Source organism: Mesorhizobium sp. NZP2234, assembly GCF_013170765.1.
GTDB classification, from domain to species: Bacteria; Pseudomonadota; Alphaproteobacteria; order Rhizobiales; family Rhizobiaceae; genus Mesorhizobium; species Mesorhizobium loti_D.
Genome location: NZ_CP033364.1, coordinates 6,637,932 through 6,695,602 on the forward strand (window position 1 = coordinate 6,637,932; position 57,671 = coordinate 6,695,602).

Below are 57,671 nucleotides of genomic sequence, written 5' to 3' on the forward strand. Positions count from 1 at the left end.
CCGACCACCGTTGGCGTCGTTGCCGCCGCACAGGTCGTCACCGACGAGAACCTGATCGGCAAGGTCAACGTCACCGGCCTCGCGCTGCCGTCCGAGTTCAAGAAGTTCATCGACAACGGCGCCAGCCAGGCGGTCGCGCTGTGGAACCCGATCGACCTCGGCTACTCCGCCGTCTACCTCGCCCATGACCTGGCGGTGAAGAAGGAAGAAGCAAAGCCCGGCGCCACGCTGTCGATCGGCCGCGTCGGCAAGGTGACGCTCGACGACACCAACTCGGCTGCGATGGCTCCGCCCTTCCAGTTCGACAAGACCAACATCGAGAAGTTTTCCAAGATCTATTGATCTCGGCCCCTCTCAAGCTGTCGCGGCGGGGCTCACGTCCCGCCGCGATTTTAAACGGACCTTGTTTCAGGGCTTGATACACAACCATGGACACGACAGCCCAACACGGCGCGGCAATGGAGAGGCCCTTGGCCTCCACCCCACGCCTGACGCTGTCCGCCATCTCGAAGAGCTTTCCCGGCGTGCGCGCGCTGCACAATGTCAGCCTGTCGCTCTACCCCGGCCAGGTGACCGCATTGATCGGCGAGAACGGCGCCGGCAAGTCGACGCTGGTCAAGATCATGACAGGCATCTACCAACCGGATGCCGGCACGATCAGCATCGACGGCCAGGCCGTCACCCTGCCCAGCGCGCATGCCGCCTTCGGCCATGGGGTCACCGCCATCCATCAGGAAACGGTGCTGTTCGATGATTTGACGGTCGCTGAAAATATCTTTCTTGGCCATGCGCCACGCTCGCGCTTCGGCACCATCGACTGGCGCACGATGCGCAAGAATGCGCGCGAAGTGCTGGACACCATGCATGCCGGCCATATCGATGCCGACGCACGGCTGAAGGACCTCGGCATTGCCAACAAGCACCTCGTCGCGGTGGCGCGCGCCATGTCGATCGACGCGCGGATCGTCATCATGGACGAGCCGACCGCCGCCCTTTCGATGAAGGAGATCGAGGAGCTTTTCCTGTTGATCGAATTCCTCAAGAGCGAGGGCAAAGCGATCCTGTTCATCAGTCACAAGTTCGACGAGATCTATCGTATCGCCGATCGCTACACGGTGTTCCGCGACGGCGAAATGGTCGGCGAAGGGCTGATCAAGGATGCCGGCCAGAGCCAGATCGTGCGCATGATGGTCGGCCGCTCGGTCGATCATATCTTTCCGCAGCGCAAGGCCGAGATCGGCGCGCCGGTGCTCTCGGTCGCCGGCCTGTCGCACCCGACCGAATTCAGGGATATCGGCTTCGAACTGCACAAGGGTGAGATCCTGGGCTTCTACGGCCTTGTCGGCGCCGGGCGCAGCGAGGTGATGCAGGCAATATCGGGTATCACCCGCGCCTCAGGCGGCACGATCACGTTGGACGGCAAGGTAATCGCGCCGAAATCAGCAGCGGATTCGATCGAAGCCGGCATCGTCTATGTGCCGGAGGAACGCGGCAAGCAAGGCGTGGTGATCGGCCTGCCGATCTTCCAGAACGTGTCGCTGCCCTCACTCAAGCGCACTTCCAAGTCAGGCCTGCTGCGGCTGTCGGAAGAGTTCGCGCTCGCCCGCTCCTACACCGAGCGGCTTGACCTCAGGGCCTCCTCGCTCAGCCAGGATGTCGGCACGCTGTCGGGCGGCAACCAGCAGAAGATCGTCATCGCCAAATGGCTGGCGACCGCGCCCAAGGTGATCATCCTGGACGAACCGACCAAGGGCATCGACATCGGCTCCAAGGCCGCCGTGCACGGCTTCATGGCCGAACTCGTGGCGCAGGGCCTGTCGGTGATCATGGTGTCGTCGGAATTGCCGGAGATTCTCGGCATGTCCGACCGCGTCGTCGTGATGCGCGAGGGGCTTGTCGCGGCCGTCTACGACAACAAGGGACTCGACGCCGAAACGCTGGTTCGGACAGCAGCGGGAATCGCGGCATGAAGGCTCTCCTGAAATACCGCGAGATCTGGCTGGCCGCTGCCATCGTCGTGCTGATCGCGCTGATCTCGACCCGCTTCCCCGCCTTTGCCGATCCAGGCAATCTGCGCCAGGTATTCAACGACACCTCGATCCTGATGATCCTGGCGCTTGGGCAGATGGTGGTCATCCTGACGCGATCGATCGACCTGTCGATGGCCTCCAACCTTTGCTTCACCGGCATGGTGGTGGCGATGCTGAATGCCGCGCACCCGGCGATCCCTATCCCGGTGCTGATCGTCACCGCGCTCGCCGTCGGGTTGGTGCTCGGGGCCATAAACGGCCTTCTGGTGTGGCGGCTGAACATCCCTTCGATCGTGGTGACATTGGGCACGCTGACCATCTATCGCGGCGCCACCTTCGTGCTGTCTGGCGGCGCCTGGGTCAATGCCGACAAGATGAGCCCTGAATTCATCGACTTCCAGCGCGCCGCCTTCCTCGGCATCCCGGTGCTGTCCTGGATCGCCATACTGGTCATCGCGCTGTTCTTCATCCTGATGACACGCACGGCGCTCGGCCGCTCGATCTACGCCATCGGCGTCAACCCGACGGCATCGGTCTATACCGGCATCGACGTCGGCCGGACGAAATTCATCGTCTTCTGCATCTCCGGCATGATCGGCGGCCTTGCCGGCTACCTCTGGATCTCACGCTACGTGATCGCCTCGGTCGAAGTCGCCAACGGCTATGAACTCAACATCATCGCCGCCTGTGTCATCGGCGGCATCTCGATCGCCGGCGGCATCGGCTCGGTCGGCGGCGCGGTGCTGGGGGCGCTGTTCCTCGGCATCATTTCCAATGCGCTGCCGGTCATCAACATCTCGCCCTTCTGGCAGATGGCGATTTCGGGCAGCGCCATCATCCTGGCCGTCGTGCTCAACGCTCGCGGCGAACGCCAGCAGGGCCGCATCATCCTGAGAAAGGTGGAGGCGGCATGACCGACATCCCCGCCCCGCGCCATATTCCCGACCGGCTCGACAAGCCGCTGTCTTCAGCGATCTTTTCCTGGGAGGCGCTGCTGGTGGTGGTGGCCGTCGCCATCTTCGCCATCAACAGCTTCGCCTCGCCCTATTTCCTCGACCCCTATTCGCTGTCGGACCTGACCTTCAACTTCACAGAGAAGGGCCTGATCGCCTTCGCCATGGCGCTGCTGATCATTTCGGGCGAGATCGACCTGTCGGTGGCCGCTATCATCGCGCTCGCCTCGACCATGATGGGCATGGCGGTGCAGGCAGGTGCCGGAACCCCGGCGCTGGTGGCGATCGGCATCGTCGTCGGCCTCGGCTGCGGTGCCTTCAACGGACTGCTGGTGACACGGCTCGGCCTGCCCTCCATCGTCGTCACCATCGGCACGATGAGCCTGTTTCGCGGCATCGCCTTCATCATCCTCGGCGACCAGGCCTACAAGGGCTACCCCGAAAGCTTCGCCTTCTTCGGCCAGGGCTATGTCTGGTGGGTCGTGTCGTTCGAACTGGTGCTCTTCCTGATCGCGGCCGTCGTCTACTGGTTCCTTCTGCACCGCACCAGCTTCGGCCGCCGTGTCTTCGCCATCGGCAACAATCCGGTCGCGGCGCAGTTTTCCGGCGTGCGCGTCGGCCGCATCAAGTTCATCCTGTTCTGCCTGACCGGACTGATGTCGGGCATCGCCTCGGTGCTGATCACTTCGCGGCTTGGTTCGACAAGGCCGTCGATCGCGCAAGGCTATGAGCTGGAAGTCATCACCATGGTGGTGCTCGGCGGCGTCAGCATTCTGGGCGGCGCCGGCAGCATTGTCGGCGTGGTGCTCGCGGCCTTCATCATGGGGCTTGTGACCTTCGGCCTCGGCCTGCTCAACGTTCCCGGTATCGTCATGTCGATCTTCATCGGCCTGCTGCTGATCATCGTCATCGCGCTGCCGATCGTCTGGCGGCGGCTGCGCGGGGGACGCTGATGCCGCAGAAATACGCGTTCAAGATGCAGCTCAAGCCCGGCATGAAGGCCGAGTACAGGAAGCGTCACGACGAGATCTGGCCGGCGCTGATCGCGCTCTTGAAGCAGGCCGGCGTCTCCGATTACTCGATCCATCTCGACGAGGAGACCAACACCCTGTTCGGCGTGCTGTGGCGGCGCGACGACCACGGCATGGACGAATTGCCCAAGCATCCGGTGATGCAGCGCTGGTGGGCTGACATGGCCGACATCATGGAAACCAGGCCTGACAACGAGCCGGTGGTGGTGCCGCTGGAAACCGTGTTCCACATGGAATGAGTGCGATGCGCCACATCGCCGTGATCGACATCGGCAAGACCAACGCCAAGGTGGCGCTGGTGGACCTCACAACGTTGAGCGAAGTCGCGCTGCGCCGGATGGCCAATGCGCCGGTGCGGCAGGCGCCCTACCCGCACCATGATGTCGAAGCGCTGTGGATATTCATGCTCGACAGCCTGGCCAGCCTCAACCGCGAACAGCGCATCGACGCCATTTCGATCACCACCCACGGTGCGACCGGCGCGTTGGTCGATGCCTTGGGTGAATTGGTGCTGCCGGTACTCGACTATGAATTCGATGGTCCCGACGCGCTGGCGGCGGACTATGACGCGATCCGCCCGCCCTTCGCCGAGACCGGCACGCCGCGCCTGCCGCTCGGCCTCAATCTCGGTGCGCAGTTCTTCTGGCAGCAGAAACGCTTTCCGGCCGATTTTGCGCGGGCCGCGGCGATGCTGATGTATCCGCAATACTGGGCCTTGCGCCTCACCGGCGTTACCGCAAACGAGGTTACCTCGCTGGGCTGCCACACGGATCTCTGGGACCCATGGAAGGTGGATTTCTCGTCATTGGTCGACCGCATGGACTGGCGCGGCCTGATGGCGCCGGTGCGACCGGCGAGAGACCGTCTCGGCCCGATCCTGCCCGCGCTCGCGGCGCAAACCGGGCTTGATCCGCAAACCCCGGTGTTCTGCGGCCTGCACGATTCCAACGCCTCGCTGCTGCCGCATCTCTTGTCGGATGCGCCACCCTTCTCGGTTGTCTCGACCGGGACCTGGGTGGTGTCGATGGCGGTCGGCGGGAGGCCGGTCAAGCTCGACCCGGCGCGCGATACGCTGGTCAATGTCAATGCACTCGGCAATCCCGTGCCGTCGGCTCGTTTCATGGGCGGGCGCGAATTCTCGCTGCTGACGGACGGCAAGTCGCAGGATTACAGCGGCGGCGACGTGCTGGCGGTCCTGACCAACAAGATGCTGCTTTTGCCGTCGACGCAGCAAGGTTCGGGACCGTTTCCGCACCTTGCGGCGGCATGGCTCAATGCCGACGGCATGAACAATGCCGAGCGTTTTGCCACCATCTCGTTCTATCTTGCGCTGATGACGGCGACCTGTCTCGAGCTGATCGGCGCCGACGGTCCGACCACCGTGGAAGGACCCTTTGCCCGCAACCGGCTGTTTGTCCACATGCTGGCGGCGGCCACCGCCCGCAGCGTCGTCGCCTCGGAAGCCGCGACCGGCACCAGCATTGGCGCCGCATTGCTGGCATCGGATCAGGCCGCCACGCACGGCAACGGCGAAAGGCTGGAACCACCGACCGACCCGGCCTGGGCGGACTATGTCAGCGCATGGCGCGCGGCGGTCGCGGCACAGGGCTGATTACAGGATCCGCTTGCCGAAGGCCGACATGATGAAATTGACGGTATCGGTGCCGATCCTGGGCTCCAGATCCTTGGTCAGGCTAGAGACATCCATCGACAGCAGGCCGCCGGACAGCGCGATCGCCTCCATCGCCTGATGCGTTTCGCGCACTGTCAGCCCGCCGGAGCCAGCAGCCCAGCCGGCGAATTCGGTCGCTGTCGGCGAATAGCTGACATGAAAGCCTTGCGTGCCCGACGTGGCGATGCGGATCGCTTCATGCATCAGGTCGCGCATGCCCATGGCGTCGATGTCGGTCATGGTGAAGGCCGACACCCGCGAATCCTTCAGCACCCGCGCCTCGGCCGGATCGGCATGGCGCAAGCCGACGATAACGACATTTTCCGGCGACAGCTGCGGCTGCAGCGCGCCGGCCTTGTGGTCGAGCCCGAGCGCACGCGCCAGCACCGAGGCCTCCGGCAGATCGATGCCCTCTTCGTCCTCGGGCATCAGGGCGGCGATGGAATCGATCCAGATCAGGCCGAAGGAGTGCGTCGCGCGCGCCGTCACGGTCAGCGCCTTGTGGACGACGCGACGGTCGGCGCCCGCGGTGAGACGGATCAGCCCCGAGGGGGGTCGCTCGACATCGGCCAGTTCGACGACGTCGAAATTCATCGCCTCCAGCCGCCCGCCCGTCCCCTCGCGGACGAGGATGCCGGCGGCTTCCGTTTCAGCCGAGATCGACACCATCTTGCGGCCGGAAAAGTCCGCGACGTCGTGCATCGGCGCCTTCTCGACATATTCCGAAGTCATCGCCAGCAGCATGGCGCCATAACTCATGCGGAAGGCGACGCGGTCGCCGACGGCGGGTGGCGGATCGGCATCCTGGACGTCGAGCAGCAGATGGTCGCTGGAGGCGCCGAGCACCCTTATCCCCTTGGCGATCGGCGTCAGCCCTTCGACCAGCACGTCCTCGCGGCCGATATTGGCGATGGCGCGCAGCCTGTCGCCTTCGTCGGGAAAGACCGGCTGGTTGCCGAAGGCGTCGTAGCCGGACTCGCCGATCGGCCGCGACGGCTTGAGCTTGACCTCGATGATGTCGCTGGTCAGCCGGCAGGCATCGGGTTCGAGTTCGGCCCATGGCATCTCGCGAAAAGTCTCGACGCCGCCTTGCAGGATAGCCTCGCCGACCCTGAGATTGTTGATGCCGGCGGGCAGCCTGCCCTCGAGCAGCAGCGTCAGCGACGACGAGGCACCGCCTGAGATCCAGTCGAGACTTTTGCCGGACAGGCGCTCGGTCTTGTAGGCGTGAGCGACGAGCTGGCCAAGATTCTCCGGCGTCGGCATGATGGCGCCGAAGCAGCCAAGATTGGTGCCGATGCCGGCTATGCGAACCCCTTTGAATTCGAGGATCTTCTCGACGGTGGGTATCAGGTCGCTCGGCCAGATGCCTTCACGGAGATCGCCGAGATCGATCATGAGCATGATGTCGTGGACGCGGCCCATGCGCTCGGCGATGCGCGAAATCTCGCGAATGGTGGCGAGTTCCGATTGCAGACTGATGTCGACGGTGCGCACCACCTCCTCGACGCGCGCCATGGGTGGGCTGCGCAGCAGCATGATCGGCGCGTTGATGCCGCTGTCGCGCAGCCGGCGGATGTTCTCGAAACGCGATTCGGCAATGCCGGCGACGCCGCCGCGCAGCATGGCGCGCGCCACTTGCGGCATGCCGCACATGCCCTTGGTGACGCCGAACACCTTGATGCCCGACAGCGCGCAGCGCTCGACGATGGTGCGGGCGTTGCGCTCGATCCGGCCAAGGTCGATGGCGACTTGCGGTCCCGACATGCCTAGCCTCCGTAGACCAGCCCCTGCGGGTCGATCTCCGGCTTGCGGCCGGCGACAAGGTCGGCCAGGAATTTCCCGGAGCCGCAGGCCATCGTCCAGCCGACATGGCCGTGGCCGGTGTCGAGATAGAGATTCTCATAGCGCGCCTGGCCAATGACCGGCACGGAGTTCGGCATCATTGGCCGCAGGCCGGCCCACAGCTCCGCTTTCTTCTCGTCGAAGGCGCCGGGAAAGAGATCCCTGGCGGTCCTGAACATGGTGGCAAAGTCGCTTGGCTTGTGGGTGCGGTCGAAGCCTGTGAATTCGGCGGTCGAGGCCAACCGCAAGCGATTGCCAAGGCGCGAATAGGCCATCAGCTGGTCTTCATCGGCGCCACCCATGGTCGGGCCCTTGCTCTCGTCTTCCAACGGAATGGTCGCGGTGTAACCCTTCACCGGATAGACCGGCAGGTCGATGCCGTAGCGGCGGCCGAGCAGGCCGCTTTCCGGACCCATCGAGATAACCACCGCATCGCCTGAGACGGTGCCGGCGGAGGTCATCACCGCGCGCACCCGGCCGCCCTCGATGTCGAGGCCTTCGACCGTCGTGCCGTAGAGAAATCTCACGCCGAGCTTTTCGGCGGCATGGGCAGCGAGCTTCTCCACGAACTGCCGGGAATCGCCGGTCTGGTCGATCGGCGAGTAGACGCCGCCGGCGATCTTTTCCTTCACGCCGGCAAGGCCCGGTTCAAGCTCGACCAGCCGGTCGCGGCCGACGATCTCGATCGGCAGGCCATGCTCGGCCAGGTATCGGTAATTGTCGGTGCCGGTATCGAGGCTGTGCTGCGAGCGGAAGAAATAGAGGATGCCCTTCTTGCGCTCGTCATAGTGGATGCCGGTGTCGGCCGAGATGGCGTTGATGCACTCACGCGAATAGAGTGCCAGGCGCAGCTTGACCTGGCTGTTGGCGCGCAGGCGGGCCACGGTGCACTGGCGCAGGAAACGCAGGCTCCAGGCAAGGAAATAAGGATCGAAGCGCAGCCGCACCTTGATGCCGAGATCATGGTTGTAGAGCCCGCGCAGGAAGGTCTTCAGCGCCGCCGGCGAGGCCCAGGCGGTGGCGTCGCCCGGCGAAACCAGCCCTGCATTCGACTGGCTGGTGCCACGCGCCGGCGCCGGATGGCGCTCTACCACGGTGACCTCATGACCGTCGGCGGCCAGATAATAGGCCGCCGCCGTGCCGACGACGCCAGCTCCAAGCACCGTTATCTTCATGCCATCCCCCAAAAGCTCGCAGCGGCACGGCGCTTCCACGCCGTGTCGCGACTGCTTCCATAGCGTGTCACCGCGCGCGTTGCGAGCCCTCGGGGAACCTGGCTCAGCCGCGTGTGGAGTTCTTGCTGGTCAGGATGCGTTCCCAGGCGAGCGCGTCGGCGACGATCTGGTCGAGGTCATCGCGTTGCGGGGCCCAGCCGAGTTCCGCTCGCGCGAGGTCCGAATTGGCGACCACGGCCGCCGCATCGCCGGGACGCCGATCGCCCATCCTCACCTCGAAATCATGGCCGAAGGCGCGCCGCACGCTGTCGATCACCTCGAGCACGGAATAGCCATGGCTGTAGCCGCAATTGGCGACGAGGCTCGTGCCTCCCTCGCGCAACCGCTGCAAGGCAAGGCGATGCGCGGCGGCCAGGTCGCTGACATGGATGTAATCGCGCATGCAGGTGCCGTCCGGCGTCGGGTAGTCGGTGCCGAACACCTGCATGAAGGGACGCTTGCCAAGCGCGGTCTCGCAGGCAACCTTGATAAGGTGCGTGGCGCCTGGCGTCGACTGGCCCGTGCGGCCCTTCGGGTCGGCGCCGGCGACGTTGAAGTAGCGAAGCGCCGTGTAGCGGATGTCGTGCGCAAGGCCCGCGTCGCGCAGCATCCATTCGCTCATCAATTTGGAGAGGCCGTAGGGCGATTCGGGCGCCAGGCGGGCGTCCTCGCGCACCGGCTCAAGCCCGGCGCCTCCATAAACGGCGGCGGTCGAGGAAAAGATGAAATTGGGTACACCCTCGCGCACCGCGGTTTCGATCAGCGTGCGCGTCTTTGAGGTGTTGTTATCATAATAGGCAAGCGGGTCGGCAACCGATTCCGGAACCACGATGGAGCCGGCGAAATGGATAATGGCGTCGACCTGATTGTCCCGGATGATCGATCCGACCAATTCCTTGTCGGCGACATCGCCGACGACGAGCTTTGCCTCCGGCGCAACCGCCCATTCGAAGCCGGTCGAAAGCCGGTCGAGAACGACCACGCTGTCGCCGGCATCCAGCAATTCCCAGACCATGTGGCTGCCGATATAGCCGGCGCCACCTGTCACCAAAACCGTCATCCGCATCCTCGCATCTCAAGATTTATCGGAAACTGTCTCAAACACCGCCTTACTGGAAAGCCCTCCGCATGGCCATTAGAACCCTTGGTAACCGGCGTTCACTTGATGTGGCATCGTGTGGAAACAAAAGTGATCCACAGAGCGTGTCCTGGACTGGGAATAGGCCACGATCCGCCAGCGTTAGGAACAGGTGCGGGGCGTGGCATTTTGACCAAAACGGCCTGGTGGACGACCCATAGGGCAATGATTATGATCCCGCGCAAAATTGGGAAGCCGACATGAACTACCAGCGGTTCTTCGAAGAAGCGATCGACCAGCTCCATGCGGAGCGTCGCTATCGCGTCTTCGCCGATCTCGAGCGTATCGCGGGCAAGTTTCCGCGCGCCATCTGGCGCTCCAACGGCCGCGCCGAGGAAATCACCGTCTGGTGCTCCAACGACTATCTCGGCATGGGCCAGCACGCGGATGTCATCGCCGCCTTCCAGAACGCGGCCGGCAAGATGGGTTCGGGCGCCGGAGGCACCCGCAACATCTCCGGTACCTCCAACCCGCTGGTCGAGCTCGAGCAGGAACTCGCCGACCTGCACGGCAAGGAGGCCGCGCTGGTCTTTACCTCCGGCTTCGTCTCCAACGAAGCTTCGATCTCGACCATTGCCCGGCTTTTGCCCAACTGCCTGATCATCTCGGACGAGTTGAACCACGCCTCGATGATCGAGGGCGTGCGGCGCTCGGGCGCGGAAAAGAAGATCTTCCGCCACAATGACGTCGCGCATCTGGAAAGCCTGCTGCAGGCCGCGGGGCGCGAGCGCGCCAAGCTGATCGTCTTCGAAAGCGTCTATTCGATGGACGGCGACATCGCGCCGATCCGGGAGATCGTCGACCTCGCCGAGCGCTACAACGCCATGACCTATATCGACGAGGTCCATGCCGTGGGCATGTACGGACCGCGCGGCGGCGGCATCACCGAGCGCGAAGGCCTTGCCGACCGCATCGACATCATCCAGGGCACGCTGGCCAAGGCGTTCGGCACGCTGGGCGGCTACATCACCGGCACCAGCGCGGTGATCGACGCGGTTCGCTCCTATGCGCCGGGTTTCATCTTCACCACGGCGCTGCCGCCGGCGATCGCCGCCGCCACCACCGCCTCCATCCGCCATCTCAAGCGTTCGCAGGCCGAGCGCGACGCGCAGCAGCAGCAGGCGAGCCGAACCAAACACATCCTGGCGGCCGCCGGCCTGCCGGTGATGGAATCGGCGACCCATATCGTGCCGGTGCTGGTTGGCGATCCGGAGCTTTGCAAGATGGCGAGCGACCGGCTGCTTGGCGTCCACGGCATCTACATCCAGCCGATCAACTACCCGACCGTGCCGCGCGGCACCGAGCGGCTGCGCATCACGCCGACACCGTTCCATTCCGATGCGCTGATCGCCGAACTGCAGGATGCGCTGGTCGAGACCTGGGATGCGCTCGGCATTCCCTATGCCAGTTCCGGCCAACCTTCGGTCGCCAAGACCGACCGCATCATTCCGCTCCTGGTCCCCAAGTCGGGCGGCTGAAAATCGGGCGGCTGATCCCGGGCGGCTAAAGCCGCCTTCGGCTCAAACGCTCTTCATCCACTTCGCCAGCCGGTGCGCCGCTTCCTCGATCTGATCGAGGCGGCGGTGGAAGCACAGTCTGAGGAAGGCCTCGCCGCCGGGACCAAAGGCCGTGCCCGGCGCCAGGCCGACATTGGCCTTGTCGACGATCTCGAAAGCGGCCGCGCGCGAATCGGTGATGCCGTCGACGGCGAAGAACAGATAGAAAGCGCCCTGCGGCACGGTGAACCGGGCCCGGCCGGTGGCTCCGAGAATGCCGCAGACCAGGTCGCGTGCCTTCCTCGCCCGCTCCACCTGCTCGGCGACGAAGCCATCGCCCTCGTCGAGCGCGGCGATCGCACCGCGCTGCATGAATTGGGCAACACCCGAGTTCGAATACTGGATCAGGTTCTCGAACACCTGCTGCAGGCTCGGATGCGTCTTGATCCAACCGACACGCCAGCCGGTCATGGCCCAGTTCTTGGAAAAGGAGTTGACGAACAGGATGCGGTCCTCCGCCGTCGCGATGTCGAGGAAGGACGGCGCACGGCCATGGCCATAGTGGAACAGCGAATAGATCTCGTCGGCGATGATCCAGAGGTTCTTCGCCCGCGCAAGATCGAGAATCGCCTGCAAGGTCTCGCGATCGGCGGTCCAGCCGGTTGGGTTCGAGGGCGTGTTGATGAACAGCGCCCTGGTGCGCGGCGTGATCGCCGCCGCTATCTTCTCGACGTCGCAGGACCAGCCATTGCCGGAGTTGTCGAGCGTGACCGGCACCGGAACGGCTCCCGATATCGCCGCTGCAGCATCGAAATTCGGCCAGGCCGGCGACAGATAGATAACCTCGTCGCCGGCTCCGGCCAGCGCGTCGAGCGCCAGCTGGATGGCATGCATGCCGGAGCCGGTGACGATGAACTGCTCCTCGGGGAACGTCCTGGCGAAATGCCTGGCATAATAGCGGGCAAGCGCCTGCCTGAGGTCAGGAATACCTTTCTGCCAAGTGTAGAAGGTCTCACCATTGGACAATCCCCGAGCAGCGGCGTCGGAAATGAAGGCCGGCGTCGGCAGGTCGCCCTCACCCGCCCAAAGCGGGATCAACCCCTCGCGCAGGCGGCCGTAGTTGACGACGGCGACAATGCCGCTTTCAGGTGCCGCGCGGGCTTCGGCGCGCAAGCTGTCGATCAATGTCATGGCGGGTCTGTTCCGGTCTCAAGCGTTGGTCAGCGCTCCTTACCAGATGCGAAAACAGAAAACCCCGGCCGCGAGCGACCGGGGTTTTGGTCCAGCAATGGCAGGCCGAGTTATTTCCTGGCGAGCAGATCGCGGATCTCGGTCAGCAGGGCGACATCGGCGGGGGGCGGCGCGGCGGCTGGCGCGGGCTTCTCGGCCTCAAGCCGACGGCGCAGATTGTTCACCGCCTTGACCATCAGGAAGATGATGAAGGCGAGGATGATGAAGTTCAGCACCACGGTGATGAAACTGCCATATGCAAAAACAGCACCTTGCTTTTTGGCGTCCGCAAGCGAGGTGGCGTTGACGGCCGAGGAAAGGCCGAAGAAATAGTTGTTGAAGTCCAGACCACCGAAAATCGCGCCGACGATCGGCATGATGATGTCGTTGACCAGCGAAGTGACGATCGTGCTGAAAGCGCCGCCGATGATGACACCGACGGCCAAGTCCATCACGTTACCCTTGGAAATGAATTCCTGGAATTCTTTCAGCATTTCGACCCTCCTTGTCATGACCGGTCGCGCTGCCGTTCCGTCCTTCGGCATCGACCGTGGGCACAATAACAAAAACCTGAAGTTGCAACATGGGTAAAAGGGAGAAAGCAACCGCTTTCTCCTTCCCTCACGTCAACCTCCGGAAGTCGCGCCCTTCATGCGCCCAAAGCCGCGATGGACTTGGGGCCCAAGCTGTGATTGCGTTCGGACAAGCCGGATAAAAAAGGCGGCGAAGGAGGAAATTCCAGGCGTGCAGGGCTTGTTCATCGTCATCATCGCGATCGCCTATGTGACGCTGCTGTTCGCCATCGCCAGCCTGGGCGATCGTCGCTCGGCCATTTCAGGGCCGGGCCGGGCAAGGCCGCTCATCTACGCGCTCAGCCTGGCGATCTACTGCACCTCGTGGACCTTTTTCGGCTCCGTCGGCCTCTCGTCCGAACGCGGCCTCGAATTCCTCGGCATCTACACCGGTCCGGTGCTGGTGTTCGTGTTCGGCTTTCCCCTGCTCAACCGCATCGTACGGCTGGCCAAGACCGAGAAGATCACTTCGATCGCGGACTTCCTCGGCGCGCGCTACGGCAAGAGCTTCACCGTCGCGGCGATCGCCACGCTGATCGCCACCATCGGCGCGGTACCCTATATCGCGCTTCAATTGAAGGCGATTTCCGGCTCGGTCAGCTTGATGGTCGAGCACTATACGGGATCGCCACCCTCCTTCGATCCGTTCGTCAGCGACATCTCGCTGGTCGTGGCGATGCTTCTGGCGTTGTTTGCCGTGCTGTTCGGCACCCGCCATGCCGACGCCACCGAACATCAGGACGGGCTGGTGCTGGCGGTGGCGGTCGAAACCGTGGTCAAGCTCGCCGCCTTCCTGGCGATCGGCCTGATGGTCACCTTCCTGATCTTCGGCGGCCCGGGCGACATGTTCGCCAAGCTGGCGCAAAACGGGCAGGTGCGGCAGGCGATGGGCTACAACACCTCGCTTGCCACCTGGCTGGTGCTGACGGGCCTCAGCGGCTGTGCCATAATCATGCTGCCGCGGCAATTCTACGTCACCATCGTCGAGAACCGCGGCGAGGCCGAGCTGCGCACAGCGACCTGGGTGTTTCCGCTCTATCTCGTGGCGATCAACCTATTCGTGCTGCCGATCGCGTTTGCCGGCCTGTCGCTGGTCGGCACCGGCACCAGCAGCGATCTCTACGTGCTGTCGCTGCCGCTGTTCAGCGGCCACGACCTGCTGGCCATGGCGGCCTTCATCGGTGGGTTGTCCGCGGCAACGGCCATGGTGATCGTCGAAAGCGTGGCGCTGTCGATCATGATCTCCAATGACCTCGTCATTCCACTGTTCGTGCGCCGCCTGCTCAAGACCTCGACCTTGGAGACCGAAGACTGGTCGACGCTCATCCTCAACGTGCGGCGCGGAGCGATCTTCATCCTTCTGTTCATCGCCTTCCTCTACTATCGCGAGAGCACCAACAGCGCGCGGCTGTCGTCGATCGGCCTGATGTCGTTCGCGGCCATCGCGCAATTCGCGCCGGCGCTGATCGGCGGGCTGATCTGGCGCGGCGCCAACGGCAGGGGTGCCGCGCTCGGCATGGTCGCCGGCATCCTTGTCTGGAGCTATACGCTGCTCTTGCCCTCGCTTGTCGCTCCCGACACCGACATCGTCGTGCATGGGCTGTTCGGCTTCGAGGCACTGCGCCCGCAAGCCCTGTTCGGTACGGTGGCCGAGCCGCTGAACCACGGCGTGCTGTGGAGCCTGTCGATCAACGCGGTGTTCTTCGTGCTCGGCTCGCTGTCGCGCGCGTCGGTGCCGCTGGAGCGCATCCAGGCATCGATCTTCGTGCCGCGCGACGCCGGCCCGATGCCGAGCCTGCGCCGCTTCCGCACCGCCATCACCGTCAATGACCTCAAGGACACGATCGGCCGCTATCTCGGCGTCGAGCGCACCGAGCGCTCTTTCCAGTCGTTCGAGAGGACCAACGGCACCTCGCTGCACGGCAAGGAGCAGGCGAGCATGGACGTCATCCGCTTCTCCGAGCAGCTTTTGGCCAGCGCCGTCGGCTCCTCCTCGGCGCGGCTGATCCTGTCGCTGCTGTTCAGGCGGCATGACCGCGAGTCCCGGGATGCTTTCCGCCTGCTCGACGACGCCACCGAGGCGCTGCAGCACAACCGCGACCTGCTGCAGATCGCGCTCGACCAGATGGAGCAAGGCATCACTGTCTTCGACAAGGACTTTCGCCTGATCTGCTGGAACCGCCAGTACCGGGCGCTGTTCGATCTGCCTGACGAAATGGGCCAGGTCGGCGTCTCGCTCGACCAGATCTTGCGCCACCTCGCCGAGCGAGGCGACATCCCCGCCGACCAGCGCGTGATGACGCTCAACCGTCTGACCAGTTTCGTCAGCCCCTGGCAGATGGAGCTGAAGACCAGCGGCCGCATTCTCGAACTGCGCTCCAACCCGATGCCGGACGGCGGTATCGTCGCCACCTATGCCGACATTTCCGGCCGCGTCGAGCAGGATCTGGCGCTGAAGCGCGCCAATGAATCGCTGGAGCAGCGCGTCAAGACCCGCACCATCGAGCTGACCCGGGTCAACGAGGAACTGGCGCAGGCGCAAATGCTGGCCGAGGAGGCCAATCTGGGCAAGACGCGCTTCCTCGCCGCCGCCGGCCATGACATCCTGCAGCCGTTGAACGCTGCCCGGCTCTATTGCTCCTCGTTGATCGAGAAAGCCGGCAAGGGTCCGGCCGGCAAGGCCGCGGTCAACATCGAATCCTCGCTGGAATCGGTCGAGACGATTCTCGGCGCCGTGCTCGACATCTCCCGCCTCGATGCCGGCGCGATGAAGCCGGACGATACCGCCTTCAACCTCGACGGATTGCTGCGACAGATCGGCAATGATTTTCGACCGATGGCCGCGGAAAAGAAGCTCGGCCTGACGATCATGCCGTCTTCGCTGACGGTGGTGACCGACCGCAATCTGTTGCGCCGCCTGATCCAGAACCTTGTCTCCAATGCCATCAAATATACGCGCCAGGGCCGCATCCTGGTCGGCGTGCGGCGACGCGGCGAACTGGCGGAAATCCAGGTGATCGACACCGGTATCGGCATTGCCGGCGACAAGCTGAACACGGTCTTCCATGAGTTCACCCGGCTGGACGAAGGCGCGCGCGAGGCCGAAGGCCTCGGTCTCGGCCTCTCCATCGTCGACCGCATCGCCCGGGTGCTGCGCCTGGAAATCCGTATTTTCTCCAATCCGGGCAAGGGCACGCGTTTCTCGGTCATACTGCCGGTGGCGGCTGTGGCGGCGCCGCAGCGCGAGATCGAGAAAGCACCAGCCCATGCCGCTTCCTCGCTTGCTGGGCTGACAGTACTTTGCATCGACAATGACGCGCGCATCCTCGACGGCATGCGTCTTCTGCTCGAAGGCTGGGGGTGCACCGTCGACACCGCTTCCGGATCAGGAGAGCTCCCGCGGCCTGGCGCGCGCAGGCCCGACATCGTGCTTGCCGACTATCATCTCGACGGCGTCACCGGGCTCGACGTGATCAGGACCCTGCGTGCGACCTGCGGCCAGGATCTTGCGTGTATACTGGTGACCGCCGACCGTTCCAACGAGGTGCGCGCGGCGGCCAGCGAACTCGACGTTCCGATGATCAACAAGCCGCTGAAACCGGCGGTGCTGCGCTCGATGATGGCCAGGGTCAGGCCGATGGCGTCGGCCGAGTAAGATCAGGTCTTACTCATACGCACCGCCTGGTAAGCACTATGCCAGGGCCTTCGAGATATCGTTCGCGGTCTGGATTGCCAGCGGAGCAAGACCTTTCGCCGCGGCAGGCGGGGCCGACGCCACCGCCTCGATGTCGCCGCGTCTTGGCAGGGCGAGCTATCTCGGCGAGCGGGCAGTCGGCGCGCCGGACGGCAGCGCCGCGGCCGTTGCGATCTGGATGCGCGCGATCGCACAGGCGATAGCCAAGCAAGGGTGACAGACAAGGCTGAACAATAACCTGGAGCGCATCGCCTGAATCCGTTGCCACGCCGTCACTCAGTGCGCCGGCTGCAACGGATCGCTGCCGATCTTGGACAGCAAGATAACCGCCTGGGTGCGGCTGTCGACGCCGAGCTTCTGCAGGATGGCAGAGACATGCGCCTTGACCGTCGCCTCGGAGACGCCGAGTTCGTAGGCGATCTGCTTGTTGAGCAGGCCCTCGGCCAGCATGCCGAGCACGCGGGTCTGCTGCGGGGTCAGCGCCTGCAATCTTTTGATCAGGTCCGATATTTCGGGGTCGCGCTCGACGCCGAGATCGACGCCAACCGGAGCCGCTATGTCGCCGGCCAGCACCGACTGCACGGCGTTGCGGATCTCTTCCATGCTCGCCGATTTGGAGATGAACCCGGAGGCGCCAAGATCGAGCGCACGCCTTATCGTCGCCGGATCGTCATGCGCAGAGACAACGATCAGCGGCACCGCCGGATGGATACCGCGCAGCGAGATCAGGCCGGAAAGGCCGCTGGCGCCCGGCATCGACAGGTCGAGCAGCACAAGGTCGACATCCTCATTGGCCACGACCAGCGCCTTGGCACTTTCGAAATCGCCGGCCTCGTGGATGGCGGCGACATTGCCGATGCCGGCAAGTGCCTCACGCAGCGCGCCGCGAAACAGCGGGTGATCGTCGGCGATGACGAAAGAATAGCCTGACGGCAAATGTTCCTCCCCGAATCCCGTCGATGATTTTTAGCTTTTCGGGACCAGTCGGACGATTATGAGGGGCCGCGCGCTGTTTTCAAGCGGCAAAGCCGGCACGTCCCATTTTCCTGGTTTGGATGCTCAGGTTTTCTGCGAGTTGAGCTGGGCGCCGTCGCCGCTGTCCTTGTCCATATCCTTGACGATGCCCATGAAGCCTTTCAGGAAGCGCTCCATGTAGCTCATCGTCTTGTTGAAATCCTCCTCGCTCGGGAGCTTCGATTCGAGACGGGCGGAGAGCGAATTCTCCAGCTTGGTGACGCGCTCATCCATTGCCTTCATCGAGGTCTGCAGGCGGTCGACCTCATCCTGGAAGGCGGCGCGTTCATCGGCCGCCATCTTGCAGACGAGCTGGCCCGAGCGCTCCTCGCAGAGCGACATCGCGCCGGTCTGGGTGTCCATGCGGACATAGCCGTTGTCGGATTTTTCCAGCCGGTAGCGATCGGTTTCTTCCGAATAGGCTGATACCGCGATCAGTGAACCGAGTGCGGCGGGGATCAAAATGTGATGCAGACGCATGTTGTCCTCCATGGCCAAGGCCTGAAATATCGCATGTTTGCGCCGGAAATGGGGAAGACCCTTGGCGTGGCCTTCCCCGCACGACTGGTTCGGATTATAGCGCAACCATGTCTCAGTTTATCTACAAGATAACCCCGCAAGCGCTTTGGCGCGAGGCCGAAGCCAATGGCCGCTTTACCGGGGCGCCGATCGATCTCACCGACGGCTTCATCCATTTCTCGACGGCGGCGCAGGTTCGGGAAACGGCGGCAAAGCATTTTTCCGGCCAGTCGGACCTTCTGCTCGTCGCCATCGACGGCGCCGGCCTGGGGCCTGCCCTGAAATATGAGGTGTCGCGCGGCGGTGCGCTGTTTCCGCATCTTTACGGCGTGCTGGAGCTGAAAGCCGTCAAGTGGGTGCGACCGCTGCCGCTTGGTCCCGACGGTACCCACCTCTTCCCGGCGCTGGAGGCCGAATGAGCGTGCTCGACCGGCTCGGCCAGAAGCTGCTGTTCACCTTCGATCCGGAAACCGCGCACGGCCTGTCGATCGCGGCGCTGCGCTGCGGGCTGCCGGTCGGCGCGCGGACGGTGCACGATACCAGGTTGAAGGCCAGCCTTTGCGGCCTCGATTTCCCCAACCCGCTCGGCATGGCGGCCGGCTATGACAAGAACGCCGAGGTGCCTGACGCGCTGCTTGGCCTCGGCTTCGGCTTTGCCGAGGTCGGCACGGTCACGCCGCTGCCGCAGGCCGGCAACCCGAAGCCGCGCATCTTCCGGCTGACGGCGGATGAAGCGGTGATCAACCGGCTGGGCTTCAACAATGAGGGCCATGCGGCGGCCGAAAGACGCCTTGCCGCCCGCAAGGGGCATTCCGGCATTGTCGGCGTCAACATCGGCGCCAACAAGGACAGCACCGACCGCATCAGTGACTATGAGCGCGGCGTCGTCCGCTTCGCCCCCTATGCCAGCTATCTGACGGTCAACATCTCCTCGCCCAACACCCCGGGCCTGCGCAACATGCAGGCGCGCGAACAGCTCGGCGAGCTTCTGTCGCGGGTCATGGCCGCACGCGCCATGGCGTCCGCGCAGCCGCCGGTCTTCCTGAAGATCGCGCCGGATCTGGTCGAGGCCGAGTTGGAAGACATCGCCGCCGAGGTCACCGAGAAGAAAATCGACGGCGTCATCGTCTCCAACACCACGATTTCGCGGCCGCCGCTGCGCAGCACCGGCACGACAAGCGAAACAGGCGGACTTTCCGGCAAGCCGCTGTTCGAACGCTCGACCATCGTAATGGCCAGGATGCGCAAACTGCTCGGGTCGGATATCGCCATCATCGGCGTCGGCGGCGTCGATAGCACGGATGCGGCGCTGGAAAAGATCCGCGCGGGCGCCGATCTCGTCCAGCTCTACACCAGCATGATCTATGCAGGGCCGGCACTGCCGGGCCGTATCGTCGCCGGCATGGCGCGCTTTTGCGAGACGGAGAGCCTGAACTCCATCCGCGCGTTGCGCGACAGCCATCTCGATCGGTGGGCGTCAAAGCCGCTCAGCTGAACGCCGTCCGCAGCCGCAGCCGTAGAATCGCCAGCAGGCTGAAGCCACGCGTCAGCAGGAAGACGTGAAGTGCCGCCCACAGGCCATGATTGCCGAAGGCAGGCGCGAGCGTCAGCAGCGCGACGGTAAAGACGAGAAATGACAGCAGCATCATGTTGCGCATGTCGCGCGACCATGTCGCGCCGATGAAGACGCCATCCATCTGGAACGCCAGAACGCCGCTCAGCGCGGTGAATGCCGCCCAGGGCAAATAGATGTCGGCTACCGAGCGGACCTCCTGCGATGTCGTGACGACGGCGACCAGATTGGCACCAGCCGAGAGCAGCACCAGCGTCGCGGCGCCGGCAAGCCCGAAACCCCAGAACAAGGTCAGACGCACCGCCCGCCGGAAGGGCTGCTCTGCACGTGCGCCGACGGCACGGCCCGCGAGCTGTTCGGCGGCGGTGGCAAAACCGTCGAGGAAATAACCGGCGACGAGGAAGAAGTTCATCAAGACCGCGTTGGCGGCCAGCGTCACCGTGCCGAACTGCGCACCTTGACGCGTGAACAGCGCGAAGGCGGCGAGCAGCGAGAACGACCGGATCATGATGTCGCGGTTGAGCGACAGCATGATCCGGAAGGCGCTCATGTCGAGCAGACGATGGCGCGGCAGGGACGGGGTCGAGCGGAAGCGGAGCACCACGATGGCGAGACCCAGCAGCATGGCCAGGAATTCGCCGGTGACGGTCGCCCAGGCGACGCCGGCAACGCCCCAGCCGAGCTTCAGGCCAAGCAGGAAGCAAAGCGCGATGTTGATGCCATTGAGCACCAGCTGCAGCACAAGGCCGAGCCCCCCCTCGCCGCGCCCCAGCACATAACCAAGGATCGCATAGTTGATCAGCGAGAAGGGTGCGGCAAGCAACCTGATCCTGATGTAGACGCCCATCGCCTCGCTGACGCGCGGCTCGGCGCCCATGAACCACTGCCCACCGACCGCGATCAGCGGTGAAAGCGCTGCCAGCACGATGCCGGCGACGACCGCGATCAGCACGGCGCGCCAAAACACCGCCTGTTCCTCCAGCGCGTCGCCGCGCCCGAAAGCCTGGGCGACGAGACCGGTGGTGCCGGAGCGCAGGAAATTGAAGGTGGTGAAGACGACACTGAACACCAGAGATCCCGCGGCCAGGCCGCCGAGAAGGGCCGCGTCGCCGAACTGCCCGACAACCGCCGTGTCGACCAGGCCGAGCATTGGCGTGGTCAGATAGGCCAGCGTCATCGGCACCGCTATGGCGAGCACGGAACGGTTGGTGACGACAAAAGGTCTGGCGTCGGCTGGGATTGCACCCTTGTCCAAGGGATTGCTGCCTTGCTGATTGATGCTTGATCGAGGAGCCGATGTGCCCCATTTTCCGACCACCGCGCAATCATTCTTCCCGCGATGGCCAACCGAAATCCCGGTCTGGCGCGAGCCCGCCGGATTCCGTTCATGCCCCTGCAGATCGTCCACCATCCTGACTACGACGCCGGCTTCGCTGCCAACCATCGCTTCCCGATGAGCAAGTATCCGCTCCTGATGGAGGCCTTGCGGGCACGCGGCCTGGCCGGACCCGACGCGCTCAACACAGCGGCCCCCGCACCAGCGTCATGGCTGAAGCTTGCCCATGCGGCCGACTATGTCGATCAGGTCATCGGCTGTTCGGTGCCGGAAAAAATCGAGCGTGAGATCGGTTTTCCGGTCGGCCCCCGCGTTTCGCTCCGCGCACGGCTTGCCACCGGCGGCACGGTGTTGGCTGCGCGACTTGCCTTGCGCCACGGCATTGCCTGCAACACCGCCGGCGGCAGCCATCATGCGCGGCGCGCGCAAGGTGCCGGCTTCTGCACCTTCAACGACGTCGCCGTCGCCTCGCTGGTGCTGCTCACAGAGGGTGCGGCACAAAACATCCTGGTCGTCGACCTCGATGTGCATCAGGGCGACGGCACCGCGGATATTCTGGGCAACGAGCCACGCGTGTTCACCTTTTCCATGCATGGCGAGCGCAACTACCCCGTGCGCAAGATCGCTTCCGATCTCGACATTGCACTGCCCGACGGCACGGGCGACGCCGCCTATCTCGAAAGGCTGGGCACGATCCTGCCGGAGCTCTCGGCCCAACTGCGCTGGGACATCGTTTTCTACAATGCCGGTGTCGACGTCCATGCCGAGGACCGGCTCGGCAGGCTGGCGCTTTCCAACGACGGCCTGCGCGCTCGCGACGAGATGGTCATCGGCCATTTTCGCGCACAAGGCATTCCGGTCTGCGGCGTCATCGGCGGCGGCTATTCCACGGACGTGCCGGCACTTGCCGCACGGCATGCCCTGCTGTTCGAGGTCGCCTCGGGTTACGCCTAGCCGTCTGTCTTAATGCAATTCCGAACGGAAAACCGTTTCACACTGTTCCTGGAATTGCTCCAGAGTCACTTCCGATAGTTGGCGATCCTTAGCAAGATGAAGGCCGGCACGACGATCGCGGCACCGAGCAGGATGTAGCCGAGGAAGCGGTCGATGGCATGGAAGCCCAGGTTCCAGAGGTCAATGAAGAATTTCTGGATGCCGTAGAACACATCCATCGGCGACCAGCCGAAGGCATTCATGACAAGGCCGACGAGGAACGACACCACCAGCAGCTTCAGGATCACCCTGAGCGGCGAGTCGCCGAGAAAACGCGTCAGTGCGGACAAGGCCGTCTCCCGATTGAGATGCCCAGACTCACGGGCACCGCCCAGAGATACGTGCTTGCCGGTAATCCATCAAGCCGGCGGGCTCTGTCCGCGGAATCCGATTGACCGCTGCTGGATGCTGCTGGATATTGGCCGCCGAGTTAACCTGCATATCCACCTTACTTATCTGTTTTCTAACCAATTGCCGCTATTGCCATTACAAGAGCGGGAGCCAGGCTTTGGTGGGAACGGGAAAAATCGGCGCGCGCCGCGCGGTCATGCTGTCGGTTGTCGTGCCATGCTATAACGAACGCGATGGCGTGGCCGAGCTTCACCGACGCGTCAGCGCCGCATGCCTTGAGCAAAACGCTTCCTACGAGATCGTGCTCGTCATCGACGGCGCGACCGACGGCACCCGCGAAGCCATTTTCGAACTGGCCGAAAAGGACGACCATGTCGTCGCCATCGACCTTGCCCGCAATTACGGCCATCAGATCGCGCTCAGCGCCGGGCTGGAATTCTGTCGCGGCGAGCGCATTCTCATTCTCGACGCCGACCTTCAGGATCCGCCCGAACTGCTCAGCGCGATGATGGCCAAGATGGATGAAGGCTTCGACGTCGTCTACGGCCAAAGGGTGAAGCGCGACGGCGAAAGCTGGTTCAAGCGGGCTTCGGCCTCGATGTTCTACCGATTGCTCGGCCGGATCGTCGATGTCGAGATCGCTTCGGACTCCGGAGACTTCCGGCTGATGAGCCGCCGTGCGCTCGATCATCTGAACGCGATGCCCGAACGCTACAGGTTCATTCGCGGCATGGTGAGTTGGATCGGCCTGAACCAGGTCGCCTTTCCATACGAGCGGCACCGGCGTTTTGCCGGCACCACCCACTACCCGCTGAAGAAGATGGTACTTCTTGCGGTCGACGCGATGACCAGCTTTTCGATCCTGCCTTTGCGGTTTGCCTCGCTGCTGGGAATGATGTTCGGCCTGCTCGGCATGGTCGTGCTTGGCTATACGCTGTTCGAATGGTCCAGGGGTAACGTGGTTCCCGGCTGGACGAGCCTTGCCGCGATCACGCTGATCATGGGCAGCGTCCAGCTTCTGGTGCTTGGCATCTTCGGCGAATATCTCGGCCGCATGTACATGGAGACAAAGCGGCGGCCGCTGTACTTCGTCAATGAGGTCGTTTCGCGCGACCAGCCGACCAAGGATAGCGACCTGCCCATCCATCGCCTGCAGGAGATGGCGAAAGGGTCGCGCCTGGCTGAGGCGAAGGTCGACAGGATGCAACCGAAACGGCGTGGGCGGCATGCGGTCGGCTCTTCCATCTGATGTCTCGCGGGTGCTGCGCTTTGGAGCTGTCGGGCTTCTCAACACGGCGCTTGGATATACGCTGATCCTGGCCGGGCTGGCGCTGGGCCTTGGCGATATCGTTTCCAATGCGGCAGGTTATACCGCTGGCCTCACCCTTGGTTTCTTTCTCAATCGCCGCTGGACGTTCGGACGTGCAGGCGGCCCCGGCGCGGTTGCCCGATACGCGATGACCTTCGTCGTTGCCTATGGCGCCAATCTGGGCATCGTCATTGCCGCCATGTCAGCCGGCTTCATCGAGAACCCGTTCGTCCACCTGGCGGGAAACTGCCTCTATTCGGTCATCTTCTATCTCGGCTCGGCCCGGTTCGTCTTCGCCGGCGGCGCGGATGATCCTGACGCCTTCGCCGCAACGAATACGAGATGGCCCGGAGCCGTGACATGAACCAGGCCGCAGCAGTCGTGACGGCGACGCCGTCACCCGGAGCCGCAACATGAGCCAGGCCGCCGCAATCGCCATGGCAACGCCTTCGCTGGGCGACGCGCAACGCATCAGGCTGATATTCTGCCTTCTGTGCGCCTGCATGGTTGCTTGTGTGCTTAGCGCCATTGCCAGCGCGATCCTGCAGGATCCCGACAATTGGTGGCAGGTGAAAGTTGGCCTGGACTTCCTGGAACACCGGACGTTTCCGCTTGTGGACCCTTATTCCCATACGTTCGGCGGCCAGCCCTGGATCGCCAAGGAGTGGCTGGGGCAGGTCTTTCTGGCACTTGCCTACCGCGCGGGCGGCTGGAATGGCGTCGTCGCACTGATCATCGCCACCGTCGGTCTGACGGTCTTCCTGATGGGGTGGTTCCTCAGCACATGGCTGAAGCCCATACTGGCGATAGGGCTTACCTTCGTGGTGGCTTTCCTGATCGCCCCGATCTATACGGCACGCCCCCACGTCTTCACCTTGCCGATCATCGTCGTCTGGACGGCAATGCTGTTTCGCGCCGCGCGGGAAGAGAGGGCTCCGCCCCTGTGGCTGCTCATACTCGTCGTCTTGTGGGCCAACCTGCACGCCACCTTCACCCTGAGCTTCGTCATCGCCGCCTTTGCCGGGCTTGGTCTGCTGACGCGCTCGGGCTTGTCGAAACCCGTTCTCCTGGCGAAATGGGTGGCTTTCGGCCTACTCTGCCCAGTCGTGAGCCTGATGCACCCCTATGGCGTGAAAGCCATCCTGGCGACATTCACCGTGGCCTATGGCAACGAGGCGGTGCCACTCATCCTGGAGTGGCGGCCGTTCAATGCCCAGGAGCAGATCTTCGAGGAAGCGGTGATGCTGCTGGCGCTTTTCGGGCTTCTGGTGTCCAGGCTGCGGATCGGCTGGGCCAAGGCGTTGTTCGTCATCTTCACCTTGCATGTCTATCTCACCCATCTGCGATTTGTATATCTGCCCTTCCTGCTGATTCCCTTGGTGATCGCCGTCGAGGTCGCACAGCAATACCCTTCGCTCTCAACCACGACCTGGCTGATGGAAAAGCGTGACGGGCTGGAAAAATTCTTCGCCAGCCGGTTCTACGCGGTCTGCGGCGCCATGGCCGTCTTTCTGGTCGCGGCGGCCGCAATCCTCGGCAGTGCCTACCAGGTGACACCGAGCCCGAAGACATCCGCCAGTGGTGCCCTCGCATTCGCCGGGGATCACCACCTGTCGGGCAACGTGCTGAATTCCTATAATTTCGGCGGCACACTGATCTTTCATGGCATCAAGACTTACATCGACGGCAGGACGGACCAATTGTTCCTGAGCGGTTTCACGAAAACCGACGACGCAACGGGACGCAGCGACGGAAAACCGCTGCTCGAGGCCCAACTGAAGAAATACGCCATTGGCTGGGCGCTGCTTACAGCCGACGACACCCGCATCCCCTTCTTCGCGGAGTTGGGGTGGAAGCGGGCATATGCGGACGATTATGCGGTGATCTACCTGCCCGGCACCTGATTTGCAGCGTCCCGAGGGGCCGGTGCAGCCGGCGCCCAAACCCCGGCATCCGGCTTGACATGGATATTGCAGTGCAGCAAACTTATGTTGCAGGGCACAGTCCATAAAACCATGGGCCACGTTTTCTTGTACGACGGGGACATCGCAGCATGAGGAGCATGTCAGGTTCCGCCGCACGAACCACGGCGTACGGACCGGCCGAATGAACTACAGGCGCGATATCGATGGCCTGCGGGCCGTTGCGGTGCTTCCCGTCGTGCTCTTCCATTTCGGCGTCTCCGCAATTCCCGGCGGCTTCACCGGCGTCGACATCTTCTTCGTGATATCGGGCTATCTGATCAGCGGCAGCCTGCTCGACGATCTCGAGCGCGGCCAGTTCTCGATCGGCCGCTTCTACTGGCGCCGCGCACGACGCATCCTGCCGGCACTGACCTTCGTCATCGTGCTCGCAAGCATTGCCGCCTGGTTCATCCTTCTGCCGTCCGACCTTCACGAGTACAGCCTCAGTGTGATCGCGGCCTCGACCTTCTGGTCGAACATCTATTTCTGGAAGACGACCAACTATTTCTCCATTGACGCGGAACTGCGGCCCCTGCTGCACACATGGTCGCTTTCGGTCGAGGAGCAGTATTATATCTTCGCGCCGGTCCTTGTGTATCTGATCTACCGATACGCCGCGAAGCGCTGGCTGACGATATTGCTGCCGATTGCCATCGGCAGTTTCGCCCTGGCGGTGATGGCAACCACGCTGGCGCCGACCGCCGGCTTCTACTTGCTGCCGACGCGTATCTGGGAACTGGCGCTGGGCGCCATGCTGATGCTGAGAAAGCCGCCGGCACTTGCCAGCCGCCCGGTGACGGAACTGATCGGCCTCGCCGGTTTTGGCCTGCTCACATTCGGCTTCCTGACGATTTCGGAGAGCGACCCGTTTCCGGGCTACAACGCCCTGTATCCCTGTATCGGGACGGCGCTGCTGATCTATGCGGGCCAGATGCACCCGGACAGACCCGTCCCTGTCGCCACCCGCGTGCTTCAGCTCGCTCCGCTGGTCTGGGTCGGCCTCATCTCCTATTCGCTCTATCTCGTTCACTGGCCGATCAATTCGTTCGTCCACTATCTCTCGCTGAAAGCCATCGGCGTGCCGACGATCCTCGCAATGATCGTGGCGAGCGTCGCCCTGGCGACGTTCTCCTGGAAATATGTCGAGCAGCCGTTCCGCCGGAAAAGCACCTTCACGGCGCCGCTGCCCATCTTCGCCTTTTCGGCGACAGCGATCGCCCTTTTGTGCGTCGGCGGCTTGGCCGGTGCGCTCGGCAAGGGGTTTCCGCAACGGTTCCCGGACTTCTCGACGGAGCGGGTGCTGGTGGGTGACTGGCGCAATGGCGTCTGCTTCAACGAGGGCGCGAGCCGGATCGAGAACTGGAACCTAGCCGACTGCACCCGAACGCATGGCTTTCCAGTCAATGTGCTGTTGTGGGGCGATTCCTTCGCCGCTCACTACGTATCGGGGCTGGAGGCCAACGCGCAGAAAATCCAGGCCAATGTCATCCAGTACACCTATGCCGGCTGCCCGCCAAACCTGAGCTACTTCTCCTATGCCCGGCCGGCCTGCACGCGCTTCAACGAACGGGCACTGTCGATCATCCGCGATGCCAACATCCAGGCCGTGATCCTGAGTGGACGATGGACCGACTACCAGGCCAGGGGCTTCGACGGCCTGCAGAAGACCATCGACCGGCTCAACGGGATGGGCGTCAAGGTCTATGTCATCGGGCAATCTCCGGAGTTCATCGCCGACGTGCAGAAAATCGCCTTCTTCGCCCGGCGAGAGCACCTGGCGAACACATCCTGGCCGATGGCCATGAATCCGGACATCAACAAGCAGGTGCTGCCTTTCGTCAAAGGGGCAACTTTCATCGACCCGCTGGCCTATCTGTGCGACGCGGCCGGCTGCTCCTACGCAGACGCCGGCACCAGGCAATTTCTCTACTTCGACTACGGTCATTTCTCTTCGGCAGGCGCGATACTCGCCATCTCGAAATACTGGCCGAGCTTTGCCGCCGGCGACAAGGTCGCGAAGGCAAAATAAAAACCCAGGCCCGCGCCGAGGGAACTTCTGGAGAGTGCGTTTCGAGAGCCGCTTTGCGATTGCCCGAAGGCCGAACCTCATGGTAACGAGGGCACGCGCGGGTATGATGTAATGGTAGCCTGTCAGCTTCCCAAGCTGAACGCGCGGGTTCGATTCCCGCTACCCGCTCCAAGCTTTCGGCGCACCATCCAGACAACAGGCGGATAAGGCGACACTTTTTAGAGCCGCCGCCCAATCAAACAAAGGACGACACCTGTGAGCGAACCGACCGTGGCCGAGGCGACTGAAACTATCTATGCGTCGCTGCGGGCGGACAATGCCGACATCGACGCACATATCGCGACGCTTAAGGCAGCCCTGACACGAGAGGGTATAAAAGAGGCTGTGTTCGATCCGACCAAGTTGGCGCAGAACAACCGCTCGGGCCGCAAACTGATGCAGGCTTATTTTCGGCAGCGCGGGGTGAGCGTGAGGTTTTCGGACCAGTAGGCCGCGCGGACGATCTCAAACGCGCCTTGGGGTGCTCGGCCCGGTCCGGCGGTTCGGTACGGGATTGGTCAGGCCCATCTAAGCCTGGCCGATGCGCATCTGCTTCTTGAGCAGGAATCGGGCAAGGTTGTTGATATTTCGCGGCGCCACCTTCTTGGGGAGATGGGCCAGCAGGCCCTTGGACTTGGCGTCGCTCTGGAACCGCTCGGCCCACTCTTCAGTGCAGCTGTCCCGCTGCAACCGCAGATTTGTCCTGAACTCGCAGTTCGGCACTTCAATCGACAACTGCCGGGCCACCGACGCGACGTAGGGACGAGGGTCGTCCAGCAGATCTTCATAAAACAAATGGTCGTAAGGCAGGTCGGCCATGCGCAGATAAGCCTCCCAGAAAGCATAGCTCTGCCCGATCATGAAATAGGCCTGGCAGATTCCGGCGAAGTCGTATTGCGGAACCCGATCCGCGCCGCCCATCGTGCTTCTCCAGCGACCCGACGCCTTCGCCCGGCAATAGGAGATCGCTTGGCGAAGGCGGTCCCGCCGCTCCAGAAAGACCACACCCATGGCATGGCGCCGGATGCACTCGGCAAGGAAGTCGGCTTCATATTTCGCTTGCGACCAGTGAAGGTGGCGTGGAAACAGCTTGACGGCAAACCGGCCATTTTCGGTCCCGCCACGATCAATGACGGCGGACAGGAGTTCGTCGAAGGATTTCGGCCTGACGCCCAACGTGTCCGAATCGAGCCATTCGGCTGACCGGCCCAATATTCCCGTGCTGTTTGCCAGACTGCCGAGCCATTCGGAGCCGCTGCGGGCTTCGGTCACTATCGCCACGCCCTTCATGCGTGCGGATTGCCTCTGGCCTGTGGACCTGTAATCAAAATTGCGGAATGCGATTCTCTTCGGTAGCCGTCTGGCATGGTCACAATTCCCGATAAACAGCGCCCTAACGGGTAACGGCTGATTTGGTTCCACCGATTCTTAGATTAAGCTAAAATACGCGTTAGATTAAGCTAAAATACGTGACTGGATCCGTAACGATCGGCTGATCGGTACCTGGGTACCGATTTGCAAACGCATACATTGGCCCTGCACGGTTGTGCATCCCGACGACACCGGCCACGCTGTTGGTGGCCGGCTTGCGTCAGCGAGAATCCAATTGCTACCAGAGCCATACCCGCTCGCGCCAGCAACGGACGTGGCGACGACCATGGCGCCAGTAACTGCGGCACACCCGTCTCCAGCCGCGGCGCCTGCCGCCATGCCGGCGACGATAGCGGTAATGCCCGCGACGATGGGAAACCTGTTCCAGTTCGACCTCTTCACCGCCTTCGAAGACAGCCGGATCCGGCTTATCCAGCTTGTCGAGAATTCCGTTGCCTTGGGGAATACCGGCAACAGCCCGGCCGGGCCCGGCTACGCTCGCAACCGCCACCGCGCCGACGACGCCCAGCATTCCAGTGAGAAACAACCGACGTTCCATCAAAAACCTCCAGAGTTGTGACTATCGGCACCTCGTTCCCTCGCCCAAAACAGGCTCCAGCGACATGTCGATTGGATCGAACGCGCGACTGCGCTTCTTGTTCCATCACCCCCTTCGCGCAGGATGAATCGTGCAGCATCTTGGCGGCCGGCGGCAGAACGCGACGCCGGCGCCCTCAGAATTTCACGCCGAGATCGACCTTGGCGCCCTGGTCAACGCCGCCGCCGAACTGGCCAGTATAGGACAGGCCGAGCTTGGCGTTGGGGGCGAGCAGCAGGTCGAGACCCGCCTCGATGAGCGCGCTGTCCCTGCCGATCGGCACGCCAGCGATGGTGAAGCGATCGCCGCCGGCGAAAGTGACGGTCGACAGCGGCGTGATATCGCCGAGGGCATGACGCCAGCCGAGCATGCCACGCGCTGTGACGTTGACGCCGCCAAGCGTGAATTCGGTGGAACCGCGCAAGCCGAGGGTGGTGAAGGTGGCATCGGTGGTCGAAGCGGCGCTGGCCAGCGCCGCTGGGCCACCTTGCTCGGTAAACCCGTTTGTGTGCACGCTGACATAAGCAAGATTGGCGAAAGGCTCCAAGTTGAATTGTCCGGCATCGGCCTTGTAGGCGAACTCCCCGAAGATTTGCGCGGTGCCAGCACCATAGTCGGCCGAGAGCGCGTCGGCAAAACCGTCGAAGGCTACCGAGCGCCTGGTCGATATGCTGCTCCAACTGTAGGCGGCGCCGGTGCGGAAGGCGATGGCGCGCCAATTGGTACCGCCATAGAGGCCGAGATGATAGTTGTCGCTCTTACCGTTCGAATTGCGATCATCGGCACCGAAGCTCGAATGACTGTAGCCGCCAAGCAGACCGAGACGCCAGCGGCCGACCGACGCATCGGCGCCGGCCAGCAGGCCGCCAGTCGAGCGATCAAAGGCGGCGGCGTTGCCATCGGAGTCCGTGCTGCCCCAAGACCCAAAAGCCTGACCCCAGACGGCGAAACGATCGGTGTCGGCGGCGACCATTTCGGGACCACCCTCGCCATAGGCCATGATCGGTAGAGCGGCCATGCTGTCGTCGCCGAAGGCGGCAGAGATGCGGCTGGTGGCGGCATCACGGACGAAATGGCCATCTCCCAGCAGCATGCCCTTGGCCGAGGCATGAATCTCGCCCGACAATTGGTCGAGGGCATCTCGAGCGGCAGCCGTGGCGGGTAGCCCCAGGATGGCGTCGTAGAGCGGATTGCCGCTGTCTAGGCTCTCGGCGCCGCCACCGGTGGCCATCTGGTTGGCGCCCAGGCCAACCGAGGCAAAACTGATGTTATTGCGGTGCAGCCGCAGATAGACGTTGTCCGCGTCGTAGCTGAGCGAAGGATCGAGGAAGGCAAAATTGCTGATCACATTGGCGAACGTACCGCTGACGCCGCCGGTCGCCGACAGGATCGTGTAGTCGGTCTGAGGTCCGTAACTGCCCGCGCCAGCCAGCACGCTGACCGTCCCGCCGTTGATCGTGGCCGGCCCGGTCACGTCGAGACGGGAGGCTTGTCCGGCCGCGTTCGCGGCGACCTGATAGGTCGAGCCGGCATTGAAGGTGACGGCACCCACGTTCATCGTGCCGATGCCGACGCCAGATGCGACCGGGCCAGTGAAGAGGCGGCCGGAGACCGTGACCGTGCCCGTGATCGTGCCGGTGCCGCCGAGCGCAGCACCCGATGCAACCGCGACCTGGGTACTGTTCAAGGCCCCTTCGATGAGCAGCGTTCCACCGGTCACGTTGGTATTTCCGGTATAGGTATTGCCACCGCTCAAGGTGAGCGTGCCCGTGCCCGATTTTGTCAGCCCAACGACCGTCGGCACGAGAATCGCCGGGAGGGTGCTGCTGCCGGGACTGACGAGTTGCATGCCATTCCTGATGACGCCACTAAAGGTGGTGTCAGTGGCTTGATCCACGGTGAGCAAGCTGGGGGATCCCATCGCCACCGTGCTGGTGATATCGCCCGCGCCCGACAGCGAACCAACGGTCTGCGACGTGATGCCGAGATCGAGAGTGGCGCCGCTTGCGACGAAAAGCGATCCGGTCGGGGCGCCGAGCGTGCCGCCATCTCCAAGGAACAGCCTCCCCGCCTCGATATTGGTGCCGCCTTCGTACGTATTGGCTCCGATCACGTACAGTTCGCCCGCGCCCTGTTTGGTCAGCGCCCCGACGCCGCCCAGCGGGGAAGAGATCTCGACGTCATAACCGTTGCTGTCGATGAAGGCGCCGCCCGCCTTGATCGTCACATCGCCGGCAGCGAAATGCCCGAGCAGATCGGTGTCGGCACTCGTGGCGCGCAAAATGCCGCCATCGAAATTGACCCTCGCGCCATCGTGACCTTTCCAGACACCGCCGGTTTCCAGAACCCCGCGTGCTCCGGCCGTGCCGTCCAGATTCAGCGTGCCACTGGCGGAGCTTGTGCGCACCATATCGACCGTGCCGACGCCGGTGCTGACTCTGCCACCATCCGCGACGGTAAGCGTGCCCGCACCCTGATAGCCGAGGCGCAGATAATCCGTCGTCCACACTGACCCGATGCCGGTAACGAGCATCGTGCCATTGCTGCCGGCCACTTCGCCGATATAGCTGGTCAGGTTCGCGACCGTACCGCCATGTGCGATCGCCAGCGTGCCGCCATCGACGGTGGTGAACGAAAACGCACTGTTGCCGGTCAGGGTCAGCGTGCCCGCACCATCCTTGATGAGCCACACGGCGCCGTCCCCAGCGCCCGTCATGAATCCGTCCGTGATCGCACCGCTGAAACTGGTGTTGGTCGCCTGATTGACCGTGAGCGGGCTTTGCCGGCCGCCATACACCGTAGTGGTAATGCTGCCGGCGCCGGACAGCGCGCCGACCGTCTGGTTGGTACCGGTAAGATCAAACGTGCCACCGCCGGCGATCGCAAGCGCACCAGTCGGTGCGCCAAGCGTGCCGCCCAGGTCGACGTCGAACTTCAGCGTGCCCGCCGAGATCGTGGTTCCACCCGTGTACGTGTTGAATCCGGAAAGAATGAGCGTTCCGAGGTCGGTCTTGTCGATGCCACCGCTGCCGGTGAGCGCAGACAAGATGGTCGCGGACATGCCCGCGCCGTCCGTGGTGCCGTCGCCCACGCGGATCGGAACGCTGGATCCGGTGAGATTGAGCGCATCGCCGGACATTTGATAGCCATCGACGAAGAACTGCATCCCGCCGCCCAAATCCATCGCGCCACCGCCCGCACTGACCGTGACCACGCCCGGCGCGCCCTGGAAGATCATCATGGCCGCTGGATCGTAGACGCCGCTCGCGCTGCCGCCCGCGTTCGTCCAGTTGGTTCCGGCAGCGCTCCAGGTGCCTGTGCCGCCGTTGACCATATTGTTAGGCACGGTGTGCGCGCCGTTCCAGAAGCTGTAGGAGCCGGGCGCTACCGCCCCGACCAGCAGGTTGACCTGGTTAGCCACTGAAGTCTGCACGGCCAGATCGCCGCCAGCATAACCGGCTGGCGTCGCGCCAATGGTCATCCCGTTGTCGGTCAGCGCCCCGCCATAGTCGAACAGGCGATAGAGACCGTCGCCGAAACCGCCGGCGTCGCTGACATTGAGCGTGCCGGCAAGCGTCAGGTTGCCAGCGACGTTGAACAGGCGCGTGTTGCCCGGTGCGCCGAGAGAGACATCGATAACCGAGCCAGCATTCAGCGCCAGCGATCCCATCGACAGGGTCTGGCCGGTGCGGCCCAGGAGGATGCCGCCGGACGCCACGGAAACGTCGCCGGCGATCGATCCGGCACCGCCGAGACTGCCGCCGGACGCAATCGCAACCGTCGACGTGCCCAACAGAATGGGCCCCCACATCACATTGCCCAGGGATCCATCGACGAGCAGCGTGCCGCCCGTCACATTGGTGGTGCCGGTATAGGTGTTGCTGCCGCTCAGGGTGAGCGTGCCGGTCCCGGACTTGGTCAGCCCGGTCATGGTGGTTACGCCGTTGATTTCGTCGAAGTAATCCGCGATGGCGCCACTGAAAGTGGTGTTGGTGGCTTGATTGACGGTGAGCAGGCCGGGGTTGAAGTCCGAACGGGTGACGGTGCCCGCACCCGACAGCGAGCCGACCGTCAGGGCCGTTGTATCAAGAAGGAGCGTGGCGCCGCTGCCGATGTAGAGCTCCCCCGTTGGCGCACCGAGCGTGCCGTTGCCCTTGAGGTCCAGGGTGCCCGCTTCGATCCGCGTCCCGCCGGTATATGTGTTGGAGCCCGAAAGCGTTTGCGCGCCCGACCCGCGCTTGACCAAAGCGAGCGTGCCGCCACCGGCGCCGTCGGCGATCACGCCACCGAAAGAAGAATCTCCAAGTGCCGAACCATCGATCGTCAGCACGGCATCCGTCGCGCCGCCGTTTACGATCTGCCCGCTGGGGATGTAGTTCGTGATCCGACCGATGGTCGTGCTGTAGCCGTTGAGGTTGAGGAGACCTCCCGCGGCCACTGCCTGACTGCCGAACTCCAAGTCGGTATTCACTGTCGTTGCGTTGGCGGCCCATATGTTGACGACGCCGTCTCCACCGAGCCTCAACCAAGCGCCATCGATGGCGCCGGTGGCCAGTGCGTTCACGGTGCCGTTGATTGTCAGCGTGCCACCGGTGATGGCGTTGGCGACGTTCGCATTCACGACGGCATCGAAGGTCGGCAATTGCACGAGGCCGCCGCTGACGGCGCCGGCCGCGTTCGCATTGAGGACGGCGCCATTGCGGAAGGTTGCGGCCACGGTGCCGCTAAAAGTATCGGCTGTATCGGCGTCGACTTTGCAACCATTGGTGGGGCCGCCGTTGAAAACCGGGAAACCGCCGGTATACGGTCCCCCTCCCGGGTCACAAGCCTGTTGCGCATGGCCCGTCGAAGGCGCGCACGCGATGGCGAGGAGCGCGAGGGTCGAGGTCGTGACCGACAGCCTGCCGAGCGAAATGGTCCTCGAACGATTGCCGCGCCCTGCCTTCATTGCCATGCCCCCCCACGGCAGCCGTCCGCGCGTCGGCGCAAGGGAGCGCGGGCATACGCCCTCCCCCGCGCCGCCATCGGCGGCACCACGGTTTCATTGATTTGCTCCCCGATCCCGGACGGGAGTCGTTGATGATCTTTTCCGCCGGGGCGGCGGATACATCAATCCCGCGTTCGAGGGGGTACCGGCAGAATATCACGGCAAATTTCGGCATTTGGCCCGGCGGCCAGGCAACTCGCTTACCGGCATCCGGTCGGCCGTCATCTTAAGCCGGACCGCCGAGCGCTCGAGCCCCGCTCCGACCACCTCTGACGCAGCGATCAGGCCTTTCGTCCCGCAGCGTGAGTCGGAATGGCCAAGGTCAGTTGCGTGCCGCGCCCAGGCGCGCTTTCGATTGCTATTCGTCCGCCCATCTGGTCAGCCCGACGACGTATGTTCGCAAGGCCTCGTCCTTCGCCGGCAGCGCCCGAGGCTCTCTCGGGCTCGAACCCCATTCCGTCGTCCGACAGTATGACGAGAATGACGCCATCGTCACCGGGGTTCATCGCGAGTTCGATCCTGGTGGCGGAAGCATGGCGCAAGCTGTTGGCGATACCCTCCTGCAACAGCCGATAGAGGCTGAGCAGCCGCCGCACGTCGAGGCTCGGCGCCGGGGTCGGGAGCGTGCAGCGATAGTCCAGCGTGATGCCGGATCGGGCAAGACGGCCTGCCATGCGCTCCTGGAACATCGCCAGCGCCTCGTCGATCGGTTCGTTGCCCGCATCGATCGCACTGGCCATGTTGCGCAGGTCATCGACCGAAGACTGCAATCCCTGCTCGATTTCCCGTGAGGTCAGTCGATTCTCGCGGACATCGAGGAGAAGATGCGTCAGCACACCTCCGACCCCATCGTGCATGTCGCGCAGCAGACGCTGACGCTCTGCGTCGATTGCCAGCAACCGTTCCTGATGGCGCAACAATCGCGAGGAGCGCAGCAGGCTCGCATCCTGCTCCAGCACCTGACGTTCCAGGTCGCTACGCGCCTCCTCCGCCTCCTGGTTGAGCCTGTGCCCCTGCAGAGCGATCTCGAACAGGATGCCGAACATCGTCAATGGCGGTGCCAGGACCGACGCCTGCAGCGCGAAGCCGTTGGGCGGCGGCAAGAGAAACAGGTCGAAGCCAATCGAGGCAAGAGCGACCAGCAATATCGCCAGAACCCGGATCGCCGGCCCGGGAGCTGTCCGTCCCATCCGCAGCAAGGCCAAAACGCCATATCCCAACAGCAGGGTCAGCGCCACCGCATCGAGCCAGGGCACAATTGTCGCAAAGCCGACGCCTGCGGCCATGGTCCGAAGCAATATGGCGAAGGCGACGCCAAAGCAGCCGCAGGCTGCCCACGCCTCGCGCGACCGCCAGTCGGCAAAGGCGTTCACGGCAAGCGCTGCTAACGTCAGCATCAGATATTCCACGCCGTAGCGCAGCAACGGAAACCAGACATAGGGCAGGCTCTCCGCCCCGAAGGTGGTGAGCCAGGCGTCGATGCCCACCGATATGAGCAGCAGGCCGGTGATGCACTGGAGCCGCGAAAAGCCGTTGACCGGCAACAGGACGAGCAGCGCTGCGCCCATCATCAGTTCCGTCACAACGACCAGCCATACCATGTCGAAACGCTGGAACTTCTCCCGACCGGCGGTCTCATCCATACGGTCGAAAGGCCCTGCATAAGCTGTCGCGGCCCCCGGACAAGGATTTCCCCGGCAGGTGAGCGACCACTCATTCCCGGCCGACGTCTCCGCGCGCGACAACAGACTCGCCTGCGCCGGCCGCAGGACCACGGGCTGCCAGCCTGGGATACGCAGCATGGCCGGCCCTGAAAGCCCGGCAGCATAGGCGCCCACCTCGGTCGGCTCGGACGCCAGCAGCGCCCGCGCCGCCGGCAACCGATATTCCTCTAGTGTGCCCACAGGCTGAAAACTGGCGATGATGAGCGTATAAGCGCACCAGAACAGCAGTTGCGCGCCGAGAATGATAGCCAGCGCGCGGCGCCATCCCGTCAGCCGGGGCATGATGGTCACAGGCGCAGCAGCCCGCTGCGAAAAGCGCGTACCATGGCCTCGCCCCGATTGCTCACCCTGAGCTTCCTGTAGATCGATTTCACGTGATCGCCGATCGTGTACGGCGATATTTCCAGTTCGGCCGCCGCCTGCCGGTTGCTGTACCCCCGCGCCAGAAGCTGGAGCAGTTCGATTTCGCGCGGTGACAGCGGCGGATCGGCATCATCCGATTTCGAATCTTCCCGTTGCCGGCGCAGATGACGCAGCACATAAGCGGCGATGCTGGGCGACAATGGCGCACCACCGGTCAACGCATCGGCGGCCTGCTGACCGATGTCGAGACTGTCGATATCTTTCAGCAGATAGCCGTCCGCTCCCGCCAGCACAGCCGCCAGCACCGTATCCTGATCGCCCAGCACCGAGAGGACGAGTATTTTCGGCTCAAGACCGCCTCGTGCACGGATTTCCTCGATCAGTTCGATCCCGCTTCCATCGGGAAGGCCAAGATCGAGAATAAACAGGTCCACCTTCTCCTCGAGCAGAGCACGCGCACCGGCCAGCGTGCCCGCGATGCCCGCCAGCGACAAGCCGTCATGCGCCGCCACGCCGCGTCCGACATGAGCGGCGACGAGCGGATCATCCTCGACAACGACGACGTTCGCTTTCACGTCCCCTACCCGCCTGTCCTGCAATGGATCTGCAGGGTCATTGTAAACCGATCAATACACCAGATGGCAACCTCCGCACCCGCCGACAATCATGTGGCCACGCATCAACCGACCTCCCGCAGGATGAAATCGTGCAGCATCTTGGCGGCCGGCGACAGCACGCGATTCCTGACCGTGATCAGGCTGTAGGGCCTGACCTCGATGTCGAATTCGGTCTGGACGACGTCAATGGCGCCGGCGAGCCCGTCGGGATTCTGGATGAATTTCGCCACCTGCACCGACACCGGTGCGATGGCGTCGGATTGCGCGACCATGACCAGCGTGAGCAGCAGCGAACTGGTGTTGAGGATTCGGTCCGGCAGGGCGATGTTGCGGTTCAGGAAATTGCTCTCCATCGCCTGGCGCAAGGGCGAACCGCCCGACTGGAAGACCCAGTCATAGGCGGCGGTGTCTTCCAGCCGCACCACGCCGCCGCTGGTGAGCGGGTGGCCACGGCGCACGATAAGGCAGGCTTTCTCGACGCCGATGACACGCGATTCGAACAGCCGCGGATTGAGGTCGTCGGGGATGCGGGCGATGATGAAATCGTGGCGTGTGGCGATCAGTTCGCGCGCCAGCACATTCGAGGTCTCGACCTGCATGGTGATCTCGATGCGCGGGTAGATGCGGCGGATTTCGCGGATCGCCGGTACCGCCAGTTCGATCGCGGGCGCCGTCACAGCGCCGAGGAACACCGATCCGCCCTTGCCCGCCTTGAGCTCGGAAATCTCGCGGTCGACCTCGCGCATCTCCAGCAGGATCGACCGCGCACGCCTGGCCAGCGCCTTGCCGTAGGGTGTCAGCGTGATGCCGCGAGGCAGCCTTTCGCACAGCTTGACCTCGAGCACCGCCTCCATCTCGGCGATCATGCGCGAGGCCGCGGGCTGCGAGATGTTCATGACCTGCGCCGCCGCGCTCACCCGGCCATGATCGTCGAGGGCGACGATCATGCGCATGTGGCGCAGGCTGAGACCGCTGCGCAGCAGGGTTTCGCCGTCGCCCGGTACGTCACTGTAAACGTTTGAAACCGCGACCGGATTCGGCAACGTCGCCATGGCTTTCCTTACCTCCGCTCGCGGCCCGTTGGTATCTGCCAGCGATCCATCACGCATCATAACACATACCACTTGCGGTATAGCAATCATCAAAGATCGCATTTGACAGTTATGGCAAAAGGGCGGCAACGTCAGCGCGTCCCGAGACGCGACGGTCGCCGACGATAAAATCGTATCGATTGAAATCAGCGTTTCGGGGCCATGGGAGGATACCGGAGATCGATATGACGGCAGCAGTGCCTTGGCGCTTCTGCACGATTGCGCGGCCCGCGACCCCCGGGGTGCCGCGTCCATCAACCAGGGAGAGTTAAGTGAAAATCATCAAGACACTGGCCGCAGTCGCGGCGCTTGGCATCGCTGCCATGACCTACTCGGCGCACGCGGCCGACAAGGGTCTTGTCGGCGTGCTGATGCCGACCAAGACCTCGCAGCGCTGGATCAATGACGGCGATGCCGTCAAGTCCCAGCTCGAGGCTCTCGGCTACACCGTTGACCTGCAGTACGCGCAGGACGACATCCCCAACCAGCTCAGCCAGCTGGAAAACGAAATCACCAAAGGCCCGAAGGCGCTGATCATCGCTTCGATCGACGGCACCACCCTGTCGGATGCGCTGCAGAAGGCCGCTGACGCCGGCGTCGTCGTCGTCGCCTATGACCGCCTGATCAAGAAGACCGCCAATGTCGACTACTACACCACCTTCGACAATTTCGGCGTCGGCGTGATCCAGGCCAATTCGCTGGTCAAGGGCCTCAAGGAGCGCTTCCCGAACACCAAGCCCTGGAACGTCGAGCTGTTCGGCGGCTCGCCCGACGACAACAACGCGTTCTTCTTCTACAATGGTGCGATTTCCGTCCTGCAGCCGCTGATCGACGACGGCTCGATCAAGATCAAGTCCGGCCAGATGGGTATGGACAAGGTCGGCACGCTGCGCTGGCTGGCGGCGACCGCCCAGGCCCGCATGGACAACCTGCTGTCGGCCAACTATTCGGATGGCAGCCGCGTCGATGGCGTCCTGTCGCCCTATGACGGCCTGTCGCGCGGCATCACCGCCTCGCTGCGCGCCGTTGGCTACGGCACGGCCGCTCAGCCCTGGCCGATCGTGACCGGCCAGGATGCCGAGACCGCCTCGGTCAAGCTGATCATCACGGGCGAACAGTACTCGACCGTGTTCAAGGACACCCGCGATCTGGCCAAGGCCACCGTCGAACTCGTCGACAAGGTGCTCTCGGGCGGCAAGCCTGATGGCCTCGACACCAAGACCTACAACAATGACGTCAAGGTCGTTCCCTCGATCCTGCTGACGCCGCATGAGGTCGACAAGTCGAACTACCAGAAGCTGGTCGTCGACTCGGGCTACATCAAGGCCGAAGACCTGAAGTAATTTCGGTTGTAAAGTCAGGGGTCCTGCGCAACGCAGGGCCCCTTTTCGTTCACAAGCGACCCCGGTATTGTTTCTGCCGGCCTCGGAGGAGCTTGCGCCAATGACCTCGACGATTTTGGAGATGCGCGACATCACCAAGACGTTCCCCGGCGTGAAGGCGCTGTCGAATGTCAACCTGCGTGTCGAGGAAGGCGAGATTCACGCCGTGGTCGGCGAGAACGGCGCCGGCAAGTCAACGCTGATGAAGGTGCTTTCGGGCGTCTATCCCGCGGGGACCTACGACGGCCAGATCATCTTTCAAGGCCAGGAATGCCAGTTCAAAGGCATCCATGACAGCGAACACAAGGGCATCGTCATCATCCACCAGGAGCTTGCGCTGGTGCCGATGCTGTCGATTGCCGAAAACATCTTCCTCGGCAACGAACACGCCAGATACGGTGTGATCGACTGGGATGCCAACGAGGAGCGCACCAGCGCCCTGTTGAAGAAGGTGGGTCTCAAGGAGGACCCCAAGACACTGATCACCAATATCGGCGTCGGCAAGCAGCAGCTGGTCGAGATCGCCAAGGCGCTGAGCAAGGAAGTCAAGCTGCTGATCCTCGACGAGCCGACGGCATCGCTCAGCGAAAAGGACAGTCAGGCGCTGCTCGATCTTTTGCTCGAGTTCAAGCGGCAAGGCATGACCTCGATCCTGATCTCGCACAAGCTCAACGAGGTGAACCGGGTCGCCGACAAGGTTACCGTCATCCGCGACGGGCGCACCATCGAGACGTTGGCCAAGAAGGACATTTCGGAAGACCGCATCATCACCTCGATGGTCGGCCGTTCGCTCGACGACCGCTACCCGCCGCGCGAGCCCAAGATCGGCGAGGTCGTGTTCGAAGTGAAGAACTGGTCGGTCTACCACCCGCTCCATGCCGAACGGCAGGTGATCAAGGGCATCGACATCAACGTGCGCAAGGGCGAGGTGGTCGGCATTGCCGGGCTGATGGGCGCTGGCCGAACCGAATTCGCAATGAGCCTGTTCGGCCGCTCGTATGGCCGCCGCATCACCGGCGAGGTGCTGCTCAAGGGCAAGCAGATCGATGTCTCGTCGGTGAGCAAGGCGGTCGAACACGGCATCGCCTATGTCACCGAGGACCGCAAGACCTACGGTCTCAACCTCATCGACCACATCAAGCACAACATAACACTCGCCAATCTCGGCGGCGTGTCGCGCCACAGCGTCATCGATGATCTGCGCGAGCTCGCCATCGCCAACGACTATCGCAAGAAGACGAACATCCGTGCATCGAGCGTCTATCAGATGACCGGCAATCTCTCGGGCGGCAACCAGCAGAAGGTGGTGCTGTCGAAATGGCTGTTCGCCGACCCGGACGTGCTGATCCTCGACGAGCCGACACGCGGCATCGATGTCGGCGCCAAGTACGAAATCTATACGATCATCGCGCGTCTTGCCTCGGAAGGTAAGGCGATCGTGGTCATCTCGTCGGAGATGCCGGAATTGCTCGGCATCACCGACCGCATCTACGTCATGAACGAAGGGCGCATCGTGGGCGAAATGCCCGCGGCGGACGCAAGCCAGGAAAAAATAATGCGCGCCATCGTTCGGGGAGAAGGAAAAGCAGCATGAGCACCGAAAGCGCCCCCGCCCCGCAGGGCAACGTCGCCGAAGAACAACGTCCACGCATCGCCGTCTCGGCGCTGACGGCGAACCTGCGCGAATACGGTCTGATCATCGCGCTGATCGTCATCATGCTGTTCTTTCAGTTCACCACGTCGGGAACGCTGTTCAAGCCGGTGAACCTCAGCAATCTGGTGCAGCAGAACTCCTTCATCATCGTGATGGCGCTGGGCATGCTGCTGGTTATCGTTTCCGGCTATATCGACCTCAGCGTCGGATCGGTCGCGGGCTTCATCGGAGCGCTGGCGGCAAACATGATGGTCATCTGGCAGCTCGGGCCCCTCAGCAATCCGCTGGTGGTGTCCATCGTCTGCCTGATCGTGGGCGGCCTTATCGGCGCGGCGCAAGGCTACTGGATCGCCTATCACCGAATACCGAGCTTCATCGTGACGCTGGCTGGCATGCTGATCTTCCGCGGCATCTGCCAGGCGCTGCTGGGCGGCGGATCCTCGGTGGGGCCACTTCCAGACGAATTCAAGGCGCTGAGCTCCGGCTTCATACCGGACGTGATCGGCCCGCTGACGCTGATCCCACCGACGGTGAATGCCGCCGGCAAGACCATCATGGGCAGCGGCCTGACGCTGCATATGACGACGATCGTGCTGGGCGTGATCGCCGTGCTGGCCTATGCCTATTTCGGGCTGCGCACCCGGCGCAAGCGCGAGCGCCATGGCTATGAGGCCGAACCCTTCCCCCTGTTCGTCGTCAAGACGCTGGTCGCCAGCGCGCTGGCGCTGTTCCTGGTCTATGAGTTCGCCAGTTACAGGGGACTGCCGGTGGTACTCCTAGTCATGGGCGTGCTGATCTCGCTGTTCGTCTTCGTCACCAAGCGTATGACCATCGGCCGTCGCATCTACGCAATGGGCGGCAACGCCAAGGCGGCGCAGCTGTCGGGCATCAACACCGAGCGGCTGACGCTCTACGTGTTCATCAACATGGGCGTGCTGTCGGCGCTCGGCGGCCTGATCATCGCTGCCCGCCTCGGCCAGGCCGTGCCGGCGGCGGGTCTGGGCTCGGAGCTCGACGTCATCGCCGCCGTCTTCATCGGTGGCGCCTCGGCGATGGGCGGCGTCGGCCAGGTCATCGGCGCCGTGGTCGGCGGCTTCATCATGGGCGTGATGAACAACGGCATGTCGATCATGGGCGTCAACGTCGACTGGCAGCAAGTGGTCAAAGGCCTGGTTCTGCTCGGCGCCGTGATCTTCGACGTCTACAACAAGAACAAAGCCTGACAGGTTTAGGCGAGGCAAGCAGGAGGCATACGATCGCGGCGCTGCCGGCAAGTTGTCGGCATCAGGAGATCCCCCGGGGGATCAAGCCCGCGAGCGCAATCCGGACGAAGAGTTCAACCCGTGGCGCGGCTAGGTCCGAGCCGCGCAGGTCAAGGTTTGCCAGGAGGCAGCCGGGCCAAGACACATGAGAGAGGACTGACCATGCTGATCTCGCAGATTCTCGACGACGCCGACACCATTCGTGTCGTTGCCCGCAGCGGCGGCAAGACCCGGATCATCAACGGCGCCCGCAGCGTCTATTCGCTGGCCATGGAAGCTGCCCGCACCGGCGTCGGCCTTGCCACGCTGATCGAGCGCAAGGGGCTTGGCGAGACGATCGATCTCGACTTGGCCTACAAGAAGGGGCGGCTGTTGTCGCCGATCAACCATCCCGATCCGGCTCACCTGCATCTCACCGGTACGGGCTTGACGCATCTCGGCTCGGCGGCGACGCGCGATTCCATGCACAAGAAGCTCAGCACCGATGGCGAGGAGCAGCTCACCGATTCCATGAAGATGTTCCGAATGGGCCTGGAGGGCGGCAAGCCCGCCAAAGGCCAGGTCGGCGTGCAGCCGGAATGGTTCTACAAGGGCAACGGCACCATGGCCGTGGCGCCAGGTGCGGCGCTCCTGTCACCGGCCTTCGCCAAGGACGCCGGGGAAGAGCCAGAGGTGGCCGGCATCTATGTCATCGGCGACGACGGCGCGCCCTTCCGTGTCGGCTTCACGCTGTCGAACGAATTTTCCGACCACGTGACCGAGCGCGTGAACTATCTCTTCCTCGCCCATTCCAAGCTGCGCAATGCCTCGTTCGGGCCGGAGATCCTGATCGGCGACCTGCCTTCCGATATCAGGGGCACGTCGCGCATCGTGCGCGACGGCGAGACACTGTGGGAAAAGCCGTTCCTGTCAGGCGAAGCGAACATGTCGCACACCATCGCCAATCTCGAACACCATCATTTCAAATATTCGGCGTTCCGCCAGCCGGGCGACGTGCATGTGCACATGTTCGGCACAGCGACGCTGTCCTTCGCCGATGGCGTCAAGACCGAGGCCGGCGATGTATTCGAGATCGAGGCTGGGGATTTCGGCCTGCCGCTGCGCAATCCGCTGGAGATCGAAAAGCCTGTGAAGGTCGCGGTGAAGGCTCTGTAAGGCGCTCGTTACTGGAGTGCGTCGAGAAGGGCAATGCTTGGCCCCAAAGCCTTTTCCGCCGGGGCGACGCCGGTCGTGTCGACGCCGTCGACCTGCGTCAACCGAGAAATGATATGGTCGCTCAGCGCCCTGACGGCTGGGCGCATGAACCGGATGGATGGGTAAGCGATGAACAATTCGCTTGGCCGTACCTCGTAGTCGGGCAAGATTCGAACGAGCCGCCCAGCCTTCAAATCCTCGGACACGAGAAGAAGCTGAACCGGTCCAGCGGCATGGCCGCTCAGGACCGTATTTGCGATCACGCTCGCATCGTTCGTACGCAGGATCGAATGAACCGCCACTTCCGTCTGCTCAAAACCTTTGATGAGCGCGAGCATGTTGCGGGAGGACAGTACGGCCGGAGTAACGACAAGATCAGCCACGGCCAGTTGATCGAGCGTGTCTATAGGTCCGACCCTTCGCAGGAAAGACGGACTGGCAACCAAAATTCGACGAACCTGACCGATGCGCCGAACAATAACTTCTTGCGCCTCCGGGCGCCCATAGCGGATTGCAAGGTCGAAATTTTCATAGACCAGATCGACCATCCTGTTTTCGAGAACAAGCTCCACCGTCACCTTCGGATGCCTGCGTTGAAACTCCATCACGATTGGATGCAGATTTTTCGCCCCGATGCATGAGGGAGTATGAACACGAATACCGCCCTCGATCACACCGGCGTCCGATCGCACACCTTCCAAAGCGGCGTCGATCTGGGCCAAGGGAGTCCGGCTCGCATCATATAGTGCCCTGCCTTCCGGCGTGGGTCTGACGTGGCGCGCCGAACGCTCCAGGAGCCGGGCCTGGAGATGTTTCTCCAGGTTCGAGACAAGCTTTGATACCGCAGGCTGGGAAATGGCCAAGTCTCGCGCGGCGCCTGTTATCGACCCTCTCTCGACGGTCCGCAAGAAAGCCCTCAAGGCTGCAGCGACGTCCATAGTATTCCAATCAGTTATTGAAGCTATAAATCAATTCTCATTGCTTATGCCAAGGAGGCTGGTCATATCAAGACGAAATTTGCCAAGGAGATTATAACCTTGAATCGTAGAGGGTTTCTGATCGCCACGCCGTTGGTGCTTGCCGGCTGCGCCACCAACGCCACCGTGCCTTTGCTTCCGGCCACCGCCCCGCCGACGGCGGATCCACATTATCTTTCGATGTACGCCGCCGTACCTGGCGAGCCGTTCCCGGTCGACGCGATCGACCTGTCGCGGATCGTCGACCCGAAGTATCTACGCCGCGAAGTGGCCTATGCAGGAAGCGAGCGTCCCGGGACGGTAGTTGTCGATCCCAATGAAAAATTCGCGTATCTGGTTCTGGAACAGGGCCGGGCCATACGCTATGGCGTTGGTGTGGGAAAGGTGGAATCTTTCAATTTTCAAGGCGAGGCGGTGATCGCCTGGAAGCAGAAATGGCCACGCTGGACCCCGACGCAGGACATGATAGGCCGCGATCCCGAGCGCTACGGCCCCTTGCGCAACGGTCTTGCGGGAGGACCGCGAAATCCTCTCGGCCCTCGCGCACTCTACCTTCATCGCAACGGGCGCGACACGCTTTACCGGCTCCATGGCACAATCGAGCCATGGACGATCGGCACAAAGGTTTCCTCGGGGTGCATCCGTCTGCTCAATCAGGATATTATAGACCTGTACGACCGGGTTCCCGAAGGCAGCAAAGCTGTTGTCCTGCCGATCAAGTCTCAAGCGGTAGCTTAGACCAACCATCATCTATCGATCGGCCTCATGGCACCGCGCGGCCTTCTGGACGCGCAAGGTAGGCCCGAGACTTGATCCCAGCGAAGTCAGGCAGACCGGGCTGTAAAGATCACCGCGCGGCGCGGAAGTGCTTGGACAGCTTCAGGCCTTGCGCCTGGTAGTTGGAGCCCAGATCGGTGCCGTAGAGCGCCTGCGGTCGCTTCAGCATGTGCTCGTAGACCAGCCGGCCGACGATCTGGCCGTGGTCGAGGATGAAAGGTACCTCGTGGCTGCGCACTTCGAGCACGGCACGGCTGCCGGTACCGCCGGCCGCCGAATGGCCGAAGCCTGGGTCGAAGAAGCCGGCATAATGCACGCGGAATTCGCCGACCAGCGGGTCGAATGGCGTCATCTCGGCTGCGTAGAGCGGCGGCACATGTACCGCCTCCTGGCTGACGAGGATGTAGAATTCGTCAGGATCGAGCACCAACTCGCCGGCGCCGCTCTTGTGGATCGGCTCCCAGAAATCGACGACATCCTGCGCCGCGCGCTTGTCGACATCAACAAGGCCGGTGTGATGCTTGCCGCGATAACCGACCAGCCCGTCACTGTCGCCCTTGAGATCGATCGACAGCGCGATGCCGCCGCCCGAAATATTCGGCGGCTCGGTGGCGACCAGCATTTGCGCGCGGTGCAGTTCATGCAGTTCGGCTTCCGCGAGCAGCGCGTTGCCGGTGCGAAAGCGGATCTGCGACAGGCGCGAACCGGTGCGCACGACGATCGGGAAAGTGCGTGGGCTGACTTCCAGATAGAGCGGACCGCTGTAGCCGGCCGCGATCTTGTCGAACTCGTGGCCACGGTCCGTCATGACGCGGGTGAAGATGTCGAGCCGCCCCGTCGAACTTTTCGGATTGGCCGAGGCGGAAATGTCCGCCGGCAATGCCAGGCTTTCAAGCAAGGGCACGATGTAGACGCAGCCAGTTTCCAGCACCGCGCCGTCGGCAAGATTGATCTCGTGCAGCTTCAGCCGGTCGAGCTTCTCCGAAACCTTGTGATTGGGGCCGGGCAGGAAGGAGGCCCGCACTCGCCAGGCCTTGTCGCCGAGTCTCAGATCGAGACTGGCCGGCTGGATCTGGTCGGCATCGAGCGCGCGCGTCGACTTCAGCGCCCCAGACTGGAACAGCGCCGAAATGTCCTGATCGGGAAGAATGCCCGTCTCTCGCAAGGCTTCGCTCCTAGAGGGCAGGCTGTGTCGAACCCGCCTGGTACAAACCTCTTAATGAAGCCGGCAATTGACGCAAGCGTGGGACGGGTCTAAAGGGTCTTTATCCCGTGGTGATTTGGCCGGTCGGCTTGCAGCCACGTTAAACAAGTCGCTAAAGGACCGTCGGGCCGCAAGGCCGTATGGACCGGTTGCGACTTTCGCGGCCGGTTTTTTTGTGTCTGGAATAAAGCGATGAGCACCAAGAAGCGCAACTGGAAGCCTCAGACAGCCCTCGTGCATGGCGGAACCCTGCGGTCCGGCTTCGGCGAAACCTCCGAGGCGATGTATCTGACGCAGGGCTATGTCTACAAGACGGCGCAGGCGGCAGAAGCCCGTTTCAAGGGCGAGGAACCAGGTTTCATCTATTCCCGCTACGCCAATCCGACCGTCGACATGTTCGAAAAGCGCATGTGCGCGCTCGAAGGCGCGGAGGATGCGCGCGCCACGGCATCGGGCATGGCCGCGGTCACGGCGGCCCTTCTGTGCAGCGTCAAGGCCGGCGACCATATCGTGGCGGCGCGCGCGCTGTTCGGCTCCTGCCGCTGGGTGGTCGAGACGCTGGCGCCGCGATACGGCATCGAGGCCACGCTGGTCGACGGCACCGACATCGCCAATTGGGAAAAGGCGGTCAGGCCCAACACCAAGCTCTTCTTCCTGGAAAGCCCGACCAACCCGACACTGGAAGTGGTCGACATATCAGCCGTCGCCGCACTGGCCAATTCAATCGGCGCGCGGCTTGTCGTCGACAATGTCTTCGCCACGCCCTTGCAGCAAAAGCCGTTGCAGCTTGGCGCGCATATCGTCGTCTATTCGGCGACCAAGCACATTGACGGCCAGGGCCGCTGTCTCGGCGGCGTGATCCTGTCGGACAAGAAGTGGATCGACGAGAACCTGCACGACTATTTCCGCCATACCGGCCCCAGCCTGTCGCCCTTCAATGCCTGGACGCTGCTGAAGGGCCTGGAGACGCTGCCGCTGCGCGTGCGCCAGCAGACCGAGAGCGCTGGCAGGATCGCCGATTTTCTCGCCGAGCAGCCGCAGATCGCGCGTGTCATCTATCCCGGCCGCGCCGACCACCCGCAGGCCGATATCGTCAAGAAGCAGATGTCGGGTGGCTCGACGCTGATCTGCCTCGATGTCAAGGGCGGCAAGCAGGCAGCCTTCGCCCTGCAGAATGCACTCGACATCGTGCTGATCTCGAACAACCTTGGCGACGCCAAGAGCCTGATCACCCATCCGGCGACGACGACGCACAAGAATTTGAGCGACGAAGCCCGCGCCGAACTCGGCATCGGGCCCGGTACGTTGAGATTGTCGGCCGGCCTGGAAGACACCGACGACCTTCTGGAGGACATCGCACAGGCGTTGAAAGCCGCCCAATAGCAGGCCGTCCAGACGGCGTCGACCGCGGCGGGTTCAAGCGCGCGACGGCGTCTCTTCAAGTTCGGCGGCCTTGGTGCCGATGGTCATCGCGTTGCCGCGCCAGTCGACAGCGCCGCCGAGCCAGCCGCGCGCCCACATGGCTGGAAGCATCAAGTCCCGCACAATCATCGCCGCGACCATACGCGGCGACAGGTACCAGCCCTTGGACCAGGCCAGTGCGCATTCCGGAAGGTAGAAGGCCGCAAGCACGGCGACGGCTGTCAGCGGCAGGCTGAAGCCGGCGCTTGCCGCCGCACCCAGCGCAAGCACCAGCGGCACCCCCGCGCCGGTCAGGATTTCAGGCGCGAAGAACAGCGGAAAGGTAACGCGGCGCAGGCGCGCCCAGCGAGCCTGGCGGGACCAGATCTCGCCAAGCGTGCGGCGGCCAAGCGGCTGTTCGAAGGGCGAAGCGACGAGATTGACGCGCAGGCCGACCCCATTGACCAGCTTGGTCGCGGCGGCGTCCTCGGCGATTTCGGCTGCCAGCGCGCGGATGCCGCCATTGGCATCCAGCATCGGCTTGTTCCAAAGCATGCTCTTGCCCTGGGCAAAGCCAAGGCCGAGCGCCTCACCGGCGTACTGCCAGCGCGCCTGCAGCGTGTTGAGGAAGGCGCATTCGACCTCGGCCCAGAAGCCATCCGGTCGTGAGCCTATCGGCGTCGAGCAGACAAGGCCTGTGTTTGGCCGCCACGCCGCAATCAGATGCTGGATGTAATCTCTGGGCATCAGCACGTTGGAATCGGCCAGGACGACCCAGTTGTGCCGCGCCGCCTCCCAGCCCTTGACGCAATTGTTGAGCTTGGGATTGGCGCTGACGCGATCGTCACCGATCAACAGCCGGGCCGGCACCTCGGGGAAATGGGCGATGGCCTGTCTGATCAAACCGACCACCGGATCATCGGCGTGGGCAACGCAGAAGATCAACTCATAGCGCGGCCAGTCGAGCGAGAAGGCGCGTTCCAGCGTCTCGTGCGTGAACGGCTCGACACCACGCGACGGCACGACAATCGACACCGGCGGCAACTTGCCGGCTGGCCGTGCGATCGTGGTGCGCCGTTTCAGCCGCGAAGCGGCCAGCGCGATGCTGGCAGCGTTGGAAAGGATAAGAGCAGTCGAAAGCGAGGTGGCTATGAGAGTGAGTTCCATCGAGGTCTGGGCACTCCGGAAGAGACGGCCCGCGGTGTGGCCGCTTTCAACAGTTCGACAGAGCGCCGAGTCGCTCGGTTCGCGCACACCACCATTGTCATGTGTCACTTAAATGACATTCTTTGCCGGCACCTGCCTTTCGAGGACGAGCGCGTCAAGACGCGCACGTTGACCTCCTCGCCTGGAGGGCCGAGAGTTTTATTTTGTTTGAGCATGGCCTTTGAACAAACCGGAAGCGTTTGACCGAGAAAACCGGTTCCACTTTTCGCGATCATGCTCGATATCGTTTTGGAGCCGCTTATGTACCGCGCCGTAACGCGCAATATCGAAGTGCAGGTCAGGCCGTTCTATCTCGAGGACCGTTCGGATCCTTCCGAGAACCGCTACGTCTGGGGCTACCAGATAACGATCGACAACCAGTCGGACGAATTCGTGCAGCTTCTGTCGCGCTATTGGCACATCACCGACGGCGCCGGCCGGGTCGAGGAAGTGCGCGGCTCCGGCGTTGTCGGCGACCAGCCCGAACTCAATCCCGGCGACAGCTATCAATACACGTCGGGCTGCCCGCTCTCGACACCGTCAGGGATCATGGTCGGACGCTATACGATGCGCAACCAGCGCGGCGAGACATTCGACATCGCCATCCCGGCCTTTTCGCTGGATCTGCCGGGAACGAGACGGACGGTGAATTAGCGTCCTTCTCCCCGTTGCACGGGGAGAAGGCTCGACTCACTGCGCAGCGAATTCCGCAGGGTCGAAGTCATATTGCTTCGAGCAGAATTCGCAGGCGACGTGGATGCCGCCATCCTCGGTCGAGTCCTTGATCTCCTGCGCGGAGAAGCCCTCGAGGATGCCGCGGATCTTGTCCCTGGAGCATGAGCACTGGTCGGCGACGGGGACGCCGCCGAAAACGCGCACGCCATGCTCATGGAACAGGCGATAGAGCAGCCGTTCGGCGCCGATCGTCGGATCGATCAGCTCTGTCGGTTCGATGGTGCCGAGCAGCGCCAGCAATTCCTGCCAGGAATTGTCGGCCGGATCGTGGATCTCCTCGCGTGGATCGCCGTCGCCGCCGGGCAGGTCCGGAACGCGCATACGCTCGGGGGACTGCGGCAGGAACTGCGCCAGGATGCCGCCGGCACGCCACTGTTCGCGCGCGCCACCAGGGCCCGGCGTCAAAAGCTTGGCCACAGACAGCCTGATATCCGTCGGAATCTGTTCCGACTGGCGGAAATAGGTACGCGCCGCGTCCTCCAGCGTCTCGCCGTCGAGTTGCACGATACCCTGATAGCGCTGCATGTGGGCACCCTGGTCGATGGTCAGCGCCAGCACGCCGCTGCCGAGCAGCGTCTGCTGGGACGTCTCTCCTGCCGCGACCAGCGCCTCGAGCCTATCCGCATCGAAGCGCGCATAGGCGCGCAGCGCCGAAGGCGTCGTGAAATCCGCCACCAGCATGTCGACCGGCCCGTCGGTGCGGGTCTGCAGGATGAACTTGCCCTCGAATTTGAGCGAGGTGCCGAGCAGCACCGTCAGCACGCAGGCTTCCGCCAGCAGGCGGGCGACCGGCTCGGGATAGTCGTGGCGGCTGAGGATGGCGTCGAGCATCGGCCCGAGCTGGACCGTGCGACCGCGCACGTCGAGCGGGCCGACCTCGAAAGGCACGACATGGTCGTCGCCGGCATAGCCGAACTCGCCGAGTTTGGGGTGATGTTCAGTCACTTGATGCGTTTCCAACATGACAAAGCTCCAGGGCGCGGCCATGCCGCCCGCTGGGGTGCATGCGTCCAAACGCGCTTGATTTGCGTGATGCGGCGCAGATAGGCATCGCGCCCCCGCAGATCAAGCGCCCGGACACTTCATCTCAAGCACCAAGACACCAGGCGAGCACCGCCTTCTGGGCGTGGAGCCGGTTCTCGGCCTCGTCGAAGACCACCGAATGGGGTCCGTCGATAACCTCGTCGGTCACTTCCTCGCCGCGATGCGCCGGCAGGCAGTGCATGAACAGCGCGTCCGGCTTGGCATGCGCCATCAGCTTCGCGTTGACCTGGTAGGGCGAGAAGACGTTGTGGCCACGGGCGCGATGCTCCTGGCCCATCGACACCCAGCAATCGGTGACGACGCAGTCGGCCTGGTCGACGGCTTCCTCGGGTGAGCGGGTGAAATGGAGCTTGCCGCCATGCGCCCTGGACCAGTCGACATGCTTCTGCGCCGGCTCGCTGCCTTCGGGAACGGCGACATTGAGGTTGAAGCGGAACCGTGCAGACGCTTCGAGCAGCGAATGCAGCACATTGTTGCCGTCGCCGGTCCAGGCGATGGTCTTGCCGGCAACCGGACCGCGATGCTCCTCGAAGGTCATGATGTCGGCCATCAGCTGGCAGGGATGGGTGTCGTCGGTCAGCCCGTTGATCACCGGCACAGTGGCGTTCTCGGTCAGTTCCAGCAACCGGTCATGCGAGGTGGTGCGGATCATGATCGCGTCGACATAGCGCGACAGGACCTTGGCGGTGTCGGCGATGGTTTCCGAGCGGCCGAGCTGCATCTCGGTACCGGTCAGCATGATGGTCTCGCCGCCAAGCTGGCGCATGCCCACGTCGAAGGAAACGCGTGTGCGCGTCGACGGCTTGTCGAAGATCATCGCCAGCACCTTGCCTTCGAGCGGCTTGGTCCGCTCACCAGCCTTGAGGCGCGCCTTTCGCACCACCGCATCGTCCAGCATGAAACGCAGGTCGCCCTCGGAAACGGTGGAAAGATCGGTAAAATGGCGAACTGACATCAGCAATATTCCGGAATTACTTCGCGGCGGCCACGGCGATGGCGTCCGCCAGGCCTTTGGCACCAGCGCGGATGCGGTTGAGCGCTTCGTGGATCTCGGCGTCGGTGACGGTGAGCGGCGGCAGCAGGCGGATGACGTTGTCACCGGCCGGAACCGCCAGCAAATGCTGGTCGCGCAGCGCCATGTTCACCTTGGTGTTGGGCATGGCGCATTTGAGGCCAAGCATCAGGCCGGTGCCCCTGATGCCTTCGATGACATCGGGAAACTCGTCCGCGACCGCCGCCAGGCCTTGCTTCAACAGCAATGCCTTGCGCTGCACATCCTCGAGGAAGCCGTCTTCGAGCACCACATCGAGGACTGCATTGCCGACAGCCATGGCCAGCGGATTTCCGCCGAAGGTGGTGCCGTGCACGCCCGACGTCATGCCAACCACGGCCTCGTCGGTGGCCAGGCACGCGCCCATGGGGAAGCCGCCGCCAATACCCTTGGCGATCGCCATGATGTCGGGCGTCACGCCCGTCCACTCATGCGCGAACAGCTTGCCGGTGCGGCCGATGCCACACTGGACCTCGTCGAAGATCAAGAGCAGGCCGTGCTGGTCGCAGAGCTGGCGCAGCCGCTTCAACGATTGTGTGGGCACCGGGCGAATACCGCCCTCGCCCTGCACCGGTTCGATGAGGATCGCGGCGGTTTCCGGCGTGATCGCCTTCTCGGCGGCATCGATGTCGTCGAAGCCGACCTGGTCAAAACCTTCGACCTTGGGGCCGAAGCCTTCGAGGTATTTGTACTGGCCGCCGGCCGCGATGGTCGCAAGCGTGCGGCCATGGAAGGCGCCTTCGAAGGTGATGACGCGGAAGCGCTCGGGATGACCCTTGACGAAGTGGTAGCGCCGCGCCGTCTTGATCGCGCATTCCAGCGCCTCGGCGCCGGAGTTGGTGAAAAACACCTTGTCGGCGAAGGTGGCATCAGCCAGGCGCTCGCCAAGCCGGCTCTGTCCCGGGATCTCATAAAGGTTGGAGACGTGCCAGAGCTTGCCGGCCTGCTCGGTCAGCGCCGCGACCAAATGCGGATGGCCGTGGCCAAGCGAATTGACCGCGATACCGCCGGCGAAATCGAGATATCGCTCGCCCTTGTCGGTAACCAGCCAGGTGCCTTCCCCGTGGTCGAAAGCCAGGGGTGCGCGAGCAAAGGTCTCGTAAAGCGCCGAACCGCTCATTATATGCGTCTCCGGTACCGGAAAATCAAAAAAGCCGCCAAAGCGGCGGCCTTGTGCGGCTTATCGTGTTTTTCGGCCATGAAGTCAACGAAAACGTCGCGTAGTGCGCGCGGCAAGCCCTCCAACGCGATGCCGGCTCATAAGCGACCGGGCAAGTTGGGGAAAACCGAAAAAACCGATTCGTGTTGCACTTGGGACTCTTGTCACCGAGTCAGCGCATAAGGTAATTGTAGTCGAGAAATAACTAGATTTCGTGCGGCGGACCTAATCACCAGATATATGTGGTGTCTGCCCCAGCAGTGGTGCTGGGTCGGGAGTGGATTCCGATTGCCGCACGCTTAGCAGGAGCGCGGTCTCATGAACTGGACTGACGAGCGGGTCGAACTTCTCAGAAAACTGTGGTCGGAGGGTCTGAGCGCAAGCCAGATTGCCGCTCAGCTTGGAGGGGTGAGCCGCAATGCCGTCATCGGCAAGGTGCATCGGCTGAAGCTGTCGGGCCGCGGCCGCGCAACGGCGACGCCGGCACGCCAGAAGAAGGCGACACAGGGCTCGACCGTGCAGAAATCGGTGGCGCGCGCCGCAACCACGGCTCGCCATGTCACGGCATCGATCGGCGCGACCGCCCTTCAGACGCAATTCGACGCCGAGCCGGTGGCGCGACACTATATCCGCCCGGTCGAGAATGTGGTGGTACCGATCTCTCGGCATCTGCAACTCGTCGAACTGACCGAGCGCACCTGCAAATGGCCGAACGGCGATCCGTTGTCGGAGGACTTCAATTTCTGCGGCAACGAAGCCGCAGAAACCGGTCCATATTGCAAATACCACGCCCGCGTGGCCTTCCAGCCGGCGGCGGAGCGCAGGCGCAATCGCTGAGCGCCAAGTAGTGAGTAGTGAATTTCACTACTTACTAATTTCTACTGACTTACCTTACAGCCAGCCATTCTTGCGAAACCGCCAGTAGAGAACCGCGCAGATCGCCGCGATGGTCGCCAGCACCATCGGGTAGCCATATTCCATCTTCAGTTCCGGCATGTCGGTGAAGTTCATGCCGTAGATGCCGGCGAATGCCGTCGGCACGGCCAGAATGGCCGCCCAGGAGGCAAGTTTCTTCGAGATCGCCGTTTCCTGGCTCTGACCGACCAGCAGGCTTGCCTCGAACGCGAACGCCAGCACCTCGCGCAAACTGTCGATCTTTTCCTGGACAGTGCGGATGTGGTCGGTCACGTCGCGAAACAGCGGGTGCATGGCTGAATGGATTTGCGGCAGGTCGGCGCTGGTCAGCCGGCGGCAGACTTCCACCAGCGGCAGCGCCGCGTTGCGCAGGCGCAGGAGATCGCGGCGCAGCATATAGAGCCGCTCGATGTCGGGACCGGTCATCGGCTTCAGCAGGACCTTGTCTTCGATCGCCTCGACCTCGTCCTCGATCTGCTCGAGAACGGGCATGTAGTTGTCGACGATGAAATCGAGAATGGCATAGAGGACGAAATCCTCGCCCTTGGCCAATGAATGCGGGCAGCTTTCCCAATGCTGGCGAACGGCGGCGTAGGAGGTCGACGGGCCATGCCTGACGCTGACGATATAGCCCGAGCCAACGAACAGATGCGTCTCGCCGAAGGTCACCCGTCCTTCGATCAGCTGCGCGGTGCGGGCGACGATGAACAGCGCGTCACCATATTGCTCGAGCTTCGGCCGCTGGTGCGGATGCTCGGCATCCTCGATCGCCAGTTCGTGCAGATGGAATTGTGCCTGGACGCGCAGCAGAAGGTCACGGTCCGGTTCGAGCAGCCCGATCCAGACGACGTGTCCCGATTTCTTGGCCCAGTCGCCGGCTTCCTCGATCGGAATATCGGCAATACGCCGCCCGGCGGTGTAGACACTGGAGGCGATGATGCCTGACGTTGGTATGGCAGGCTTGAACTCTCGCACATATTCCATCGCAGCCTCCTGAAGGCAGGACCTTTATCAAGGCCTGAGAAGCTTAACGCCGGGATAGTTTAGCGCAATATGATCTAGCGTTCGAGGGGAAGAGCGTTCATTTCGCCGTCAGCGTCGCGGAAAGACTTATCTTATCGGTCTTGTCGCCTTTCGGGCGCTCGGCCGGCATCTGGTCGCCAGTGACGATGTAATAGATGGTTTCGGCGATGTTGGTGGCGTGATCGCCGATGCGCTCGATGTTTTTGGCGCAGAACAGAAGATGCGTGCAGGGTGTGATGTTGCGCGGATCCTCCATCATGTAGGTCAGCAATTCACGGAACAGCGACGTGTACATGGCATCGATCTGGTCGTCGCGGTCACGCACGAAGCCGATCTTGTCGACCGAGCGCGAGGCATAGACGTCGAGCACTTCCTTGAGCTGCGTCAGCGCCAGGTTGGCCAGCGCCTCCAGGCCACGAAACAGGCTGGTTGGCTGACGGCCGTCGGTGACGGCGACCACCCGCTTGGCGACATTCTTGCCGAGGTCGCCGACCCGTTCGAGATCGGCGGAGATGCGGATGGCGCCGACGATCTCGCGCAGGTCCGTCGCCATCGGCTGGCGTTTGGCGATGATGATGATCGCCTTGTCGTCGATCTCGCGCTGCCCTTCATCGAGCACGGCGTCATCGCGAATGACTTTCTGGGCCAGTCCCGGATCGGCATTGACGAGAGCGGCGACCGCCTGCTCGACCATGCGCTCTGCATGGCCGCCCATAGCGGCGATGCGCTTCGACAGATATTTCAGCTCCTCGTCATAGGCGCTCATGATGTGCACGGACTGCATGAATGAAATGCCTTCCCACGGGTTCTTTACTTTGAGTCGTTTCCTCGAATCCCCGCTGATACGCTAGCGGGATGACAGAAAAAAGAAACGGTCCAGGGGAAAACTAGGGCGAGATCAGTGCGTCGGCAAATGAACCGAGAAGGCGGCGCCCTTGCCGACCTCGGATTTGATCGTCAGCCTGGCGTTATGGCGCGTCAGAATATGCTTGACGATCGACAGGCCGAGGCCGGTGCCTTTCTGGGTCCGGCTGGTCTCGACGTCGATGCGATAGAAGCGCTCGGTGATGCGAGGAATGTGTTCCTCGGGAATGCCGGGGCCGAAATCCCGGATCGTCACGTCGATGCCGGGTTCGGAATCGAGGTCGCCGCGCGCGATCGACACCAGGACACGGCCGCCCGACTGGCCGTATTTGCAGGCGTTTTCCAGGAGATTCTCGAAAACCTGGAACAACTCGTCGCGATCGCCCGGCACATTGAGAGGCCCCTTGGCGAAATCACGCTCGATGGCAACGCTGTTTTCGCGGGCAAGCGGGGCCAGCGAATCGATGACGCTGTCGACGGTCTGGCGCAGGTCGACCTCCGTCCCGGGCTTCAGATACGGCTTCATCTCAAGCCGGGACAATGACAGGAGATCATCGATCAGCCGCGCCATGCGGCCGGTCTGGTTCTGCATGATCTGCAGAAATTGCTCGCGCGCCGCCGGATCGTTGCGGGCCGGTCCGCGCAGCGTCTCGATGAAACCGGCGATCGAGGCCAGCGGAGTGCGCAATTCGTGGCTGGCATTGGCGATGAAGTCGGCGCGCATGCGGTCGATCCGCCGCGTCTCGCTCTGATCCTTGAACACCAGCACATAGAGATCGGTGCCGTGCCCGACCGAGGACGCGCTGACCCGGTAGGCCCGCTCGACCGGCAGCTTCTCGGTATAGTCGACGACATCCGAGGCGAGAGTACCCGACAACACGCTGTCGAGCAGGGTCTGCATTTCCGGCGCCCGGAATTTCAGCGGCAGCGATATGCCCGGTGCGATCCCGCCAAAGGCGGCAAACGCGGCGGCGTTGGCATGCACGATGGTGGCGGCATGGTCGAAGATGATGAGCGGGTCGGCGACGGCCGCCGCCAGATATTCGCCCGACAGGCGCTGCAGGCCGATC

48 protein-coding genes, 1 tRNA gene, 1 pseudogene and 1 riboswitch (2 of these 51 cut by a window edge) are annotated in these 57,671 nt (G+C 63.1%); of the genes and pseudogenes, 27 read left to right on the top strand and 23 right to left on the bottom strand.

Going from position 1 to position 57,671, the window contains the following annotated elements:
* The 6 genes from rhaS to EB230_RS31990 form a co-directional block, all read left to right on the top strand.
* Nucleotides 1–342, top strand: the 3' portion of a protein-coding gene (gene rhaS, locus EB230_RS31965) for a rhamnose ABC transporter substrate-binding protein (RefSeq protein WP_056565868.1). Its footprint begins 654 nt before the window's first position; the window shows 342 of its 996 coding nt (coding positions 655–996); its start codon lies off the left edge, out of view; the stop codon is at nt 340–342.
* A gap of 86 nt (nt 343–428) precedes the next feature.
* Entirely contained in the window at nt 429–1,970 is a 1,542-nt protein-coding gene (locus EB230_RS31970) for a sugar ABC transporter ATP-binding protein (RefSeq protein WP_056565865.1), read from the top strand.
* Complete coding sequence (locus EB230_RS31975; RefSeq protein ID WP_172374894.1) at nt 1,967–2,944, top strand: ABC transporter permease; 978 nt, start codon at nt 1,967–1,969, stop codon at nt 2,942–2,944. The genes EB230_RS31970 and EB230_RS31975 overlap by 4 nt, the downstream gene beginning before the upstream one ends.
* Nucleotides 2,941–3,936, top strand: a complete 996-nt coding sequence (locus EB230_RS31980; protein ID WP_056565857.1) for an ABC transporter permease — start codon at nt 2,941–2,943, stop codon at nt 3,934–3,936. Before EB230_RS31975 ends, EB230_RS31980 begins: the two co-directional genes overlap by 4 nt.
* The gene (gene rhaM, locus EB230_RS31985; protein ID WP_056565853.1) at nt 3,936–4,253 is read left to right on the top strand and encodes an L-rhamnose mutarotase; all 318 of its coding nucleotides are present in this window, start codon (nt 3,936–3,938) and stop codon (nt 4,251–4,253) included. Before EB230_RS31980 ends, rhaM begins: the two co-directional genes overlap by 1 nt.
* On the top strand, nt 4,250–5,626 hold the full coding sequence (locus EB230_RS31990; RefSeq protein WP_172374896.1) for an FGGY-family carbohydrate kinase: 1,377 nt from the start codon (nt 4,250–4,252) through the stop codon (nt 5,624–5,626). Before rhaM ends, EB230_RS31990 begins: the two co-directional genes overlap by 4 nt.
* On the opposite strand, the gene EB230_RS31995 is transcribed toward EB230_RS31990, so the two are convergent.
* From EB230_RS31995 to galE, 3 genes are all read right to left on the bottom strand, one after another.
* Nucleotides 5,627–7,453, bottom strand: a complete 1,827-nt coding sequence (locus EB230_RS31995) for an alanine racemase (RefSeq protein ID WP_065005692.1) — start codon at nt 7,451–7,453, stop codon at nt 5,627–5,629. It lies immediately after the preceding gene.
* 2 nt (nt 7,454–7,455) lie between these two features.
* Nucleotides 7,456–8,706 carry a D-amino acid dehydrogenase gene (locus tag EB230_RS32000; protein WP_172374898.1) on the bottom strand — a complete coding sequence of 417 codons (1,251 nt, stop codon included), beginning with the start codon at nt 8,704–8,706 and terminating at the stop codon, nt 7,456–7,458.
* 103 nt (nt 8,707–8,809) lie between these two features.
* Nucleotides 8,810–9,805: a UDP-glucose 4-epimerase GalE gene (gene galE / locus EB230_RS32005; RefSeq protein ID WP_172374900.1), complete on the bottom strand. Its 996-nt coding sequence runs from the start codon at nt 9,803–9,805 to the stop codon at nt 8,810–8,812.
* 278 nt (nt 9,806–10,083) lie between these two features.
* Here galE and hemA point away from each other — a divergent pair, with 278 nt between their 5' ends.
* Nucleotides 10,084–11,361 carry a 5-aminolevulinate synthase gene (gene hemA, locus EB230_RS32010; RefSeq protein ID WP_172374902.1) on the top strand — a complete coding sequence of 426 codons (1,278 nt, stop codon included), beginning with the start codon at nt 10,084–10,086 and terminating at the stop codon, nt 11,359–11,361.
* Nucleotides 11,362–11,403: 42 nt separating this feature from the next.
* Here hemA and EB230_RS32015 read toward each other — a convergent pair whose 3' ends face one another.
* Both EB230_RS32015 and mscL read right to left on the bottom strand, forming a co-directional pair.
* Nucleotides 11,404–12,570 (bottom strand): pyridoxal phosphate-dependent aminotransferase, encoded by a 1,167-nt coding sequence (locus EB230_RS32015; RefSeq protein ID WP_172374904.1) that lies wholly within the window; start codon nt 12,568–12,570, stop codon nt 11,404–11,406.
* A 110-nt stretch (nt 12,571–12,680) separates the two neighbouring features.
* Nucleotides 12,681–13,103 carry a large conductance mechanosensitive channel protein MscL gene (mscL, locus tag EB230_RS32020; RefSeq protein ID WP_056570493.1) on the bottom strand — a complete coding sequence of 141 codons (423 nt, stop codon included), beginning with the start codon at nt 13,101–13,103 and terminating at the stop codon, nt 12,681–12,683.
* A gap of 250 nt (nt 13,104–13,353) precedes the next feature.
* Between mscL and EB230_RS32025 the strand changes: the two genes are divergently transcribed.
* Nucleotides 13,354–16,836, top strand: a complete 3,483-nt coding sequence (locus tag EB230_RS32025; protein ID WP_172374906.1) for a PAS domain-containing hybrid sensor histidine kinase/response regulator — start codon at nt 13,354–13,356, stop codon at nt 16,834–16,836.
* A gap of 100 nt (nt 16,837–16,936) precedes the next feature.
* Nucleotides 16,937–17,092 (top strand): annotated as a pseudogene (locus EB230_RS32915) (DAK2 domain-containing protein); the annotation flags it as partial.
* Between the two features lie 59 nt (nt 17,093–17,151).
* Here the strand turns inward: EB230_RS32915 and EB230_RS32035 are convergent.
* Together EB230_RS32035 and EB230_RS32040 are read right to left on the bottom strand one after the other, a co-directional pair.
* Nucleotides 17,152–17,811: a response regulator transcription factor gene (locus EB230_RS32035; RefSeq protein ID WP_056570246.1), complete on the bottom strand. Its 660-nt coding sequence runs from the start codon at nt 17,809–17,811 to the stop codon at nt 17,152–17,154.
* Nucleotides 17,812–17,934: 123 nt separating this feature from the next.
* A complete protein-coding gene (locus EB230_RS32040; RefSeq protein WP_056570491.1) occupies nt 17,935–18,369 on the bottom strand; it encodes a hypothetical protein in 435 nt (144 codons plus the stop codon).
* 107 nt (nt 18,370–18,476) lie between these two features.
* Between EB230_RS32040 and EB230_RS32045 the strand changes: the two genes are divergently transcribed.
* Together EB230_RS32045 and EB230_RS32050 are read left to right on the top strand one after the other, a co-directional pair.
* Complete coding sequence (locus EB230_RS32045) at nt 18,477–18,827, top strand: DUF952 domain-containing protein (protein ID WP_056570244.1); 351 nt, start codon at nt 18,477–18,479, stop codon at nt 18,825–18,827.
* On the top strand, nt 18,824–19,903 hold the full coding sequence (locus tag EB230_RS32050) for a quinone-dependent dihydroorotate dehydrogenase (protein WP_172374908.1): 1,080 nt from the start codon (nt 18,824–18,826) through the stop codon (nt 19,901–19,903). Before EB230_RS32045 ends, EB230_RS32050 begins: the two co-directional genes overlap by 4 nt.
* Here EB230_RS32050 and EB230_RS32055 read toward each other — a convergent pair.
* Complete coding sequence (locus tag EB230_RS32055; protein ID WP_172374910.1) at nt 19,896–21,236, bottom strand: MATE family efflux transporter; 1,341 nt, start codon at nt 21,234–21,236, stop codon at nt 19,896–19,898. The two genes, EB230_RS32050 and EB230_RS32055, sit on opposite strands and share 8 nt — an antisense overlap.
* A gap of 132 nt (nt 21,237–21,368) precedes the next feature.
* On the opposite strand from EB230_RS32055, the gene EB230_RS32060 reads away from it, so the two are divergent.
* The gene (locus tag EB230_RS32060; protein ID WP_172374912.1) at nt 21,369–22,271 is read left to right on the top strand and encodes a histone deacetylase; all 903 of its coding nucleotides are present in this window, start codon (nt 21,369–21,371) and stop codon (nt 22,269–22,271) included.
* A gap of 65 nt (nt 22,272–22,336) precedes the next feature.
* On the opposite strand, the gene EB230_RS32065 is transcribed toward EB230_RS32060, so the two are convergent.
* Nucleotides 22,337–22,600: a DUF6460 domain-containing protein gene (locus EB230_RS32065; RefSeq protein ID WP_027047739.1), complete on the bottom strand. Its 264-nt coding sequence runs from the start codon at nt 22,598–22,600 to the stop codon at nt 22,337–22,339.
* 221 nt (nt 22,601–22,821) lie between these two features.
* Between EB230_RS32065 and EB230_RS32070 the strand changes: the two genes are divergently transcribed.
* The 6 genes from EB230_RS32070 to EB230_RS32095 all read left to right on the top strand — a co-directional run bounded on the left by EB230_RS32070 (nt 22,822) and on the right by EB230_RS32095 (nt 28,452).
* Nucleotides 22,822–23,910, top strand: coding sequence for a glycosyltransferase family 2 protein (locus tag EB230_RS32070; protein ID WP_246738892.1), 1,089 nt, complete (start codon nt 22,822–22,824; stop codon nt 23,908–23,910).
* Entirely contained in the window at nt 23,888–24,334 is a 447-nt protein-coding gene (locus EB230_RS32075) for a GtrA family protein (RefSeq protein WP_246738893.1), read from the top strand. Before EB230_RS32070 ends, EB230_RS32075 begins: the two co-directional genes overlap by 23 nt.
* 49 nt (nt 24,335–24,383) lie before the next feature.
* Entirely contained in the window at nt 24,384–25,874 is a 1,491-nt protein-coding gene (locus EB230_RS32080; protein ID WP_056570236.1) for a hypothetical protein, read from the top strand.
* Nucleotides 25,875–26,076: 202 nt separating this feature from the next.
* Nucleotides 26,077–27,963, top strand: coding sequence for an acyltransferase family protein (locus EB230_RS32085; protein WP_056570234.1), 1,887 nt, complete (start codon nt 26,077–26,079; stop codon nt 27,961–27,963).
* A 97-nt stretch (nt 27,964–28,060) separates the two neighbouring features.
* Nucleotides 28,061–28,134, top strand: a tRNA-Gly gene (locus EB230_RS32090).
* Nucleotides 28,135–28,218: 84 nt separating this feature from the next.
* Nucleotides 28,219–28,452, top strand: a complete 234-nt coding sequence (locus tag EB230_RS32095; RefSeq protein ID WP_056570088.1) for a hypothetical protein — start codon at nt 28,219–28,221, stop codon at nt 28,450–28,452.
* 78 nt (nt 28,453–28,530) lie between these two features.
* Here EB230_RS32095 and EB230_RS32100 read toward each other — a convergent pair whose 3' ends face one another.
* Nucleotides 28,531–29,292, bottom strand: coding sequence for a Stf0 family sulfotransferase (locus EB230_RS32100; RefSeq protein ID WP_056570086.1), 762 nt, complete (start codon nt 29,290–29,292; stop codon nt 28,531–28,533).
* Between the two features lie 439 nt (nt 29,293–29,731).
* Here EB230_RS32100 and EB230_RS32105 point away from each other — a divergent pair, with 439 nt between their 5' ends.
* Complete coding sequence (locus tag EB230_RS32105) at nt 29,732–29,953, top strand: hypothetical protein (RefSeq protein WP_056570084.1); 222 nt, start codon at nt 29,732–29,734, stop codon at nt 29,951–29,953.
* Between the two features lie 154 nt (nt 29,954–30,107).
* Here the strand turns inward: EB230_RS32105 and EB230_RS32110 are convergent, their stop codons facing one another.
* The 4 genes from EB230_RS32110 to EB230_RS32125 all read right to left on the bottom strand — a co-directional run bounded on the left by EB230_RS32110 (nt 30,108) and on the right by EB230_RS32125 (nt 38,714).
* Complete coding sequence (locus EB230_RS32110) at nt 30,108–34,925, bottom strand: autotransporter domain-containing protein (protein WP_082582605.1); 4,818 nt, start codon at nt 34,923–34,925, stop codon at nt 30,108–30,110.
* Nucleotides 34,926–35,239: 314 nt separating this feature from the next.
* On the bottom strand, nt 35,240–36,964 hold the full coding sequence (locus EB230_RS32115) for an ATP-binding protein (protein ID WP_246739000.1): 1,725 nt from the start codon (nt 36,962–36,964) through the stop codon (nt 35,240–35,242).
* Nucleotides 36,965–36,969: 5 nt separating this feature from the next.
* A complete protein-coding gene (locus EB230_RS32120) occupies nt 36,970–37,620 on the bottom strand; it encodes a response regulator transcription factor (protein WP_140775430.1) in 651 nt (216 codons plus the stop codon).
* Between the two features lie 104 nt (nt 37,621–37,724).
* Nucleotides 37,725–38,714 (bottom strand): LysR family transcriptional regulator, encoded by a 990-nt coding sequence (locus tag EB230_RS32125; protein WP_056570074.1) that lies wholly within the window; start codon nt 38,712–38,714, stop codon nt 37,725–37,727.
* 311 nt (nt 38,715–39,025) lie between these two features.
* Between EB230_RS32125 and chvE the strand changes: the two genes are divergently transcribed.
* From chvE to araD1, 4 genes are all read left to right on the top strand, one after another.
* A complete protein-coding gene (gene chvE / locus EB230_RS32130; RefSeq protein ID WP_056570072.1) occupies nt 39,026–40,096 on the top strand; it encodes a multiple monosaccharide ABC transporter substrate-binding protein in 1,071 nt (356 codons plus the stop codon).
* Between the two features lie 100 nt (nt 40,097–40,196).
* Nucleotides 40,197–41,729, top strand: coding sequence for a multiple monosaccharide ABC transporter ATP-binding protein (gene mmsA / locus EB230_RS32135; protein ID WP_056570468.1), 1,533 nt, complete (start codon nt 40,197–40,199; stop codon nt 41,727–41,729).
* Nucleotides 41,726–43,012, top strand: coding sequence for a multiple monosaccharide ABC transporter permease (gene mmsB / locus EB230_RS32140; RefSeq protein WP_056570070.1), 1,287 nt, complete (start codon nt 41,726–41,728; stop codon nt 43,010–43,012). The genes mmsA and mmsB overlap by 4 nt, the downstream gene beginning before the upstream one ends.
* 201 nt (nt 43,013–43,213) lie before the next feature.
* Nucleotides 43,214–44,206 (top strand): AraD1 family protein, encoded by a 993-nt coding sequence (gene araD1 / locus EB230_RS32145; RefSeq protein ID WP_056570068.1) that lies wholly within the window; start codon nt 43,214–43,216, stop codon nt 44,204–44,206.
* 8 nt (nt 44,207–44,214) lie between these two features.
* Here araD1 and EB230_RS32150 read toward each other — a convergent pair whose 3' ends face one another.
* Nucleotides 44,215–45,183, bottom strand: a complete 969-nt coding sequence (locus EB230_RS32150; RefSeq protein ID WP_172374918.1) for a LysR family transcriptional regulator — start codon at nt 45,181–45,183, stop codon at nt 44,215–44,217.
* A gap of 93 nt (nt 45,184–45,276) precedes the next feature.
* Between EB230_RS32150 and EB230_RS32155 the strand changes: the two genes are divergently transcribed.
* Nucleotides 45,277–45,960: a L,D-transpeptidase gene (locus tag EB230_RS32155; RefSeq protein ID WP_056570064.1), complete on the top strand. Its 684-nt coding sequence runs from the start codon at nt 45,277–45,279 to the stop codon at nt 45,958–45,960.
* Between the two features lie 109 nt (nt 45,961–46,069).
* Here the strand turns inward: EB230_RS32155 and EB230_RS32160 are convergent, their stop codons facing one another.
* Nucleotides 46,070–47,164, bottom strand: a complete 1,095-nt coding sequence (locus EB230_RS32160; RefSeq protein WP_056570062.1) for a 2'-deoxycytidine 5'-triphosphate deaminase — start codon at nt 47,162–47,164, stop codon at nt 46,070–46,072.
* Nucleotides 47,165–47,261: 97 nt separating this feature from the next.
* Nucleotides 47,262–47,339: riboswitch (SAM riboswitch) on the top strand.
* A gap of 56 nt (nt 47,340–47,395) precedes the next feature.
* Between EB230_RS32160 and EB230_RS32165 the strand changes: the two genes are divergently transcribed.
* Nucleotides 47,396–48,586: an O-succinylhomoserine sulfhydrylase gene (locus EB230_RS32165; RefSeq protein WP_172374920.1), complete on the top strand. Its 1,191-nt coding sequence runs from the start codon at nt 47,396–47,398 to the stop codon at nt 48,584–48,586.
* Nucleotides 48,587–48,619: 33 nt separating this feature from the next.
* Here EB230_RS32165 and EB230_RS32170 read toward each other — a convergent pair whose 3' ends face one another.
* Nucleotides 48,620–49,771, bottom strand: coding sequence for a ceramide glucosyltransferase (locus EB230_RS32170; protein WP_056570058.1), 1,152 nt, complete (start codon nt 49,769–49,771; stop codon nt 48,620–48,622).
* Nucleotides 49,772–50,071: 300 nt separating this feature from the next.
* Between EB230_RS32170 and apaG the strand changes: the two genes are divergently transcribed.
* Nucleotides 50,072–50,464 (top strand): Co2+/Mg2+ efflux protein ApaG, encoded by a 393-nt coding sequence (gene apaG / locus EB230_RS32175; RefSeq protein WP_172374922.1) that lies wholly within the window; start codon nt 50,072–50,074, stop codon nt 50,462–50,464.
* A 36-nt stretch (nt 50,465–50,500) separates the two neighbouring features.
* Here the strand turns inward: apaG and EB230_RS32180 are convergent, their stop codons facing one another.
* The 3 genes from EB230_RS32180 to EB230_RS32190 all read right to left on the bottom strand — a co-directional run bounded on the left by EB230_RS32180 (nt 50,501) and on the right by EB230_RS32190 (nt 53,760).
* Nucleotides 50,501–51,532, bottom strand: a complete 1,032-nt coding sequence (locus EB230_RS32180) for an Hsp33 family molecular chaperone (protein ID WP_081294919.1) — start codon at nt 51,530–51,532, stop codon at nt 50,501–50,503.
* Between the two features lie 100 nt (nt 51,533–51,632).
* Nucleotides 51,633–52,544 (bottom strand): ornithine carbamoyltransferase, encoded by a 912-nt coding sequence (argF, locus tag EB230_RS32185; RefSeq protein ID WP_056570462.1) that lies wholly within the window; start codon nt 52,542–52,544, stop codon nt 51,633–51,635.
* 16 nt (nt 52,545–52,560) lie between these two features.
* On the bottom strand, nt 52,561–53,760 hold the full coding sequence (locus tag EB230_RS32190) for an aspartate aminotransferase family protein (RefSeq protein WP_056570056.1): 1,200 nt from the start codon (nt 53,758–53,760) through the stop codon (nt 52,561–52,563).
* Nucleotides 53,761–54,117: 357 nt separating this feature from the next.
* Between EB230_RS32190 and EB230_RS32195 the strand changes: the two genes are divergently transcribed.
* Nucleotides 54,118–54,636: a GcrA family cell cycle regulator gene (locus tag EB230_RS32195; RefSeq protein WP_056570053.1), complete on the top strand. Its 519-nt coding sequence runs from the start codon at nt 54,118–54,120 to the stop codon at nt 54,634–54,636.
* Between the two features lie 54 nt (nt 54,637–54,690).
* Here EB230_RS32195 and EB230_RS32200 read toward each other — a convergent pair whose 3' ends face one another.
* From EB230_RS32200 to EB230_RS32210, 3 genes are all read right to left on the bottom strand, one after another.
* Nucleotides 54,691–55,698 carry a magnesium and cobalt transport protein CorA gene (locus tag EB230_RS32200; RefSeq protein WP_172374924.1) on the bottom strand — a complete coding sequence of 336 codons (1,008 nt, stop codon included), beginning with the start codon at nt 55,696–55,698 and terminating at the stop codon, nt 54,691–54,693.
* A gap of 97 nt (nt 55,699–55,795) precedes the next feature.
* Nucleotides 55,796–56,521: a phosphate signaling complex protein PhoU gene (gene phoU, locus EB230_RS32205; protein ID WP_172374926.1), complete on the bottom strand. Its 726-nt coding sequence runs from the start codon at nt 56,519–56,521 to the stop codon at nt 55,796–55,798.
* Between the two features lie 114 nt (nt 56,522–56,635).
* Nucleotides 56,636–57,671, bottom strand: partial view of an ATP-binding protein gene (locus EB230_RS32210; RefSeq protein WP_056570046.1) — the 3' portion only. 230 nt of this gene lie beyond the right edge of the window; only the last 1,036 of its 1,266 coding nucleotides appear in the window; its start codon lies off the right edge, out of view; its stop codon occupies nt 56,636–56,638.

Coding starts and splice junctions, on each gene's coding strand:
- EB230_RS32080 (WP_056570236.1), top strand. CDS start 24,384: ATGAGCCAGGCCGCCGCAATCGCCATGGCAACGCCTTCGCTGGGCGAC.
- EB230_RS31975 (WP_172374894.1), top strand. CDS start 1,967: ATGAAGGCTCTCCTGAAATACCGCGAGATCTGGCTGGCCGCTGCCATC.
- mscL (WP_056570493.1), bottom strand. CDS start 13,103: ATGCTGAAAGAATTCCAGGAATTCATTTCCAAGGGTAACGTGATGGAC.
- EB230_RS32110 (WP_082582605.1), bottom strand. CDS start 34,925: ATGGCAATGAAGGCAGGGCGCGGCAATCGTTCGAGGACCATTTCGCTC.
- EB230_RS31990 (WP_172374896.1), top strand. CDS start 4,250: ATGAGTGCGATGCGCCACATCGCCGTGATCGACATCGGCAAGACCAAC.
- EB230_RS32200 (WP_172374924.1), bottom strand. CDS start 55,698: ATGGAATATGTGCGAGAGTTCAAGCCTGCCATACCAACGTCAGGCATC.
- argF (WP_056570462.1), bottom strand. CDS start 52,544: ATGTCAGTTCGCCATTTTACCGATCTTTCCACCGTTTCCGAGGGCGAC.
- EB230_RS32165 (WP_172374920.1), top strand. CDS start 47,396: ATGAGCACCAAGAAGCGCAACTGGAAGCCTCAGACAGCCCTCGTGCAT.
- EB230_RS31995 (WP_065005692.1), bottom strand. CDS start 7,453: ATGTCGGGACCGCAAGTCGCCATCGACCTTGGCCGGATCGAGCGCAAC.
- mmsA (WP_056570468.1), top strand. CDS start 40,197: ATGACCTCGACGATTTTGGAGATGCGCGACATCACCAAGACGTTCCCC.
- rhaM (WP_056565853.1), top strand. CDS start 3,936: ATGCCGCAGAAATACGCGTTCAAGATGCAGCTCAAGCCCGGCATGAAG.
- EB230_RS32115 (WP_246739000.1), bottom strand. CDS start 36,964: ATGCCCCGGCTGACGGGATGGCGCCGCGCGCTGGCTATCATTCTCGGC.
- EB230_RS32040 (WP_056570491.1), bottom strand. CDS start 18,369: ATGCGTCTGCATCACATTTTGATCCCCGCCGCACTCGGTTCACTGATC.
- EB230_RS32015 (WP_172374904.1), bottom strand. CDS start 12,570: ATGACATTGATCGACAGCTTGCGCGCCGAAGCCCGCGCGGCACCTGAA.
- EB230_RS32050 (WP_172374908.1), top strand. CDS start 18,824: ATGAGCGTGCTCGACCGGCTCGGCCAGAAGCTGCTGTTCACCTTCGAT.
- EB230_RS32125 (WP_056570074.1), bottom strand. CDS start 38,714: ATGGCGACGTTGCCGAATCCGGTCGCGGTTTCAAACGTTTACAGTGAC.
- EB230_RS32075 (WP_246738893.1), top strand. CDS start 23,888: ATGCGGTCGGCTCTTCCATCTGATGTCTCGCGGGTGCTGCGCTTTGGA.
- araD1 (WP_056570068.1), top strand. CDS start 43,214: ATGCTGATCTCGCAGATTCTCGACGACGCCGACACCATTCGTGTCGTT.
- EB230_RS32085 (WP_056570234.1), top strand. CDS start 26,077: ATGAACTACAGGCGCGATATCGATGGCCTGCGGGCCGTTGCGGTGCTT.
- hemA (WP_172374902.1), top strand. CDS start 10,084: ATGAACTACCAGCGGTTCTTCGAAGAAGCGATCGACCAGCTCCATGCG.
- galE (WP_172374900.1), bottom strand. CDS start 9,805: ATGACGGTTTTGGTGACAGGTGGCGCCGGCTATATCGGCAGCCACATG.
- EB230_RS32100 (WP_056570086.1), bottom strand. CDS start 29,292: ATGAAGGGCGTGGCGATAGTGACCGAAGCCCGCAGCGGCTCCGAATGG.
- apaG (WP_172374922.1), top strand. CDS start 50,072: ATGTACCGCGCCGTAACGCGCAATATCGAAGTGCAGGTCAGGCCGTTC.
- EB230_RS32150 (WP_172374918.1), bottom strand. CDS start 45,183: ATGGACGTCGCTGCAGCCTTGAGGGCTTTCTTGCGGACCGTCGAGAGA.
- EB230_RS32060 (WP_172374912.1), top strand. CDS start 21,369: ATGCCCCTGCAGATCGTCCACCATCCTGACTACGACGCCGGCTTCGCT.
- EB230_RS32045 (WP_056570244.1), top strand. CDS start 18,477: ATGTCTCAGTTTATCTACAAGATAACCCCGCAAGCGCTTTGGCGCGAG.
- EB230_RS32170 (WP_056570058.1), bottom strand. CDS start 49,771: ATGGAACTCACTCTCATAGCCACCTCGCTTTCGACTGCTCTTATCCTT.
- mmsB (WP_056570070.1), top strand. CDS start 41,726: ATGAGCACCGAAAGCGCCCCCGCCCCGCAGGGCAACGTCGCCGAAGAA.
- EB230_RS32195 (WP_056570053.1), top strand. CDS start 54,118: ATGAACTGGACTGACGAGCGGGTCGAACTTCTCAGAAAACTGTGGTCG.
- EB230_RS32000 (WP_172374898.1), bottom strand. CDS start 8,706: ATGAAGATAACGGTGCTTGGAGCTGGCGTCGTCGGCACGGCGGCGGCC.
- EB230_RS32180 (WP_081294919.1), bottom strand. CDS start 51,532: ATGGCCGCGCCCTGGAGCTTTGTCATGTTGGAAACGCATCAAGTGACT.
- EB230_RS32190 (WP_056570056.1), bottom strand. CDS start 53,760: ATGAGCGGTTCGGCGCTTTACGAGACCTTTGCTCGCGCACCCCTGGCT.
- EB230_RS32105 (WP_056570084.1), top strand. CDS start 29,732: ATGCCCGCGACGATGGGAAACCTGTTCCAGTTCGACCTCTTCACCGCC.
- phoU (WP_172374926.1), bottom strand. CDS start 56,521: ATGCAGTCCGTGCACATCATGAGCGCCTATGACGAGGAGCTGAAATAT.
- EB230_RS31980 (WP_056565857.1), top strand. CDS start 2,941: ATGACCGACATCCCCGCCCCGCGCCATATTCCCGACCGGCTCGACAAG.
- EB230_RS31970 (WP_056565865.1), top strand. CDS start 429: ATGGACACGACAGCCCAACACGGCGCGGCAATGGAGAGGCCCTTGGCC.